This window comes from Streptosporangium nondiastaticum, assembly GCF_003011965.1.
Lineage (GTDB): Bacteria > Actinomycetota > Actinomycetes > Streptomycetales > Streptomycetaceae > Streptomyces > Streptomyces nondiastaticus.
In genome coordinates this window covers 1-57671 of the sequence record NZ_PXWG01000028.1, presented here as the reverse complement: position 1 = coordinate 57671, position 57671 = coordinate 1, and the positions used below count along the sequence as shown (strand labels likewise).

Genomic DNA, 57671 nt, shown 5'->3' with positions numbered 1-57671 from the left:
CCGGGGCCGCCGCCCCTCAGAGCCCGCCGCAGGCGAACCGGCGGGCTCTAAAGGGCCGCCACCTTCTCCCGGTACGCCCGGACCGCCGCCGCGTCCCGGTACGGTTCGAGCCGGCGCTCGAAGTCCCGGATGTACTCCAGCGCCCGCACCGACCGCATCTCGGCCGCCGCCTGCGCCGCCTCCGCCCCCAGCTGGCACGCCTGCTCCAGCTCGCCGAGGCCGAGCCGCGCCGTGGCCAGGACGACGCGGCAGAAGAGCCGACTGCGGGCGTAGGCCTGGCTGCGGAGCTGCAGGGAGCGCTCGGCGTGCTGCGCCGCGGCCCGGTACTGCTGGAGGTCGCGGTGGCAGTGCCCGAACTCGTCGGCCAGCTGGGCCTCGTCGAAGAAGCGGGCCCAGTACGGCACGTCGTCGCCCGGGCGGGCGGACTCCAGCGCCCGTTCCGCCCGCGCCAGCGACGCCGAGCAGGCCCGTACCTCGCCGAGCACGCCGTGGCCGCGGGCCTCCACCGCGTGGAGCAGCGACTGCACCACGGACGGGGCGCTGGACCCGATGCCCTGCTGGGCGACCCGGGCCAGCTGGACGGCTTCCCGGCCGTGGCCGAGGTAGACCGCCTGCCTGCTCATGGTGACAAGCACGTAGCTGCCGTAGGAGCGGTCCCCCGCGGCCTGGGCGAGCCGCAGTGCCTGGACGAAGTACCGCTGCGCCAGCCCGTGCGCGGCGATGTCGTACGACGTCCAGCCGGCGAGCCGGGTGAGGTCGGCGACGGCGGCGAAGAGCCGGCGCCCGGTGGCCTCCCCGTACGTGCCGCGCAGCATCGGCTCGGCCTCGTGCTCCAGGTAGCGCACGAGGGCCTGGCGGGCGTGCCCGCCGCCGTACGCGTGGTCGAGCGTGCGGAAGAGCTCGCCGACCGAGCGCAGCGCAGCGATGTCGCCCATCGAGACCCGGCCGCCGGGCCCGCGCTCGACGTGCCGCTGGCGGGGCTGGTGCGCGCGCCCCTGGGCGGGGACCCGCCCGCCCTCGGCGGCGGGGGCTCCGCGGGCGACCCGCTCGTCGGCCCGGCCGATCAGCCAGTCCCGGCTGGGCACGACCAGCCCGGCCGGGGTGAAGGCGATCTTCCGGAGCTCGGTGTGGCTGCCGGAGTCCTTGCGCCAGAGGCCGCTGACGATGTCAATGGCCTCTTCCGGGGACGCGGCGAATTCGAGCCCCGCGTACACCGGGGCGCAGGCGTCCAGCCCCAGGTCCTGCGCGGACAGCCGCCGCCCGAGCCGCCGGGTGAAGACTTCGGCGATCAGCGCCGGGGTGGTTCCGCGGGGCTGCTGGCCGCGCAGCCAGCGGGTGACGGACGTCTTGTCGTAACGCAGGTCGAGGCCGTGCTCAAGCCCTAACTGATCGACTCGCCGAGCCAGCCCTGCGTTGGAGAAGCCCGCCTCCGCGATCAACGCGGCGAGCTGACGGTTGGGGATGCGCTGCGGGGGTCGTTCCGTCATCAGCCTGCCGGTCTCCCTGATCTCGTTCTGGAACGGCGCGAACTTAGCGGTCCCCAACGCCCTGATCGCTCCCTTCGCCCCGCATTCATCCGATCGTGTGAGGACAGATCAAATAGACCCGGACGGCGGGCCGAGCTGCCCTGCCCTCCGGGAGCGCCCTCGGCGCGGCCTCCGCCCGCCGTGCGCCGCCCGCCTGCGGCGATGTCGGCGGGCGGCCGTACAGTGGCAAAGGAGCACGTTGGAGAAGGCCGAAAAGGGCTGAAGAGGAGCTGAGGAGCCGCCGTGAGTGAGCTGCGCTTCGTCCACCTGGGCTTCGGGGCGGACGCCGTCGAGTATCAGGAGGCGTGGCAGGAGCAGCGGCGGGTCCACGCCGCCCGGTTCGCGGACGAGATCCCGGACACCTGCCTGCTGCTGGAGCACCCGGCGGTCTACACCGCGGGACGGCGCACGGAGGACAGCGAGCGCCCCCTGGACGGTACCCCTGTGGTTGACGTCGACCGCGGCGGGAAGATCACCTGGCACGGCCCGGGCCAGCTCGTCGGCTATCCCATCCTGAAGCTGCCCCGCCCGGTGGACGTGATCGCGCACGTGCGCCGGCTGGAGGAGGCCCTCATCCGCGCCTGCGCCGAGCTCGGCCTGGAGACCACGCGCGTGGAGGGCCGGAGCGGTGTCTGGGTGCTGGGCGATCCCGTCGAGGAGCGCCCCGCGATCGGCGGCCTGTCCCTGGACTTCGACCCGCGGCTGACGGACGAGGAGTTCGACCCCAGGCTGAACGGGCCGGAGTACGCCCCGTCCAACGCCGGCCAGCGCCGTGAGGACCGCAAGCTGGCGGCGATCGGCATCCGGATCGCCAAGGGCGTGACGATGCACGGCTTCGCGCTGAACTGTGATCCTGACAACACCTGGTTCGACCGGATCGTGCCGTGCGGCATCCGGGACGCGGGCGTGACCTCCCTGTCGAACGAGCTGGGCCGGCAGGTGACCATCGCCGAGGCCCTGCCGCTGGTGGAGAAGCACCTGCGGGAGGTCCTGGAGTCGGCGGAGCCGCGGCCGCGGCCCGTGGCGGCCGGGGCGAGCTAGCCCGGCCGGTGGGGGGAATGCGTCCGGGGCTTCATGAGTTGCCCAGGGCACAGGAATGACCAGCGTAGGAAATAACGGGCGTACCCTGGTGTCCGCCGAGGAATCGAAGTCATAGGGAGCCGGACGTGTCGGCAGTCGCACCCGACGGACGCAAGATGCTGCGCTTGGAGGTCCGGAACGCCCAGACCCCCATCGAGCGCAAGCCCGAGTGGATCAAGACGCGGGCGAAGATGGGCCCCGAGTACACCTCGCTGCAGGGCCTGGTGAAGCGCGAGGGCCTGCACACCGTGTGCCAGGAGGCGGGCTGCCCCAACATCTACGAGTGCTGGGAGGACCGCGAGGCCACGTTCCTCATCGGTGGCGACCAGTGCACCCGGCGCTGTGACTTCTGCCAGATCGACACCGGCAAGCCCCAGGCCCTGGACCGGGACGAGCCGCGCCGCGTCGGCGAGTCGGTCGTCACGATGGACCTGAACTACGCCACGATCACCGGCGTCGCCCGCGACGACCTGGCCGACGGCGGCGCCTGGCTGTACGCGGAGACCGTGCGCCAGATCCACCAGCAGACCGCGGAGCGCGAGGGCGGCCGCACCAAGGTCGAGCTGCTCGCCCCGGACTTCAACGCGGTCCCGGAGCTGCTGGAGGAGGTCTTCGCCTCGCGCCCCGAGGTCTTCGCGCACAACGTCGAGACCGTCCCCCGGATCTTCCGCCGCATCCGCCCCGGCTTCCGCTACGAGCGCTCGCTGGAGGTCATTACCAAGGCCCGCGAGGCCGGCCTGGTGACCAAGTCCAACCTGATCCTGGGCATGGGCGAGGAGCGGGCCGAGGTCAGCGAGGCCCTGCGCGACCTGCACGAGGCGGGCTGCGAGCTCATCACCATCACCCAGTACCTGCGGCCGTCGCCGCGGCACCACCCGGTGGAGCGCTGGGTGAAGCCGCAGGAGTTCGTCGAGCTGAAGGACGAGGCGGAGGAGATCGGCTACGCCGGCGTCATGTCCGGCCCCCTGGTCCGTTCGTCGTACCGGGCCGGCCGCCTTTACCAGCAGGCGATGGAGCGGCGCGCCGCCGCCCCGTCGGCCCAGGCGGTCTGACCTGCCGCTTCGGCTCTGCGCATGCTTGTGGACGCGGCCCGTGTCGCCCCCACCGGACGGTGGGGGACGGTACGGGCCGCGTCAACGTTTCATAGGTGTTTGACCAAGAGGTCATCCATTGGTAACACCGTTCCGTGACGATGGGGGCACGCACAGCAGTTCCCCATACGCGCATCAGTCCATACATTCTTCGTCCGCACATCTTCGTCCGCACGTCACGTTCTCTGCTCGTACGGCCCTTCCCCGCCGGTACGCACTTCCAGCCCCCCGCTGCCCACTGTTCACTTCCGCTCCCGAGGGGACAACGACATGCAGGCCGCGCCCGCCCACGCAGCCACGGTGACAGCCACCCGCGCCGCTTCCACCCTGCCCGCCACCCTCTCCGTACGGCCTCCGTCCGTCACCGGCGCCCTGCGGGCCCTGGAGGGGCTGCTGATGCGCCGCGGCCAGCGCACCGCACGGCGCAACGCCTGGACCGCGGTGCTGGAGGACCGCCGCCGGGCCAAGGACCGGCGCGAGGCGCAGCACGTGCTGGAGGCCGTGGCGGCCCCCGGTCCTCAGGCGACGTAAACTTCGCCTTATGGCGAGGAAGGCAACACCTGAGAAGCAGGCCGAGAAGCAGGCTGAGAAGCAGGGGCGACTGCAGCAGATCGTCCTGTCCTACAAGATGACGCGCGAGGCCGACCCGAAGGTCGGTCTGATCGTCGCCGGCGTGGGCATCGTGACCCTCGGTGTTCTGCTCGCCGTGGGCTTCGCGATCGGCCACCCCGTCTACCTGGGCATTCTCGGCGTCCTGCTGGCGTTCCTCGCGATGGCGATCGTCTTCGGGCAGCGCGCCCAGCGGGCCTACAACAGCAAGATCGAGGGCCAGGTGGGCGCCGCCGCCTCCATCCTGGAGCAGCAGATGGGCCGGAAGTGGACGACGACGTCCCCCGTCGCGTTCACCCGTGAGGGCGACATGGTCCACCGCGCGGTCAGCAAGGCCGGCATCGTGCTCATCGGCGAGGGCAACCCCGGCCGGGTCAAGGGCCTGCTGGCGGCCGAGAAGCGCAAGATGGCGCGCGTCGTGACGGACGTCCCGGTGCACGACTTCATCATCGGCAACGCCGAGGGTCAGCTGCCGCTGAAGAAGATGCGCATGACGCTGGCGAAGCTGCCGCAGGTGGTCCCGGGTGACAAGGTCACGGCGACCACCGACCGGCTGCGGGCGCTGGGCGACCCGATGAAGAACATGCCGATCCCGAAGGGCCCGCTGCCCAAGGGCGCGCGGATGCCGAAGGGCCGCTGAGGAAGCGGAGCGAGCATGCACATGAGGGCGGGGCCGGAATCTGATTCCGGCCCCGCCCTCGTTTGCGCCGGGTGGGCTTGCGTCGGGTGGGCTTGCGCCTGGTGGGTCTGCGGCGTCAGACCCGCACCTGCACGGCGCGGGCGAGGCGGTCGTGGAGCCCGCGGGTGTCGCGGTCCCAGATGACGGCCGGGATGACGACGGCGAGGAGTACGCTGCGGAAGAGGACGCGGGGCAGGGAGAGCCGTCCTCCGCCCTCGGCGACGACCCGCAGCCCGAGGAGGCGCTTCCCCGGGGTGCAGCCGATCGTACCGACAGTGACGACACTGAGTACGAAGAAGATCAGCAGGGCCCAGTTGCCCGCCGCCTGGGGCTTGCCGTCCGCGAGGAAGGCGTAGGCGATGAGCATGCACAGCGCCCAGTCGATGAAGATAGCGCCGAAGCGCCGGCCGAGCGGGGCGATGGAGCCGGGCCCGTCCGCCGGGAGCCCGAGGCGCTCGCCCCGGTGCCCGAAGTCGACGCCCATCTCCTCGGCGGCCGCGCGCGGGCCGGAGAGCCACGAGCCGATTGCTTGCCTGTTGTCCACCCGTCCACGGTACTGCGCCCACATTCGTACCCCCCGGCCCGGGGGTCGCCCGCCCGTGTTCCGTGCCGTCTCCCGCTCCCTTCCCCGTGCGTGTTTCACGGCACATCCGGGCCGCACCCCGGTTAACCTCGGCGAAACAAATGGGTCATGCCCGGGAAATCCCGTCTCTCTAGGGTCGGCCGCAGCGCGCCAGTGCGATACGGACCGCGCCACCGAAGCAATCCCCGACCGCGTGCGGCCGGGCTAGGAGGAGTTGGATGTTCCAGAACGCCGACGAGGCCAAGAAGTTCATCTCGGATGAGGACGTCAAGTTCGTCGACGTCCGATTCTGCGACCTGCCTGGCGTGATGCAGCACTTCACGATCCCGGCCGCGGCCTTCGACCCGGACGACGAGCTGGCCTTCGACGGCTCCTCCATCCGCGGCTTCCAGGCCATCCACGAGTCCGACATGGCTCTGCGCGCGGACCTGTCCACGGCCCGGATGGACCCGTTCCGCCGGGACAAGACGCTCAACATCAACTTCTTTATCCACGACCCGATCACGGGTGAGCAGTACAGCCGCGACCCGCGCAACATCGCCAAGAAGGCCGAGGCCTACCTCGCCTCCACCGGCATCGCGGACACCGCGTACTTCGGCCCGGAGGCGGAGTTCTACGTCTTCGACAGCGTGCGCTTCAACACCGCCGCGAACGAGTCCTTCTACCACATCGACTCCGAGGCCGGCGCCTGGAACACCGGTGCGGTCGAGGACAACCGCGGTTACAAGGTCCGTTACAAGGGCGGCTACTTCCCGGCCCCGCCGGTCGACCACTTCGCCGACCTGCGCGCCGAGATCTCCCTGGAGCTGGACAAGGCCGGCCTGCAGGTCGAGCGCCAGCACCACGAGGTCGGCACCGCCGGCCAGGCCGAGATCAACTACAAGTTCAACACGCTGCTCGCCGCCGCCGACGACCTGATGCTCTTCAAGTACATCGTGAAGAACGTCGCCTGGCGCAACGGCAAGACCGCGACCTTCATGCCCAAGCCGATCTTCGGCGACAACGGCTCCGGCATGCACGTCCACCAGTCCCTGTGGAACGGCGGCGAGCCCCTCTTCTACGACGAGCAGGGCTACGCCGGCCTCTCGGACACCGCCCGCTACTACATCGGCGGCATCCTCAAGCACGCCCCGTCGCTGCTGGCCTTCACCAACCCGACGGTGAACTCCTACCACCGCCTGGTCCCCGGCTTCGAGGCCCCGGTCAACCTGGTCTACTCCCAGCGCAACCGCTCCGCCGCGATGCGCATCCCGATCACGGGCTCCAACCCGAAGGCCAAGCGCGTCGAGTTCCGCGCCCCGGACCCGTCCTCGAACCCGTACCTCGCCTTCTCGGCCCTCCTCCTGGCCGGCCTCGACGGCGTCAAGAACAAGATCGAGCCCGCCGAGCCGATCGACAAGGACCTCTACGAGCTCGCCCCCGACGAGCACGCGAACGTCCCCCAGGTCCCGACCTCCCTCCCGGCCGTCCTCGACGCCCTGGAGCAGGACAACGAGTACCTCCAGGCCGGCGGCGTCTTCACCTCCGACCTGATCGAGACCTGGATCGACTACAAGCGCACCAACGAGATCGCCCCGATCCAGCTGCGCCCGCACCCGCACGAGTTCGAGATGTACTTCGACATCTAAGAACCCCCACGGGTCAGAGCGGATTCCGCCGGCCGTGCCCTTCCTTTCCGGGAGGGCACGGCCGGCGGTCTTTTCGTCTCACCCCGTCGCGTCAGCGCGTGGTGTAGCCGCCGTTGATGAAGAGGGTCTGGCCGTTGAGCCACCAGCCGTCCGTCAGCAGGAACTTCACGTACGGGACGATGTCCTCGATCTTGGTGAGGTCGCCGTTCATGGACGAGGACTTGTGGTACGCGACGGAGTCGTCCGTTTCGGCCGGGTAGAAGAACGAGGTGTCCATCGGGCCGGGGGCGATGTTGTTCACCGAGATGTTCCGGCCGAAGAGCTCTTTGGAGAGGGCACGGGTGAAGTGTTCGACGGGGGCCTTGCTGCCGGCGTAGACGGAGTAGAGGCCGGTGTAGGCGGCGAGCAGGGAGGTCACGATGGTGACGATGGAGCCGTCGCGCTCGATGCGCTTGGCGGCCTCGCGCATCATGAAGTAGGCCGCCTTGGTGTTGACGGCGAACATCTTGTCGAACTCCTCCTCCGACGTCTCGGTCATCGGCTTCTTGATGACCATGCCGGCGGTGTTCACCATGTGGTCGACCCGGCCGAACGCCCGCACCGCCGCGTCGAAGAGCTTCTCCACCTCGGCGACCTTCGTCAGGTCGCCCTGGTGGGAGACGGCGTCGCCGCCGGCCTTCTGCACGTCGGCGACGGTCTGCTCCGCCTTGTCGCGCGAGGAGTCGCTGTTGTAGTGGACGACGACCTTGGCGCCGTCCGCGGCGACCTCGCGGGCGATGAGGCCGCCGAGGTTCTTGGAGGCGCCGCCGATGACGACGACCTTGTCCTTGAGCGTACGAGCAGGCATGGGCCTCTCCCAGTGACGACATGACGCCCCTCTTGCCACGTTATGGGCAAGCCAGGGGGTTCGCATGCGGGCACGGCACGGGGAGAGGCCCGCCCCTTCCTTCGGCGGTGCTGTCAGTCAGCGCTGCTGTCAGTAGTTCGCGGCGTCGTGGATCAGGGAGCGCACCGCCCGGCACGTCGTGGCGGAGGGCTCGTGGACCCCGATGCGGACCGCCGTGGCCCGTATCCGGCGGTTGTTCGCCTGCTCCGGGCGGTAGACCCCGGAGTGCAGGAGGGCGATCGCGAGGCGCATCGCCTTCAGCTGGCGGTTGTGGGCTTCGTACCAGCCGCGCGGGCGGCCCGCGGGCATGGGCTTCTTCGGCAGCGTGGCAAGGCTCGGGAGATCGGGAAGAGTGGGTGCTGCTACGGCCATCGGCGTTCCTCCTGAGGGGGGTTCACAGCCTCTCTCGTATACCTTCGATTTTACCGCCCCCCACTGACAATCGCCCCAGCTCAGACGGGATTTGACGGGGGCAGGCGGTACGGTGTGGGGCATGGAGATCTGGATCAATCCCGCCTGTTCGAAGTGCCGCAGCGCCATCGGCCTGCTCGACGCCGAAGGGGCCGGTTACACCGTGCGCCGCTATCTGGACGACGTCCCCGGCGAGGACGAGCTGCGTGCGCTGCTCGGCCGGCTCGGCCTGGAGCCGTGGGACATCACGCGCACCCAGGAGGCGGCGGCGAAGGAGCTCGGCGTCAAGGACTGGCCGCGCGACGCGGGCGCGCGCGAGCGGTGGATCAAGGCCCTGGCCGAGCACCCGAAGCTCATCCAGCGGCCGATCATCACCGCCGACGACGGCACGGCGGTCGTGGCGCGTACGGACGAGGCCGTACGGGAGGCCCTGGCGCGGTCGCAGCCCGCCGCAGGCTGACCACCCTCCGCGGGCCGACCACCCTCCGCAGGCTGACCACCCGCCGCGGGCCGACCGTACGTCCCGGCCGGCCGTACGTCCCACAAGGCCCACCGGGCATCCGGCCGCCCCCGGCGGTATAACGGGTGGTGTGGCACGCCGCTCCGCCGAGGAGGGGCCCATGAAACCCGGCTACCTGCCCATCGAGGACCACGGGATCATCGGCGATCTGCACACCGTGGCGCTCGTCGGGGTGGACGGCACGATCGACTGGTGCTGCCTGCCCCGCTTCGACGCGCCCTCCGTCTTCGGGTCCCTGCTCGACGCCGATCGCGGCGGGTCGTTCTCCGTCACGGTGCACGACGCGGAGCGCACCAAGCAGATGTACATGCCCGACTCGAACGTCCTGCTGACCCGGTTCCTCGGCCAGGACTCGGTGGCCGAGCTGTACGACTTCATGGTGCCCGACCACCCGTCCTGCCCGGCCTCGGGCACCCGCCAGATCGTGCGCGAGGTGCGCGTGCTGCGCGGCCGGGCGGTGATCGACGTGTGCTGCCGGCCCGCCTTCGACTACGGCCGCGCCCCCCACACGGTCACCCCGGTGCGGGGTGCGGGCGTGGTCTTCGCGGGCCCGGCCGGCTTCCTCGTGCTGCGCTCGTCCGTGCCGCTGGAGCCCGGCGAGGACGGCTCCGCACGCGCGACGGTGACGCTGGAGCCCGGCCAGTCGCTGGAGCTCGCCGCGCAGTGGGACGGGGCGGGGGCCGTGCGGGAGGGCGTGGTGCGCCCGCTCGACTGCGCGGAGGCCACCCGGCTGCTGGACAAGACGCTGCAGTACTGGGACGGCTGGCTGCGGCAGTCGCAGTACCGGGGCCGCTACCGCGAGGTGGTCGAGCGCTCGGCGCTGGCCCTGAAGCTGCTGGTCTACCAGCCCACCGGCGCCCTGGTCGCCGCGGCGACCACCTCCCTGCCCGAGGCCCCGGGCGGCGGCCGGAACTGGGACTACCGCTACACCTGGGTCCGCGACGCCGCCTTCACGCTCTACGCGCTGATGCGGCTGGGCTTCACGGAGGAGGCCGCCGCGTTCATCGACTGGCTCCACCAGCGCTGCGCGCAGGCCCCGCCCGGCACCGGGCTGCAGGTGCTGTACGGCATCGACGGCCGCCCCGACCTGCCCGAGACGGTCCTGGAGCACTTCTGCGGCTACAACGGCGCGCGCCCGGTCCGGATCGGCAACGCCGCGGCCGGCCAGACCCAGCTCGACATCCACGGCGAGCTCATGGACTCCGTCTACCTGTACAACAAGCACGCCGAGCCGATCTCGTACGAGCTGTGGGAGGCGCTCGCCCGCCAGCTCGACTGGCTGCAGAAGAACTGGGAGGAGCCCGACGACGGGATCTGGGAGACCCGCGGCGGCCGGCAGCGCTTCACGTACTCCGCGCTGATGACCTGGGTCGCCTTCGAGCGGGCCATGCGCATCGCGCGCCACCGCGGCATGCCGGCCCCCGTCGAGCAGTGGCGGGACACGGCGGCGGCCGCGTACCGGTTCGTGCAGGACCGCTGCTGGTCGCCGGAGGTCGGCGCGTACTGCCAGTACCCGGACAGCCCGACGCTGGACGCGTCGCTGCTGGTGATGCCGCTGGTGAAGTTCTCCGGGCCCAAGGACCCGCGGTTCCTGTCCACGGTGCGGCGCATCGAGGAGGAGCTGGTCAGCGACAGCCTGGTGCACCGCTACCGGACGGACGGCAGCGACGGCCTGGACGGCGGCGAGGGAACGTTCAACCTGTGCTCGTTCTGGTACGTCGAGGCGCTCGCCCGCTCGGGGCGGATCGGCGAGGCCCGCTACGTCTTCGAGAAGATGATCACGCATGCGAACCACCTGGGCCTCTACGCCGAGGAGATCGGGCCCGCGGGCGAGGCGCTCGGGAACTTCCCGCAGGCGTTCACCCACCTCGCGCTGATCAGCGCCGCCACGAACCTGGACCGCGCCCTGGCCACGCACCACGGGCCGGCGGCGCGGCACTGGCACACCGGCTGAGCGGCGTCCGGACGCTGTGCTGAGCCGCGTCCGGGCGCTGTCAGATGCGCATCAGCCGTCAGATGTGCATCAGCCGCCTCTCCAGGGCCTTCGGATCGGCTCTCCACTCCCGTCCGATCTCGGCCGCGAACGCGTCCGGGAAGATGTCCTCCTCCCCCGCTTCCAGGCCGTCGATCACGGCGGCTGCCACCTCGGCGGCGGACGTTCGCGGGAACTCCCCCAGCGCGGGCTCGCAGCGGACCGCGTAGTCGAACATGTCCGTCTCGACGGGCCCGGGGAAGACGGCGTGGACCGTGATGCCCCGCGGGGCGAGGTCCGCCCGTACGGCCTGGGTCATCAGGTGCAGCGCGGCCTTCGAGGCCGGGTAGCCGCCGAGCGAAGGGGTGCCGGCGAAGGCGCCGATGCTGATGACGTTGGCGACGGCCCCGCCGCCGTTGCGCTCCACGACGGGCGCGAAGGCCCGCAGGACGCGCAGGGTGCCCAGGTAGTTGGTGCGCATCACGTCCTCGACGACGCCGAGGTCCATGTCGAGAAGGTGGCCCATCCCGTGCGTGCCGGCGTTGTTCACGAGCAGGGTGACGTCGGACGCCGCTGCGGCCGCGGCTTCGACGGTGGCGGGGTCGGTGAGGTCCAGCGCCAGCGGAACCACGCGGTCCGGGGCTTCGGCCACGACCGGTTCCAGGGCGGCCGTGTTCCGCGCGGCGGCGTGGACGCGGCGGGCGCCGCGCGCCAGGAACGCGGAGACGAACGCCCGCCCGATGCCGCGGTTGGCACCGGTCACGAGCACGGTGGAGCCTTCGATGCGCACAGGGGCGTTCCTTTCCGGAGAACCGTTCACCTCAGCGGCAGCCCGAACAGCTCTTCCAGCTTCTTCACCGTCTCCGCCGGTTCGGCGTCCAGGACGGTGGTCATGCCGAGGTCCTGGGCGGGCGGCAGATTGCGGGCCGAGTCGTCCACGAAGACACAGGCCTCGGCGGGCAGGTTCAGCTTCTTCAGGATGAGCGGGTAGATCGCGGGCTCCGGCTTGCGGACGCCGTGGTCGCCCGACAGCACCACCGCGTCGTACAGGGTGTCGAAGCCGTAGCCGCGGTAGGGGTCGTAGGGGCCGGAGCCGAGGCTGTTGGACAGGATGCCCACCTTCACGCCCGCGCGGCGGGCCGCCTGCCCCGCCGCGAGCATCAGCGGCTCGGGGCGGAGGCCGGCGAGGACCCGGCCGATCAGGTTCTCGGGGGCGACGCCGAGCAGGGCGGCGGTGCGTTCGTTCCACTCCGACTGGGCGATCCGGCCGAGCTCCAGCTGCGCGTAGATCTCGCGCCCTTCCGGGTCCGTGGAGATGACCTTGAGGAACGCGTCGGGCGCGAGGCCCTCGCGCAGGCAGAACGCCCGGGTGCAGTCGGCGATCGGGGTGGTCAGGACACCGCCGAAATCGAGCACGAGACCCTGGCGCAGGGGCGGGGGCATGAGAACTCCTCACGGTGGTCGGTCACCGCATCTCTTCCACTCTTCCAACGCACTCAACGACTCATGCGCGGTCGCGACACGAAGTCGACTCCCCGCGTAGGGGAATTGATCACCGTAAGGATGTCGGGAAGTAACAGTGGCTGATTTGATGTGGCAATGCCGACCCTGAAGCCCGCGCTCACGATCACGCTCGCCGCCGTCGCGTTCGCCGCTGCGGTGCCGCAAACGGCCGCCCAAGCCGCCACGAGCGCCGATGTTCCGGAATTGAAGGTGCTCACGTACAACACCTTCCTCATGAGCAAGAACCTGTACCCCAACTGGGGGCAGGACCACCGCGCCCGGGAGATACCCGCCGCCGGATTCTTCCGGGGAAACGACGTCGTCGTCCTGCAGGAGGCGTTCGACAACGGCGCCTCGGACGCGCTGAAGGCGAATGCGGCCGGCGCGTACCCCTACCAGACGCCGGTCGTCGGCCGCGGCAAGGACGGCTGGGACGCCACGAGCGGGAACTACTCCTCCACCACTCCGGAGGACGGCGGGGTGACGGTCCTCAGCAAGTGGCCGGTCGTCCGCAAGGAACAGGTGATATTCAACGACGCGTGCGGTGCGGACTGGTGGTCCAACAAGGGATTCGCCTACGTCGTGCTGAACGTGAACGGCGCGAAGGTGCACGTGGTGGGCACGCACGCGCAGTCGACCGACAGCGGCTGCGCGGCGGGCGAGGCCGCGGCCGACCGCGCGAAGCAGTTCCGCCAGATCGGCGCTTTCCTGGACGCGAAGAACATTCCCGCGAACGAGCAGGTCATGGTCGCCGGTGACCTGAATGTGGACGCGCACGGCAGCGAATACGCCGCCATGCTCGCGAATGCCGGTCTCGCGCCGGCGACGGAGCGCAACGGGCACCCGTACTCCTTCGACACGAAGGAGAACTCGATCGCGGCCTACCGCTATCCGACGGACGGGCGCGAGGACCTCGACTACGTCCTGCACCGCAACGGCCACGCCCGCCCGGCGTCCTGGAAGAACACGGTCGTCAAGGAGACGTCCGCGCCGTGGACGGTCTCCAGCTGGGGCAAGGACTACACGTACACCAACCTCAGCGACCACTACCCGGTCGTCGCCGGGAATTCCTGAGCCGGCCGGCGCGGACCGGCCTAGGGTGTGGCGCATGGACGCACCCGAACCGCCGCCCGCGCCCCGCCGGTATCCGCCCAAGCCCCGGCCCGGCGACCGCGTAGCGGTCATCTCGCCGTCGTCGGGGCTGCCGGGCCTCTTCCCCCGTCCGTACGAACTCGGGCTGCGGCGGCTGGAGTCGGAATTCGGGCTGGTTCCGGTGGAATACCCGGCGACGCGGAAAATGGGGGCGAGCCCCGCCGAGCGGGCCGCCGATCTGCACGCGGCATTCGCCGATCCGGACATCAAGGCGGTGTTCGCCAGCATCGGCGGCGACGACCAGATCACGGTGCTGCCGCACCTCGACCGGGAACTGGTCCGGGCGCATCCCAAGCCGTTCTTCGGCTACAGCGACAACACCGCCCTGCTGGCCTGGCTGTGGAACGCGGGAATCACCGGATTCCACGGCGCGAGCGTGATGGTGGAGCTGGGCCGGCCCGGTGCGCTGCACCCGCGGACGGCGGAGTCGCTGCGGGCCGCGCTGTTCTCCTCCGGTCCGTACGAACTGACCGCGCCGGGCGCCTCCAACGACGTCGACCGGCCCTGGGACGACCCGGCGACCTTCGCGAGCGAGCCCGTGCTCGCGCCCTGCGACGACTGGTCGTGGCGCCGTCCCGGCCGCGCCGCGGTGGAGGGCGCCGCGTGGGGCGGCAACCTCGAAGTGCTGTCGTGGCTGCTGATGGCCGACCGGGAGATCGGGCCGCCGGAGGCGTACGCGGGCTGCGTGCTGTTCCTGGAGACCTCGGAGGAGCTGCCGCCGGCCGAGGAGGTCTTCCGCGTCCTGCGCTGCATGGGCGAGCGGGGGCTGTTGCGGCAGTTCTCCGCGCTGCTGATGGGGCGGGCGAAGTCGTGGTCCTTCCAGCGGCCGCTGGGCCGGGAGGACGCGGTGGCGTACCGGCGGGCGCAGCGGGAGGCGGTGGAGCGCGCGCTGGACGCGTACGCGCCGGAGATGCCCGCGGTGTTCGACGTGGATCTCGGGCACACGGATCCGCAGCTGGTGATCCCGTACGGGGGTGTGGTGCGGGTGGACGGTCCGGCGCGGCGGATCACCGTCACGTACTGACCGTTCACCGCCACGTCCTGACCGCCACGTCCTGACCGTCGCGTACGGGCCCGGGCGAGCGGTTGTCAGTGGGGGGTGCCAGGATTCTTCCTACGCGGGTCGCCGACCGGGGGACGGCCCACCAGCGAGGGGGATCCATGGTGTCATCGACGCTGCCCATCACCGTCAACACCGAGTCCGGCGAGGTCCGTTCGCCCGTCAGCGCCGGGGAGCTGGCGGAGATCATCGCCCGGCTGGGCGGGGAGGGCGACCGGTTCGCGATCGCCGAGCGCGCGGAGCGGCCGGAGGACGCCGGGGACGAGGGCGAGGGCGACCACTACATACAGACCTGGCACGAGGCCGACGGGCCGTACGAGGTGGAGTACCGCGAGGGCACGGCCGAGCGGCACTTCGGGGTGCGGATGGAGAGCGCCGCCGAGGTGACGGCCGTGTTCGCGGCGTGGGCGCGGGGCGAGGAGGGCTGGGCGGACGGGTACGCGTGGGAGCGGGTCCGGTTTCCGGCGGAGGAGGAGCCCGGCTCCGGCTCTGCTCCTGAGCCGGCGGCGGAGGCCGGGGCGCAGGGGCAGTCATGAGGGGCAGGCGTGAGGCGTAGGCGTGAGGCGTAGGTCTGAGGCGTAGGTCTGAGGCGTAGACCTGATCGCGCCGGATGATCGCGTGCGGGCCCGGCGCGGCCGGGGAGGCCACCGGGGGCCGGGCCGGGCCGCCCGCCCGCCTCCGATTTCCGGAGTTAATTACTCCGCATTTTCCGGGCCCCGCACGGGTGGCGGGCGTCACGCCAAGGTTCCGTATCCGCCCGCACCCGCAGTCTGCTGTCCCGTCGCAGGTCATGCTTCAATAGGGGCATGGCCAGCTTCCAGAACACCGCGACGGGTCGCTTCGACCTCGAGCCCTTCTGGCCTTCCCGTCAGCACGACGACTTCGACCGAGTGTGTTGCCGCGCGACTTCCGCGCAGGCCCTCTCCTCCCGCTGACCCCCACGTCGAAGTCAGCCGCCGGTCCCCGGTCCCGGCCAACGGCCCCGCGCACACGCACGTCCCCTCGACGGTCTCTCGCGCGAAAGAGCTGAGCTCTCCATGACGAACCTCCGTACCCTCACCGTGCCCGCCCCGTCCGCCGCGGCCACCGCCACCGCCACGGCCGCCTCCCCCGCCCCGCACGCCACGGCGCATCCCCCGCACGCCGCCCACCCCTCGCATACCGTGCACCGCCACCGCCTCCGGGCCGTCTCGCCGGACGAGGTGCCGCCGGTCGCCGAGCTGCTGCACTCCGGCGCGGCCACCTGGATGCCGGCGCCCCAGCACACCGTGCCGTCGCTGCCCGGCCAGCCGCCGATGATCGGCTATCTGGTGCTCGTCCCGGCGGAGCAGCAGGCCCCCGAGTCCGCGCCCGCCGCCACCCACGGGGACGCGCTGGTGAGCATCGACCCGGAGCAGCGCACGGCCAGCGTGGCCGGGCGCCCGCTCGACCTCACGTACCTGGAGTTCGAGCTGCTGGCCCACCTGGTCGCGCACCCCCACCGGGTGCACACGCGCGACCAGTTGGTGACGACCGTGTGGGGCTACGGTCACGTGGGCGACGGCCGGACCGTGGACGTCCACGTGGCCCGGCTGCGCCGCAAGATGGGCGCCGAGCACCGCGCGTCGATCGTGACCGTCCGCCGGGTCGGCTACAAGTACGCGCCGCCGGCCGGCTACTGATCTGTTCGCCGCCGCCGAATCCCTGCGGCGAGAGCAAACGCCGAGGTCAGAGGGTGGGGCTAGGTACACCATGGCCGGGGCGGCACCCCCCGTGACGATCATGCCGAGGTCGTCCACACTGGTTCCCGGGCCCGAGAGGCGGGCCCGGGAGCACAGCACCAGGGGGAACACCGGATGAAGAAGATCAGCAACGCACTGCTGACGGCAGCGCGCGGCCTATGGCTGGCGATCTTCGGCATGGCGACGTCGATCCTGCTGTTCGTGCTGACCGTGCTCTCGGTCGCGTTCACGCTGCTGGGGATCGGCCTGTTCACCACCCCCGTGGCCGTGGGGGCCCTCCGGGCCCACGCCTCGCTGCGCCGCCGCCAGGCGAAGGCGTGGACGGGCGTGGAGATCCCCGAGCCGTACCGTCCGCTGCCCGCCCGGCGCCCCGGCCTCGCGGGCCAGGTGGAGCAGTGCGCGGCCCTGCTCAAGGACCCCGCCACCTGGCGCGACCTGCTGTGGCTGCTGGTGGACGCGACGGCCGGCACGGTGCTGGCGCTGCTCGCACCGGCCCTCGTGCTCTACCTTCCGTGGGGGATCGTGCTGGCCCTCGGCGTCTGGGAGCCGATCGACCGGGCGGGCGGAGGCCTGTGGTTCACCTTCGTCCACATCACCGACCAGTCCACCGCGAACCTGGCGGCCGCGCTCGGCGTGGTCTGGGGCGTCGTGGGCGCCTTCGTGGCCCGGCCGCTGCTGCGCACGGACTTCCTGCTGGCGAAGCAGCTGCTCGCGCCGGGCCCGGCCACGGCCCGGGAGCTGGAGCTGGCCCGGCGCGTGGACCGGCTGACCGAGTCCCGGCACGACGCGGTGGACGGCTCCGCGGCCGAGCTGCGCCGCATCGAGCGCGACCTGCACGACGGGGCGCAGGCCCGCCTGGTCGCCATGGGCATGAGCCTGGGCACGATCGAGGCGTTGATCGAGAAGGATCCGGCCCGGGCCAAGAAGCTCGTCGCCGCGGCCCGCGCCGACTCCGCCGAGGCCCTGACCGAGCTGCGCGACCTGGTACGGGGCATCCATCCGCCGGTGCTCGCCGAGCGCGGCCTGGGCGACGCCCTGCGGGCCCTGGCGCTGCGGATGCCGCTGCCCGTCGAGGTGGACGTCGAGCTGGCGGGCCGGGCGGAGGAGCCGGTCGAGACGGCGGCGTACTTCGCGGTGAGCGAGGTGCTCACCAATGCCGCCAAGCACTCGGGGGCCCGGCAGGTGTGGCTCGACGTGCACCACGCGGACGGCATGCTGCGGATCGCCGTGACGGACGACGGCCGCGGCGGGGCGGCCGCGACGGCGGACGGCCGCGGCGGGGCGGGGCGGCCGGCGGGCTCCGGGCTCGCGGGCATCGAGCGGCGCATCGGCACGCTGGACGGCGTCCTGGCCGTGAGCAGCCCCGTGGGCGGTCCCACCATGATCACGATGGAGATCCCCTGCACTGTGCGCTGACGTTCGCGTCGGCGACGATGAGGGGCGATGGGGGACGATGAGGGCTGTCCCCACCTGAACCGCAGACGCTGGAGTGCCCGTTGCGCGTTGTGCTCGCCGAAGACCTGTTCCTGCTGAGGGACGGCCTGGTCCGGCTGCTGGAGGCGTACGACTTCGAGATCGCGGCGGCGGTGGAGAGCGGCCCCGAGCTGTCCCGGGCCCTCGCCGAGCTGCGGCCGGACGTGGCGGTGGTGGACGTACGGCTGCCGCCGTCGTTCACCGACGAGGGCCTGCAGTGCGCGCTCGCCGCGCGGCGGGAGACGCCGGGCCTGCCGGTGCTGGTGCTGTCCCAGCACGTGGAGCAGCTGTACGCGCGGGAGCTGCTCGCGGACGGCAGCGGTGGCGTCGGCTATCTGCTGAAGGACCGGGTCTTCGACGCCGACCAGTTCGTGGACGCGGTCCGCAGGGTCGCGGCGGGCGGCACGGCGATGGATCCGCAGGTCATCTCGCAGCTGCTGTCGCGCCGGTCGCAGGACCGGCCGATGGGCAGGCTGACGCCGCGCGAGCGCGAGGTGATCGAGCTGATGGCGCAGGGCCGGTCGAACGCGGCGATCGCCGCGCAGCTGCACGTGACCGAGCGGGCGGTGGCGAAGCACACGTCGAACATCTTCGGGAAGCTCGGGCTGCCGCCGTCCGACGACGACAACCGCCGTGTCCTCGCGGTGCTGGCGTATCTCGACCGGGGCTGACCGGCTCCGGGCCGAGGCTGACCCGCTCCCCAACAGGGCCGGCCAGGGCCGACCGGCCGACCGTCACCAGGGCTGACCGGCCGTCCCGCCCGCCGAGCGCGGCTGAACCCCGAGCGCGCCCCGTTGCTCCCTCTGGTGACGCCGGTTAACGTGCGCCGCGCACGCGTCCGTTGTCGCATTGAGCACAGTGGAGAGCGCCATGACCGATCTGCCGACCCGTCAGCCGACCGCTCAGCCGACCGATCAGCCAAGGCCGTCGAGACGCCTGCTGCTGGGAACCGCCGGTGCGCTCGGAGCCGGAGCCGCCCTCGCCGCCCACGCGCCGCCCGCCCGGGCCGCGGCCCGCCCGCCCTTCGACACCGCCCCCGCCGCAGCGGCCCTCGTGCGGCTCCTGGGCAAGGGGCACGCGGAGCAGTTCCGGCTGACCGCGCTCGCGGCCGCCGGGGGCGAGGACCGGTTCGAGGTGACCGGCCGCACGGGGCGGATCGAGGTCGCCGGCACGAGCCCGGCGGTGCTGCTGACGGGGGTGCACTGGTACCTCAGGTACACGTGCGGGGCGCACATCACCTGGGGCGCGCGCCACGTGGACCTGCCGCGCAGTCTGCCCGCCCCGGCCCGCCCGCTGAAACGATCCTCCAGGCTCCGGCACCGCTTCGCCCTCAACGACACCAACGACGGCTACACCTTCCCGTACGCCGACTGGGCCTACTGGGAGCGGATGATCGACATCCTGGCCCTGCACGGCTGCAACGAGGTCCTCGTCATAAGCGGGCACGAGGCGGTCTACCAGCGCGTCCTCCGCGACTTCGGCTACGGCGACGCCGAGGCCCGCGGCTGGCTGCCCGCCCCCTCCCACCAGCCGTGGTGGCTCCTGCAGAACCTCAGCGGCTACGGCGGCCCGCCCGGTCAGAAGCTGATCGACTCCCGCGCCGCCCTCGGCGCCCGGATCACGGCGCGGCTGCGCGAGCTGGGCATGGCGCCCGTGCTCCCCGGCTACTACGGCTCCGTGCCGGAGGGCTTCGCCGCGCGGAACGCCGACGCGCGCGTCGTCCCGCAGGGCACCTGGCACGGCTTCCGGCGCCCGGACTGGCTGGACCCGCGCTCCGGCGCGTTCGCCCGCGTCGCCGCCTCCTTCTACGGGCACCAGGCCGCCCTCCTCGGCACCGCGCGGCACTTCAAGATGGACCTGCTGCACGAGGGCGGCACCGCGGGCGACGTGCCCGTCGCGGCCGCCGCCCGGGCCGTCGAGCAGGCCCTGCGCACGGCGCATCCGGACGCGACGTGGGTGATCCTCGGTTGGGAGGACAATCCGCTGCCCGAGCTGCTCGGCGCCGTCGACCGCGGCCGGATGCTGATCGTCGACGGCGTCTCCGACCGCTTCTCGCGCGTCCCCGACCGCGAGAAGGAGTGGGGCGGCACCCCGTACGCGTTCGGCAGCATCCCCAACTACGGCGGGCGCACCACGCTCGGCGCCAAGACGCACGTGTGGGACGAGCGGTTCTTCGCGTGGCGCGACAAGCCGGGCAGCGCCCTGGCCGGCACGGCGTACATGCCGGAGGGGGCCGACCGCGACCCCGCCGCCTTCGAGTACTTCTCCGAGCTCGCGTGGCTGGAGGGCGCGCCCGACCGCGCGCAGTGGTTCGGCGCCTACGCGGCCTTCCGCTACGGCCGTGCGGACCGGGCGGCGCGGGAGGCGTGGACCGTGCTGGGGGACACCGCGTACCGGCAGAACGCCCCCGAGCGCAGCGACCCGCACGACAGCCTCTTCGCCGCCCGCCCGGACCTCGGGGCGGACCGCGCCGCCGAGTACGCGCCGAGCGCGCCCGCCTACGACCCCGTGCGCTTCGACGCCGCCCTCGGCGGGCTGCTCGGCGTCGCGGCGGGCCTGCGCGGCGCGGACACGTACCGCTACGACCTGGTCGACGTGGCCCGGCAGGCCCTCGCCCACCGCAGCCGGCAGCTCCTCCCCCAGCTCAAGGAGGCGTACGCGCGCAAGGACCGCGCCGCCTTCCGCGCGCTGTCCGCGCTGTGGCTGAAGCTGATGCGGCTCGCCGACGACGTCGCGGGCACGCACAAGGCCTTCATGCTCGGCCCCTGGACCGCGGCGGCCCGGGCGATGGGCTCCGACGCCGACGAGGCCGCCGAGCTGGAGCGCACCGCGCGCGTGCTCATCACCGTGTGGGGCGGGCGGAGCACGTCCGACGGCGGCAAGCTGCACGACTACGGGAGCCGCGACTGGCACGGCCTCGTCGGCGACTTCTACCTGCCGCGCTGGCGGCGCCGGCTGGAGGAGCTGGAGGACGCGCTGCGGGCCGGGCGGGCGCCGCGGTCCGTGGACTGGTTCGCGATAGAGGAGTTCTGGACGCGCGAGCGCACCGAGCACCCCGTGCGACCGGTGGGCGATCCGTACCGCACGGCGGTGCGCGTGCGGGACACGCTGGCCGCCGCGCCCTACCAGGGGGCGCTCACGTCCGCGCTCGACCCGGTGGCCGTCGCGCCCGGCGGCACGGCGGCACTCTCCGCCTCGCTCACGAACGTCAACGGCTTCCGCGCCACGGGCCGCGCCGACCTCGCCGTCTCGGGCCTGCCCGCCGAAGCGGAGGGCCCCTTGTCGGTGCCGCGGCTGGAGCCCGGCGCCACGCTGGCGGCCCGCTGGCGCGTCACCGCCCCCGCGGGGCCCCTGCAACGGCCGCTGGTGCCGCTGCCGTACGAGGTGAGCGCGCGCTACGGGCCGCAGGGCGAGGAGCCGGTGCGGGCCGTGCGCGCGGGAACGCTGTTCCTGGCCGGGCCGCTGGCGGACGGCTGGCGGACGGTCACCAACAACGCCGCCGTCTTCGGGCAGTTGGGTGAGGACCGCTTCGCGATCGACGGCTCCGGCGACGACCTGTGGAAGCGGACCGAGGAGTTCGGCGCGGTGTACCGGGCGGGGGCGCTGGGCGCCGGCGCGGCCGCCGTCGTGCGGGTCCTCAGCCAGACCGACACCAATGGCTGGGCCCGCGCGGGCGTCATCGCGCGGAACGCGCTCGGCACGCGGGGGTCGGCGGGGGCGGTGAACCTCGCGCTGACGCCCGGGCAGGGCGTCGTCCTGTCGTACGACGCGAACGGCGACGGCCTGTTCGACGCCTACCGGCAGGTGGCCGGCGTCCATGCCCCGGTCTCCCTGCGGCTGACGCGCACGGGGCCCGACGTGTTCACCGCGGAGTACGCAACGGACGGCACGACGTGGCTGCCGGTCGCCACGGCGAGGGTGCCGGGGGCGGCCGCGTCCCAGGACGTGGGCCTGTTCCTGACCGCGGGGAACGACGGTACCGGGGCGCGGGGGCTGGCTCAGTTTGCCGACTGGTCGGTACGAGGGTAGGCCGGTCCGGCACCGCCGGATTCCACCGTCGTGGTTGCGCGCCGTCGCGGCGGGAGTTTTCGCCGGGCGAGCGGCCGAAAGGCCTGGCCTCCCCTGGTGCGGGGCCCCGCGGGCGCGGGCTTCGGCTCTGTTGGGCACAATAACGGTAGATAAACGGCAAATATCTGATCGATATCAGACACGCTGTGCGCTACAGACACAGGAGACGCCCGCATGCCGCAGTTCGACGCCTCGACCATCATCAACCTCCGTGACCTCGGAGGCATCGCGCTGACCGGCGACTCCGCCGTCCGCCCCGGCCTGCTGCTGCGCTCGGGCCAGCTCGACCGGCTCGACCCCGCCGCCGACCCGGCGGTCGCCGCCCTCGGCATCCACACGGTCGTCGACCTGCGTACCGAGCACGAACGGGACGAGCGGCCCGACCAGGTCCCGGACGGCGCCCGGCTGATCGTCGCGGACGTGATGGCCGACAGCGCGGCGGCCCGCGCCGCCGCCTCGGGCGACGACGTGCCCGCCAGGCTCGACTCCGTGCTGGGCAGCCCCGCCGTCGCCGAGGAGCACCTGGGCGGCGGCAAGGCCGAGAAGCTGCTCTGCGACTCGTACCGCTCCTTCGTCACCTCGGAATCGGCTTGTTCCGCCTACGGCCGCCTGCTGTCGGCGCTCGCCGAGCCGGACTGCGGCCCGCTGCTGTTCCACTGCACGGCCGGCAAGGACCGCACGGGCTGGGCGGCCGCCGTGATCCTGCTGCTCCTGGGCGCGGACGAGGAAACGGTCCGCGCCGAGTACCTCGCGGTGAACCCGGCGGTACGAGCCGCCTTCGCCCCGCTCATCGACCGGTTCACCGCGGCGGGCGGCGACCCGGAGATCGCCGACGCGATCCTCGGCGTGCGCCCGGCCTACCTCACGGCGGCGCTGGAGGAGATGGAGCGCACCTACGGCGGGGTGGAGGCGTACGTCCGCGACGGCCTCGGCATCCCCGACGACGCCGTCGACCGCATCCGGGCGCGCTGCGTCGCCTGACGCGCACCCCGAGCGGCGGGACGGGGGGCGCGCAGGGGTGAGGTGACCATCTCACCATTCACTCGTTCTATGGATCGTGGAGCAGCAAGCGACAGCCCCCCGCCCCCTCCCCGGCCCCGTCGACGTCGAGCAGGCCGAGGCCGCGCTCATCGAGCACTACCCGCGCCTGGTGCGCCTCGGGTATCTCGTCCTGCCGCCGTCGCTGGGCCGCAACCGCCGCGTGCTGACCGCGCACGCCCTCGTCCAGCGGGCCCTGCCCCGCAACCGCGTCGCGGCGGACGAGCAGGCCGGGCTCCCGGTGCCGGCGCCGCGCGGGCCCGGCGGCTCCCCCGTCGACCCCGGCTACGCCTACGTGCGGCTGCGGGTGCTGCGGTCGGCGCTGGAGGCCGGCCGGCCGCGCGGGCGCTGGCAGTTGCCGCGTCCGGGCCAGCTGCCGCCACTGCTGCCGCAGGTGTGGGGACTGCGGCTGTTCCCCCGCTCGGGCGGTGCCGACGAGCTCGCCCTGGACCAGGCGCTGGCCGCCCTGTCCGGCCCCGGCCGCGCGGCGTACGTGCTGCGCGCCCTGGAGGTGCCCGCGGACCGCGACGTCCGGCAGGTGCTGGCCGCGGCGGGCGTCGAGGACCCGGGGGCGGCGGTGCTCGAAGCGGACGGGCTGCGCACCCCGGCGGGCAGCCGGGACGGCTCGCTGCTGGAGTCCATGGAGTTCGACCCCTGTTCCCTGCAGGCCCGGCCCACGGACCTGATGCGCCGCCGGCACCACACCCGGGCCGCGCTGGCGGCCGCCGCGGCGGCCGCGGTGTGCGGGATCCTCGTCGCCCTGCCCGGCGACGGCTGGGGCCCTGACGGCGCCGCCGCCCCGCCCTACGCGCAGAACGCCGCGGCGCAGCAGGCCCTCGACCCGGCCAAGCTGACGAAGGCGGCGCCCGGCGCCTGGAAGACCGCCGACCGCCCCGGCTTCGCCGCGTGGCCCGCCCGCGGCAACCGCCTCGGCGACGAGGAGCTGCTGCACCGCGCGCTCGCCGTGTGGGCGCGCCCCGGCCGCTCGGTCCAGGTCACGGCCACCCCCGGCACCCCCTCCGGACCGGCCGCCGGCCCGCCCCAGCTGCTGTTCGCGGGCGAGGTCGGGCAGGCCGCGGTGGTGCTGCTCCACGACGGTCTGCGCGTCGTGCGCTACGCCGAGTCGAAGGACGGCGACACCGCCGCGGCGGCCCTGGACTTCGCCCGGGCCGATGCCGCGGACGCCGGCACCGCGACGGCCCTCGTCGTGGGCCGCGCCGACAACAACGTCCGCTATCTGACCGCCCCTTGGGTGGACGACGTCTCCGTGCGCGACCTCCTCAAGCCCGGTGACGCCCCGATCCCGCTGCACCGCGACAAGGACGGCGTGACCGACCCGACGCCCAGCCCGGCCCCCGGCAACGACTGCAACGGCTGGCCCGCCCTGCAGATGGGCGGCCACCTCGTCACCGACCTCGGCGAGCTGGCCCCCGCCCTCCTCACCACGGGCTCCCCCGCCACCGGCCACGACGTGAGCGGCGACCGGGCCCGGGCCGGCTGGGCCCACGCCGCCTGCCACCTGCAGACCATGCGGGGCCAGGGCGTGCGGTCGGTCAACGCCTGGCCGTTCGCGTCCCAGCAGCTGCCCGGCGGGGCCGGCAGCGCGGAGTGGACGTGCGCCCGCGCCGAGACGTGGCGGGGCGCGGGCAGCCGGGCCCTGGCCCTGTTCCAGCCGCCCGGCACGCGGCCCGGGGCCCCGGCCACCGTCGTCGCCCGCGCCGAGTCCTCGCCCGCCTGCGGGGCCCGCGACCCGCACGTCCTCGCGGGCGTCCTGTGGAAGGCGGCGAGCGGCACGTGGTACGCCCTGGCGGCCGGCGGCGGCGACGTCCGGTCCATCACGGCCACGGGCGGCGTCCACGGCACCGCCGCCGGCGACCGGCTGGCCGTCCCGGCCAGGGCGGGGGCCCAGGCCGAGCTCAGCGCCCGCCTCGCCGACGGCACCCGGATTTCCACTCTGCGGTAGCGCCGCTCCAAGAGCTGAAATAGTGTCAGCAGGCCGGAAAACAGGGGAGGATGACGGTTTCCGGTCTGCCCTAAGATGACCGCCATGAAGACCGGGATACGTCGCAGGATGGGTGTCGAGCAGCGCCGTGAGCAGCTGATCTCGGTCGCGCTCGAGCTGTTCGGGCACCGTTCGCCGGACGACGTCTCCATCGACGAGATAGCAGCCGCGGCCGGGATCTCCCGGCCGCTCGTCTATCACTACTTCCCCGGCAAGCAGAGCCTCTACGAGGCCGCGCTCAGCCGCGCCGCACAGCAGCTCGCGGCCCTCTTCGACGAGCCCCGCGAGGGCCCCCTCGGCGCCCGCCTGCTGCGCGTCATGGGCCGCTTCTTCGACTTCGTGGAGGAGCACGGCACGGGCTTCTCCGCCCTCATGCGCGGCGGCCCCGTGGCGGGCTCCGGCCGCACGTGCGCCCTGATCAACAAGGTGCGGCGGGCCGCGTACGACGAGATGCTCGCCCACCTGGGCATCCCCGCCCCCGGCCCGCGCCTTGAGCTCGCCCTCCGCTCCTGGATCTCCCTCACGGAGACGACGGCGCTGCTCTGGCTCGACGGCCGCCGCGTCCCCCGCGGCGACCTGGAGGTGCAGCTGGTCCACGCCTTCGCGGCACTCGCCGCCGTCGGCGCGGCCGGTGACGACGACATGGCGGCCGTGCTGCGCCGCCTCCTGGAGGACGAGCCGGCCCACGGGCCGTTCACGGACCTCGTGGACCGGCTCGGCGCGGCGGTCCCCCAGCCGACCTGACGCCCCGGCCGGCGCCCTAGCCGGCCTTGAAGACGGCGACGGTCCGGGCGGGGACGGTGAACGTGCCCGTCGCGGGCGCGTAGGCCGCGGCCTTGACGGCAGGGTCCGCGCCGGACGCCTGCACCGGGTGCAGGGCGTAGGGCGTGCCGGCGAGGGCGGCGATGCGCTGGTCCTGCGGCTGCGGGGTCGCGTTGAAGACGACGACCAGGTCACCGAGGCGCATGGTGACGGCGCCGGGCGTCTCCTCCGGCCCGGAGAGCGGGAACGACAGCGTCGCCTGGACGGCCTCGGCGGTCGCGAGGCCGAACGCCTTCTCCGTCGTACGGATGCGCAGCAGGTCGCGGTAGGCGGCGGAGGCCGCCTCGACGGGCCCGCAGCCGGCCTTCAGGGCCGGGTCCGCGAGGAGCGGCCGGGCGTAGGGCCACTTGGCCTCGTTGTCGCGGGCCGGAGGCAGGCCGCGGCCGAAGCCGTTGCCGTCGGCGCAGTCCCAGTGGATCGCGTTGAACCAGTCGCCGCTGTCGTACGAGTTGCGGTCCAGCGACTTCGAGCGCAGCCGGTCCGTGCCGGCCTGGGAGAGCGCCGGGCCCTGGGACAGGGCGGCCGTGGCCATGGCGAGGACCTGCATGCGGGCCCGGTTTGCGGGCGACGTGGTCTGCGGGAGCTTGAAGGCGAGGGCGTCGTAGAGCGTCTCGTTGTCGTGCGCGTCGGCGTAGGCGAGGGCGTCGCCGGGGGCGGCGGCGTAACCGGCGGGCCGGCCGTTGTAGTCGACGCCGTCGCCGCGGACGCTGCGGCCCGCGGAGTCGGTGAAGCGGTAGCCGGCGAGGTTGCCCGTCAGGCCGACCTTCAGGAGGTCCTGGTCGTGCAGGAGCCGGGCGCGCTGCTCGGCCGGGGTGCCCTGCGAGGCGGCGTTGGGGTCGGTGAGGAGCCCAGAGGCGAAGCCCTGCATGCGGGGGTCGGCGTCGAAGGGGCCGCCGCCGCGGACGGCGTCGCGGGCGCGGTCCGAGAAGGTGGCGATGCCGGTGCCGGCCATGTTCTTCTGCGTGGCCTGGACGAAGCGGGAGTCGTTCGCGGCCTCGCCGAAGTCCCAGCCCTCGCCGTAGAGGATCACGGACTTGCCGTCGACGCCGTCCTTGTCCGGGGTGAGCGCGTCGAGGGCCTTGCGGACGGCCAGGATGTTCGCCTTGGGGTGGTGGCCCATGAGGTCGAAGCGGAAGCCGTCGACCTTGTACTCCTTCGCCCACGTCACCACTGAGTCCACGACGAGCTTGCCCATCATGGCGTGCTCGGGCGCGGTGCCCGCACAGCACGTCGACGTCGCGACGCTGCCGTCGTCCATGAGGCGCTGGTAGTAGCCGGGCACGATCCGGTCGAGGACGGACCTGTCGTCCTGCCCGGCCGCGGCGGTGTGGTTGTAGACGACGTCCATGACCGTGCGCAGGCCGGCGCCGGCCAGGCCCTGCACCATCCGCCGGAACTCGCGGGTGCGGCCGGGGCCGTCCGGGTCCGAGGCGTACGAGCCCTCCGGCACGGTGTAGTGCAGCGGGTCGTAGCCCCAGTTGTACGCGTCGCGCGCGGCGGTGCCGCGGACGCACTCCTGCTGGCGGTCCGAGTCGGCGGGGAGGGCGGCCAGGTCGCACGGCGGCGTGGCCTGGTCCGCGCGGCGCTCGGGGACGGTGGCGAAGTCGAAGGCGGGGAGGAGGTGGACGTAGGAGGTGCCGGCGGCGGCGAGGGCGGTCAGGTGGCGCATGCCGGGGGACGTGCGGTCGGTGAAGGCGAGGTAGCCGCCCTGGCTTCCGCCTCCGCTGGAGAAGTCGCGTATGTGCAGTTCCTGGATCTGCGCGTCGCGCAGCGGCACGGCCTTCGGCTTGCGCAGGCCGCGCCAGCCGGGCGGGGCCAGGGCCGGATCGGCGAGGTCCGTGACCAGGCTGCGGGCGGAGTCGGCCGTCAGGGCCGTGGAGTACGGGTCCGTGACGAGGTTCGTGACCACTCCGCCGGCGGCCGGGGCGTAGACGGTGACCGCGTAGCGGTAGGGCTTGCCGGACCAGCCCCGGGTGCCGGTGGCGCTCCAGACGCCGCTCGCGTCGTCCCGGCGCATGGGGACGGTGCGGCCGTCGAGTTCCAGGGCCACGTTCCGGGCCGTGGGGGCCCAGAGGGCGAGAGTGGGGCGGCCGTTGCGGAAGGACGGGCCGAGGGTCGCCTTCGCGGCGGCGGTCGCGTACAGGTCGTCGAGGACGCCGGGGGTTTGCACGCCCGTGGTCACGTCGCCGGCGGCGGCCGTGACGGCGCCTCTGAGGGCGGTTCGCTCCTGGTCCGGGGTCGCGGTGACGCGGTAGGCGTCGTATCCGGCGAGGTGGGGGTACTTCGCCCGTTGGGCGGGGGTGAGGCCGCCGGGGGTCGGCGTGAGGGTGAAGCTGCCGCCGTCGTGGAGGAGGCGGTGGGGGTGGGTGGGGTCGCCCAGGCCCTTCGGCCAGGCGACGGTCGTGCGGTCGATCCACTGGGCCCTTGCCCCTGTGGGGGGCGGGGGTTCGGCGTGGGCGACGCCGGTCCCGGCGAGGGGGAGGGCGAGGCCTATGGCCGCCGCGAGCGTGGCTAGTCGTTTCACGAAGGGGCTCTCCTTCAGCTGGGGTCAAAGATGGGCCTTTCCCCTACCCGCCCCTTCCCGCAACCGGGGCTCCGCCCCGGACCCCCGTATCGCGCTGAACGCGCTCGTCCTCAAACGCCGGACGGGCTGAGATGGGAGGGGTCAGGGGAAAATCAACCGCACGTACGCGCACCCACGTGCACCGCCAGTGCCGTGTTCGGCGCCACCGTCGCCGTGAAGCGGCCGTTCGCGTCCACGGTCACCCGTCGTCCGCTCTGCACGTCGCAGTAGTCGCCGCCCGGCAGCCCCGTCTCGAAGGTGCGTGTCAGCGCGAAGGCCTCGTGGTTGACGACGACATAGCCCTTGTCGCCGCGCCCGAAGGCGATCGCCTGGTACCCGTTGTCCCACCAGCCGCTCACCGCCGTGCCCCGCACCGCATTGCGGAAGGCGACCATGCTGCGGATCTCCGGCCACTTGTGCTGGCACTTCCAGCCGTCCTGCCAGCAGGCGTTGACCGCGCCCCCGTTGGGCGGCCCGGCGTCGCGGTCGGTGAACTCGTAGCCGGAGTGGATGTCGGGCGAGCCGTAGGGCCAGGCGAGCATGAAGACGCTGGCGAGGGTGTAGTCGGCGCCGTCCTTGTAGGTGAGGGTGTCGCCGCCGCGCTCGGTGTCGTGGTTGTCGACGAAGACGGAGGCCTGGCCGCCGGGCAGGTAGCCCCAGCCCTCGCCGTAGTTCTTCAGGTAGGCGAGCCGCTCGCGCTGGAACACCCGCTTGAGGTCGCGCGCGTAGCGGAACTCCTGGGCGTCGCCGGTGCCGAGGTACTCCTCGGGCTGGACGGCTTCTCCGGCGCCGTAGATGGTCTCCTGCTTCCAGTACACGCCGCTGCGGCTGAGCCGCGACTTGATCGCGGCGAGGTCGGCCGCGGGGATGTGCTTGGCGGCGTCGATGCGGAAGCCGTCGGCGCCGAGCGAGAGCAGGTCGTTCAGGTATCCGGCGATGCGGGCGCGGACGGGTTCCTCGCCGGTGTCGAGGTCGGCGAGGCCGACGAGTTCGCAGTCCTGGACGTTGCGGCGGTCGCGGTAGTCGCTGACGACGGTGGTGCAGTCGTCCATGTCCTGGCGCCGGTACGTGCCGGGGTAGTCGTACTTCGTATACGCGGAGCCGCCGGTTCCGGTGCCGGAGCCGGCGGCCATGTGGTTGATGACGGCGTCGACGACGACCTTGACTCCCGCGCTATGGCAGGAATTGACCATGTTCGCGAAGGCGGTCCGGTCGCCCAGCCGGCCCGCTATCGCGTAGCTGACCGGCTGATACGAGGTCCACCACTGCGGGCCCTGGACGTGCTCCTGCGGCGGGGAGACCTGGACGTGACCGTAACCCGACGGCCCGAGCACGTCCTTGCACTCCTTCGCGACCGCGTCGTACTTCCACTCGAAGAGGACGGCGGTGACGTCCTTGCCGCCGGGCGCGGCGGCCGCGGCGGGCGGGGCGGAGGCCGCCGCTGAGGCGGCGAGGACGAATGCCGCGGCAAGGGCTCTTCCGGGCGCACTTCGGGGCGTTGAGGGCATGCCGAGCTCCTGGAGGTGGGGGATGCGTGGAGCGGCCCGGCAGCAATGAAGGCAATGAAGGTTCTTGCGCAAGCCGTTCGCAAGCCATCCGGAACCTGCCGCGCACGAGACCGTACGAGGCCCGTAAGAGCCGGTCAACCCCCTGGACACGAGACGGTTACCACCGAGAAATCTCGCCGTTTCGTTCTTGCAAACCCTTTCGCAAGAGATTGCAGCCTGTTACCTTCCTCCACAGCTCGGGGCCGCCCGCGACGGTCGGCCTCCTTCACGAGCTTCACGAGGAGATCCATATGCGAAGAGGCATATCGGTCGCTGCCGTCGTCGGTGTGCTCGCGCTCACCGCGACCGCGTGCGGCGGTGACGGCGGAGGCGGTAACGACGGCGCCAAGGCGGCGAGCGACCCGGGCAGCGTCAGCGGCACCGTCACCTGGTGGGACACCTCGGACGCCACCAACGAGGCGCCCGCGTTCAAGAAGCTGGTGTCGGCCTTCGAGCAGAAGTACCCGAAGATCAAGGTCGAGTACGTCAACGTGCCCTTCGACCAGGCCCAGCAGAAGTTCAAGACCGCCGCGGCGACCGGCAAGGGCGCCCCGGACGTGCTCCGTTCCGACGTCGGCTGGACGCCCGGCTTCGCCCAGCTCGGCTACCTCAAGGACCTCACCGGCACCCCGGCCCTGGAGGCGCCCGAGGACTTCCTGGAGGGCCCGCTGAAGAACGCGGCCTACCAGGGCAAGACGTACGGCGTCCCGCAGGTCACCGACACCCTCGGACTGCTCTACAACAAGGAGCTGTTCGCCAAGGCCGGCATCGAGAAGCCCCCGGCCACCTGGCAGGAGGTCAAGGACGCCGCCGCGAAGATCAAGGACAAGACGGGCGCCGAGGGCATCGGCCTCAGCCCGGACAGCTACTACTCGCTGCCCTTCCTCTACGGCGAGAACAGCGACATGGTCGACGTCGCCAAGAAGAAGATCACCATCTCCTCGGCCGCGTCCCGCAAGGGCATCGAGACGGCCGTCGACCTCGTGAAGTCCGGCGCCGCGCCCAAGCCGGCCGGCACCGACGGCTACAACGCCCTCAAGACGGACTTCAAGAACGGCAAGCTGTCGATGCTGATCGACGGCCCCTGGGCGACCAAGGAGATCTTCGGCGGCGACGCGTACAAGTCCAAGGACAACCTGGGCATCGCGGCGATCCCGGCGGGTTCCACGGGCACCGCGGGCGCGCCGGTCGGCGGCCACAACCTGGTGGTCTACGCGGGCTCGAAGAACTTCGACGCCTCCTACCTCTTCACGCGCTTCATGACCGGCGCCGCGCAGCAGGAGCAGGCCTCGACGGGCGTCGGCGTGCTGCCGACGCGCAAGTCCGCCTACACCAAGGAGGTGCTGGCCGACCCGGTCCGCAGCGCGTACTACCAGGCGCTGTCGAAGGCCCACGCGCGGCCCGCGATCCCGCAGGGCGGCGATCTGTTCACCGACTGGCTGAAGCACTACACCCAGATCCTCACGCTCAAGGAGGACCCGAAGGACGGGCTGGACGCCACGGCCAAGGCCTGGCAGTCCGCGCTCCTCAAGGACTACGGCATCGAGGAGTAGGGCCTGATGGCCACAGTCGTCACCACGGTCAGGCGCTCCTTCAGCACCCACTGGTACGCGTGGGCGATGGTGCTGCCCGTCGTCATCGTCCTGGCGGTCCTCGTGGGGTATCCGCTGGGCAAGGGCATCTACCTGTCCTTCACCGACGCCAACGAGGCGAACGTCGCCCGCACGATCGGTGTCAACCACATCGAGGCGACGTACCAGTCCGTCGGCCTGGACAACTACTGGAAGGTGCTGTCCGGGCAGGAGGGGCACTTCTACTCGCGCCTCGGCTGGACGGTCGTGTGGACCGCGTCGTGCGTGTTCCTGCACTACACGATCGGGCTCGGGCTCGCGCTCCTGCTGAACCGGCCGATGCGCTTCCGGGCGCTGTACCGGGTGCTGCTGATCCTGCCGTGGGCGGTGCCGGCCTTCGTCGCCACCTTCTCGTGGCGGCTGATGTTCAACGAGAAGTACGGCGTGCTCAACGCCTTCCTCACGAAGCTCGGCTTCGGCTCCGTGGACTGGCTGGGCGACGCGACGCTGCAGAAGGTGTCGGCGGTCGCGGTCAACGTGTGGCTGGGCGTGCCGTTCATGATGGTGGCGATCCTCGGCGGGCTGCAGTCGATCCCGAGGGAGCTGCACGAGGCCGCCGAGATGGACGGCGCGACGCCCTGGCAGCGCTTCGTGCACGTGACGCTGCCGGGCCTGCGCACGGTGAGCGGGACGGTGATCCTGCTCGGCGTGATCTGGACGTTCAACATGTTCCAGGTGATCTACCTGCTGATCGGGCAGGGCGCGGGCTCCGAGAGCGAGATCCTGGTGACGTACGCCTACCGGCTGGCGTTCCAGGGGATCCGCGACTACGCGGGCTCGGCCACGTACGGCATCCTCATCCTCTCGCTGCTGCTGGTCTTCGCCGTGTTCTACCGCCGCATGCTGGCGCGCAACGAGAAGGAGGGGGTGGCCGTGCGATGAGCGCCGCCCAGAACGTACGGCCCCGCAAGCCCCGCCCGCGCGAGCAGCGTTCGCGCACGGCGTCGGCCGCGCTGCACACGGCGCTGGTCGCCGCGAGCGTGGTGGCCGTCTTCCCCGTCCTGTTCATCGTCTACGTGTCGCTGCGCGGCCGGGACGGCTGGCAGGAGCCCACGCGGTGGACCGGCCTCGACCTCTCGAACTACACCCACATCCTGGGCGAGACGAAGTTCCTGACGTGGTTCGGGAACTCGGTGGTCGTGGCGCTGGGCACGACCGTGCTCGGCGTGCTCATCTCGGCGACGGCCGGCTACGCCGTCTCGCGGATGCGCTTCCCCGGCCACCGGCCGCTGATGTGGACCTTCCTGGTCGTGCAGATGTTCCCGATGGCGGTGCTCATCGTGCCGCTGTACAACATTCTCGGTGAGCTGGAACTCCTGGACTCCTACGCCGGGCTGATCGTGACGTACTGCTCGGTGTCGGTGCCGTTCTGCGCCTGGATGCTCAAGGGGTACTTCGACACCATCCCCGCCGAGATCGACGAGGCGGGGCGGGTGGACGGGCTGAGCCCCTTCGGCACGTTCTGGCGGCTCGTCGTGCCGCTCGCGCGGCCGGGCCTGGCCGTGACCGGCTTCTACTCGTTCATCACCGCCTGGGGCGAGGTCGCCTTCGCCAGCCAGTTCATGAGCTCCGAGGAGCACTACACGCTCGCGGTCGGCCTGCAGACGTTCGTCGGCCAGCAGAAGGCCGAGTGGGGCCTGATGACGGCCGCCGCCGTGCTGATCACCGTTCCCGCGGCCGTGGTGTTCTTCGTCGCCCAGCGGCACCTGGTGGCCGGCCTGACCGCGGGCGGCACCAAGGGCTGACCTTGTCCGCCCGCCGTCGTTGACCGTGTTGACCGCTGCGCACGACGCACCACCGCTTCCGGCCCCCTCCTTCAGTTCCCCGAATCCGAATAGGACGTACATGACCCAGGACCTCGCGCCCTCCGTCCGCCCGGCCGCCGCTTCCCCGTCCGAGACCGGGGGATGGTGGCGCAGCGCCGTCATCTACCAGGTGTACGTGCGCTCGTTCGCGGACAGCGACGGTGACGGCATCGGCGACCTGCGGGGGATCCGCGACCGCCTGCCGTACCTGGCGGAGCTGGGTGTGGACGCCGTGTGGCTCACGCCGTTCTACGCCTCGCCGCAGGCGGACGGCGGCTACGACGTCGCGGACTACCGGGCCGTGGACCCGCTGTTCGGGGAGCTGTCGGACGCGGACGACCTGGTGCGGGAGGCGCACCGGCTGGGCCTGCGGGTGATCGTCGACATCGTGCCGAACCACACCTCCGACCAGCACGCCTGGTTCCGGGCGGCGCTCGCCGACCGGGAGGGCGGGCCGGCGCGGGAGCGCTACCACTTCCGGCCGGGCCGCGGCGCGGCCGGGGAACTGCCGCCGAACGACTGGGAGTCGGTCTTCGGCGGCCCGGCGTGGACGCGGACGGCGCGCGCGGACGGCACGCCCGGCGAGTGGTACCTGCACCTGTTCGCGCCGGAGCAGCCGGACCTCAACTGGGAGAACCAGGAGGTGCGCGAGGAGTTCGAGTCGGTGCTGCGGTTCTGGCTGGACCTGGGGGTGGACGGGTTCCGCATCGACGTGGCGCACGGCATGGTGAAGGCGGCGGGCCTGCCCGACATCGGGCTGAGCGAGCAGGCGAAGCTCATCGGGGCGCAGGTGCTGCCGTTCTTCGACCAGGACGGGGTGCACGAGATCCACCGCGCCTGGCGGCGGCTGCTGGACTCGTACCCGGGCGAGCGGGTCGGCGTGGCGGAGGCGTGGGCGCCGACGCCGGAGCGGCTCGCGCTGTACGTGCGGCCGGACGAGCTGCACCAGGCGTTCAACTTCCAGTTCCTGACGTGCGACTGGGAGGCCGCCGCGATGCGGACCGTCATCGACGAGTCGCTGGCCGCGACGCGGTCGGTGGGCGCGCCGACGACGTGGGTGCTGTCCAACCACGACGTGGTGCGGCACACCACCCGCTACGGCGGCGGCGAGCGGGGGCTGGCGCGGGCCCGGGCGGCGGCGCTGCTGATGCTGGCCCTGCCGGGTTCGGCGTACGTCTACCAGGGCGAGGAGCTGGGCCTGCCGGAGGTCGTGGACCTGCCCGACGAGGTGCGCCAGGACCCGGCGTTCTTCCGCGGCGACGGGCAGGACGGCACGCGCGACGGCTGCCGGGTGCCGATCCCCTGGTCGGGCGAGACCGCCCCGTACGGCTTCGGGCCGGGCGGCAGCTGGCTGCCGCAGCCGGAGCAGTGGGCGGAGCTGTCGGTGGCGGCGCAGTCCGGGGATCCGCGCTCGACGCTGGAGCTCTACCGCTCGGCGCTGGCGCTGCGGCACGAGCTGCCGGGCCTGGGCGACGGGGAGATGACGTGGCTGGAGGCGCCCGAGGGGGTGCTCGCGTTCTCCCGGCCGGGCCTGGTGTGCACGCTGAACACGCGGGGCGAGGAGGTGGGCATGCCGGTGCCGGGCCGTCCGGTGCTGGCCACGGCCGCCCTGGAATTCACCGGTGGTACGGTCCGTATCCCCGTCGATTCCTGTGTTTGGTGGGCAGTCTGAAATGCGACCGGTAAGGTCCAGTCCTGTGACCGCACGGCTGGCCGATATCGCAGCCCAAGCGGGTGTCAGCGAAGCAACCGTCAGCCGGGTACTCAACGGGAAGCCGGGGGTCGCCGCCTCCACCCGCGAGTCCGTGCTGGCCGCGCTCGACGTCCTGGGCTACGAACGGCCCGTGCGGCTGCGGCAGCGCAGCGCGGGCCTGGTGGGGCTCATCACGCCCGGGCTGGACAACCCCATATTCCCGGCCTTCGCCCAGGTGATAGGCCAGGCCCTGACGCGCCAGGGCTACACGCCGGTGCTGGCCACGCAGACGCCCGGCGGCTCCACGGAGGACGAGCTGACGGAGATGCTCGTCGACCGCGGGGTCTCCGGCATCATTTTCGTCTCCGGGCTGCACGCCGACACCTCGGCGGACATGGGCCGCTACGAGCGGCTGCGCGCGCAGGGCGTCCCGTTCGTCCTGATCAACGGTTTCTCGCCGAAGGTGCGGGCTCCTTTCGTGTCTCCGGACGACCGGGCGGCGGTCAGGCTGGCCGTCACCCATTTGGCCGCACTGGGGCACCGCAGGATCGGGCTCGCGCTGGGGCCGCGCCGGTACGTGCCGGTGCAGCGGAAGATCGAGGGGTTCCTGCGCAGCATGCGCGAGGAGCTGGGCATGGCCGAGGCCGACGCCGAGCAGCTGGTGCAGCACTCGCTGTTCACGCTGGAGGGCGGGCAGGCGGCGGCCTCGGCGCTCATCGAGCGGGGCTGCACGGCCGTGGTGTGCGCGAGCGACATGATGGCGCTGGGCGTGGTGCGGGCGGCCCGTCAGCAGGGCCTGGAAGTGCCGCGGGACGTCTCGGTCGTCGGCTTCGACGACTCGCCGCTCATCGCCTTCACGGACCCGCCGCTGACCACGATCCGGCAGCCGGTGCAGTCGATGGGGCAGGCCGCGGTGCGGGCGCTGCTGGAGGAGATCGGCGGCACCCCGGCGCCGCACAGCGAGTTCGTGTTCCTCCCCGAACTGGTGGTTCGGGGTTCAACCGCGTCGGTTCCGGAAACCCGGCCGCCGGTTCCGGAAACCCGGCCGAAAGCGGGCGAAGACCAGACTTGGGGATGATCTGCGGCAGGCCGGTTTCTGGCAGACTGTTTCCCTATGGGTGAAGCGACGGCAAGGACACTGGAGGGCCGGACGGCCGCCCCGCCACCCAGCGAGGAGCGAGCGGACCGGCCGCCGGCCGAGGGTGCCGCAGCCCGGAGGGCGGGCCTGCGCGGGCTCCGCTCGCCGCGCAGGCCCCGGCTGTGGTTCGAGGTGCTGCTGATCGCGGTGAGTTACTGGATCTACTCACTGGTGCGCAACGCCGTGCCCGAGCAGCGCGCGGCCGCGCTCCGCAACGCGGACTGGATATGGCGGGCCGAGCACACGCTCCACATCGCTGTGGAAAGCTCCGTCAACCACGCCGTGAATTCGGTGACGTGGCTGATCGTGGGGATGAACTACTACTACGCCACCTTGCACTTCGTCCTGACGATCGGCGTGCTGGTGTGGCTCTACCGCCGGCACCCCGGCCGCTATGCCGCGGGGAGACTGGCCCTCTTCGCCACCACGGCCGTGGCCTTGCTCGGCTACTACCTCTTCCCCCTCGCGCCGCCGCGCCTGATGTCCGGCGAGCACTTCATCGACACCGTCGTCGTGCACCACACCTGGGGTTCGATGGCCTCGGGCAACCTCGCCGACATGTCCAACCAGTACGCGGCGATGCCGTCGATGCACATCGGGTGGTCGACGTGGTGCGGCGTCATCATCGCGATGGTGGCGCGGCCCGTGTGGGCGAAGGTGCTGGGCCTGCTGTATCCGCTGGCGACGCTGGTGGTCATCGTGTCGACCGCGAACCACTTCTGGCTGGACGCCGTGGGCGGCCTGCTGTGCCTGGCGTTCGGCTTCGCCGCCTCGTTCCTGTGGTTCGGGGCGACGCCGGGGCGCCTGCGGCAGCACGTGGCGTGACCGGGGGCCGGGCCCCGGTCGCCGCTCACGCCCCGTAGAACAGCTCGTCCACCACCGCGCGGGCGCGCCGCGTCGTCCGGCGGTAGTCGTCCAGCATCTCCCCCACGTGCCCCGGCTCGTAGCCGAGGTAGCGGCCCACCGCCGCGAGCTCCCGCGGCTCCGTGGGGAAGGTGTCCCCGGACCGGCCGCGGACGAGCATGACCGCATTGCGCACGCTCGTCGCGAGAACCCACGCGTCGTCCAGTATGGCCGCGGCCTCGCCGCTCAGCAGCCCGGCCGCGCAGGCGGCCGCGAGGGCCTCGCGGGTGCGGGTCGTGCGCAGCCCGGGCTCCGCCCAGGCGTGCCGCATCTGCAGCAGCTGCACGGTCCACTCCACGTCCGACAGGCCGCCGCGCCCGAGCTTGGTGTGCGTCGTCGGGTCGGCGCCGCGGGGCAGCCGCTCGCTCTCCATGCGGGCCTTGAGGCGCCGGATCTCGCGCACCGCGTCCTCGCCGAGGCCCTCGGCGGGATACCGCAGCGGGTCGACGAGCTCGATGAAGCGCTGCCCGAGCCCGGGGTCGCCGGCGACCGGGCGGGCGCGCAGCAGGGCCTGGCTCTCCCACACCAGCGACCAGCGCCGGTAGTAGGCGGCGTACGAGGCGAGGCTGCGCACGATCGGCCCGGACTTGCCCTCGGGCCGCAGGTCGGCGTCGATGTGCAGGGGCGGGTCGGTCGTGGGAAGTTGGAGGAGGCGGCGCATCTCCCCGGCGACGGCGAAGGCGGCCTTGGCGGCCTCCTCGTCGGAGACGCCCTCGCGCGGCTCGTGCACGAACAGCACGTCGGCGTCGGAGCCGTAGCCCTGCTCGTGGCCGCCGAAGCGGCCCATGCCGATGACGGCGAAGCGCGTGGGCAGGGTGTCGCCCCACTCGGCGCGCACGGCGGCGCGCAGGGCGCCCGCGATGGCGGCGGCGTTGACCTCGGAGACGGCGTCGCCGACGGTGTCGACGCGGACGTGGGGGTCGCGCTCGCCGTTGGGCTCGCCCGTGCCGTGGGAGCCGCCCCGCCCGTACGCCCCGATGATGTCGGCGGCGGCGGTGCGGAACAGCTCGCGGCGGCGGACGCCGCGGACGGCGACGATCGCGGCCTCGGCGTCCTCGGAGCGGTTGACGGCGGCCAGCGTCTCCTGTTCGAGGGCCTCCAGGCCGCGCGGGCGCAGGCCCTCGGGGTCGCCGAGCAGGGCGACGGCCTCGGGGGCGCGCAGCAGCAGGTCGGGCGCGAGGCGGCCGGCGGACAGGACGCGGGCCAGGTTCTCGGCGGCGGCGCCCTCGTCGCGCAGCAGCCGCAGGTACCAGGGGGTGCGGCCGAGGGCGTCGGAGACCATGCGGAAGCCCCGCAGGCCGGCGTCGGGGTCGGCGGAGTCGGCGAACCAGCCGAGCAGGACGGGCAGCAGGGTGCGCTGGATGGCGGCCTTGCGGGACACGCCCGAGGCGAGCGCCTCCAGGTGGCGCAGGGCGACGGCGGGGTCGGCGTAGCCGAGGGCCTGCAGGCGGTTTCCGGCCTCTTTCGCGCTGAGCCGGATCTCGCCGGGCTCCAGCTGGGCGACGGCGTCCAGCAGGGGCCGGTAGAAGAGCTTCTCGTGCAGCCGGCGCACCTCGCGCGCGTGCCGCTTCCACTCGCGGCCGAGGCCGTCGACGGGATCGGTGCCGGGCGGCCAGGAAAGGACGCGGGCGAGGGAGCGGCCGAGGCGGCGCTGGTCGGCCTCGGCCTCCGGCATCAGGTGCGTGCGGCGCAGGCGGTGGAGCTGGATGTGGTGCTCCACGGTGCGCAGGAAGCGGTAGGCGGCGTCGAGGGCGGCGGCGTCGGAGCGGCCCACGTAGCCGCCGGCGGCGAGCGCGGTCAGGGCGTCGAGGGTGCCGGAGGCGCGGAGCGTGGCGTCGCCGCGGCCGTGGACGAGCTGCAGCAGCTGGACGGCGAACTCGACGTCGCGCAGCCCGCCCGGGCCGAGCTTGAGTTCGCGGTCGACCTGGCCGGCGGGGATGGAGGCGACGACGCGGCGGCGCATCTGCTGCACGTCGGGCACGAAGTTCTCGCGCTCGGCGGCCTGCCACACCAGCGGTGCCACGGCATCGGCGTAGGCCCGGCCGAGGGTGAGGTCGCCGGCGACCGGGCGGGCCTTGAGGAGGGCCTGGAACTCCCAGGTCTTGGCCCAGCGCTGGTAGTAGGCGAGGTGGCTGGAGAGGGTGCGCACGAGGGGGCCGTTGCGGCCCTCGGGCCGCAGGTTGGCGTCGACGGGCCAGATGGTGCCCTCGGGGGTGACGTCGGAGCAGACGCGCATCATCCGGGAGGCGAGCCGGGTGGCGGCCTGCAGGGCGGGGCCTTCGGCTGTGCCCTCCTTCGCCTCCGCCACGAAGACGACGTCCACGTCGGAGACGTAATTGAGCTCCCGGCCGCCGCACTTGCCCATGCCGATGACGGCGAGCCGGCAGGCCGCGGCGTCCCCGGGCCGCTCCTCGGCGGCGATGGCGAGGGCGGCGCGCAGGGTGGCCGTGGCCAGGTCGGCGAGCTCGGCGGAGGTCTGGGCGACGTCCGTGGTGCCGCACACGTCGCGCGCGGCGATGGTCAGCAGGCAGCGGCGGTAGGCGGCGCGCAGGGCGTCGGCGGCGCCCAGGCCGGCCTCCCGCCCGGCGCGCGCCCCGTCGGCCAGCGCCCGCTCGAACTCGGGGACGCCCGGGTTGAGATCGGCCGCCTCGTAGGTGACGAGGGCGTGCCAGTCGCCGGGGTGGCGGGCCAGGTGGTCGCCGAGGGCCTCGGAGGCGCCGAGCACCCCGAGCAGCCGGTCGCGCAGCGGCTTGGCCGTCACGAGCGTGTCCAGCAGGGCCTGCCGGTCGCCGCCGGGCCGGGCGTCCAGCGCCTCGGCGAGCCGGACCAGGCCGTGCAGGGCCTGGTCGGGGTCGGCGGTGGCGCCGAGGGCGTCGAGCAGCACGGGGTCGCCGCGTCTCGCGGCGAGCGGCGGAGCTTCCAGCCGCCGCTCGGCGGCCGCCGGATCGGTGAAGCCGTACTTCAGCAGCCTGGTGTACGCGCTGCTGCGACGCCCCTCGGGCAGTGTCATCGGCACCCCTCGCTCCGCGCTGCCGCCATGATAGGCCCGGCTAGAGCACCGGCAGCATCTTGCGGAGCTCGAACGCGGTGACCTCCGAGCGGTACTCCTCCCACTCCTGCTTCTTGTTGCGCAGGAAGAAGTCGAAGACGTGCTCGCCGAGGGTCTCGGCCACCAGCTCGCTGCGCTCCATCAGCTCGATGGCCTCGCCCAGGTTCTGCGGCAGCGGCTCGATGCCCATGGCCCGGCGCTCGGAGTCGGACAGCGCCCACACGTCGTCGTCGGCGCCGGCCGGGAGCTCGTAGCCCTCCTCGATGCCCTTGAGGCCGGCGGCCAGCAGCACCGCGTAGGTCAGGTACGGGTTGGCGCCGGAGTCGATGGAGCGGACCTCGACCCGGGCGGAGCCGGTCTTGCCGGGCTTGTACATCGGGACGCGGATGAGCGCGGAGCGGTTGTTGTGGCCCCAGCAGATGTACGAGGGGGCCTCGCCGCCCGCGCCGGCGCTGCGGGCGGAGCCGCCCCAGATGCGCTTGTAGGAGTTGACCCACTGGTTGGTCACGGCCGAGATCTCGGCGGCGTGCTTGAGCAGGCCGGCGATGAAGGACCTCCCGACCTTGGACAGCTGGTACTCGGCGCCGGACTCGTAGAAGGCGTTGCGGTCGCCCTCGAAGAGGGAGAGGTGGGTGTGCATGCCCGAGCCGGGGTACTCGGAGAACGGCTTCGGCATGAACGTGGCCTGGACGCCCTGCTCCAGGGCGACCTGCTTCATCACGAGCCGGAAGGTCATGATGTTGTCGGCGGTGGAGAGCGCGTCGGCGTAGCGCAGGTCGATCTCCTGCTGGCCGGGGGCGCCCTCGTGGTGGCTGAACTCGACCGAGATGCCCATGGATTCGAGCATGGTGATGGCCTGGCGGCGGAAGTCCATGCCCACGTTCTGCGGGGTGTGGTCGAAGTAGCCGGAGGAGTCGGCGGGCACCGGGCGGGTGCCGTCCACCGGCTTGTCCTTGAGCAGGAAGAACTCGATCTCGGGGTGGGTGTAGAAGGTGAAGCCGAGGTCGGAGGTCTTGGCGAGGATGCGCTTGAGGACGTAGCGCGGGTCGGCGTAGGAGGGCGAGCCGTCCGGCATGAGGATGTCGCAGAACATCCGGGCGGTGCCGGGGGCCTCCGCGCGCCAGGGCAGGATCTGGAAGGTGCCCGGGTCCGGCTTGGCGATCATGTCGGACTCGTAGACGCGCGCGAAGCCCTCGATCGCGGAGCCGTCGAAGCCGATGCCCTCGTCGAAGGCCTGCTCCAGCTCGGCGGGGGCGACGGCCACGGACTTCAGATAGCCGAGCACGTCGGTGAACCACAGCCGCACGAAGCGGATGTCGCGCTCTTCCAGGGTGCGGAGCACGAACTCCTGCTGCTTATCCATAGCTACCCATCCTCGCTGGTCAGGCCGCCCCTTCCCAAGCCGCGGGGCACATCGGGGGCATAGAGCATCCCACCACATGATGTCGGGTGCGTTGCAGACGTGGGTCCGAACGTTCCGCATCGTGTGCGTGTACGGTTCTCCCCCCATACTGCCTGCTCGTGGGGGGTGGCCGCACCGGCGGGGCGGCGAGCGGAGCGGGGGCCCGTCCTCCGCTTACCGCGGGCGTCCGGCGGGGCCGGAACCGGAAGCCGCCTCAGCGCCCCGCGGGGCCGGTCGCCAGGACCGCCGCCGCGACCGCCTGCGGGCGGTCGTACATCAGCAGGTGGCCCGCCGGGGCCACGGCCTCGAAACGGCCGTCGAGCCGCTCGGCGAGCGCGCGCTGCCGCTCCAGCCAGCGGCGCTCCAGCCAGGACCCCGTGCCCGGGGAGGCCGCCAGCACGCTCACGGGCACGGGCGGCATGGGGCGGCTCTCGCGCAGGGCGGCCAGCTCGGCGGCCACGTCGCGGTAGCGGGCGTTCTCCATGAGGAGCGCCCTCGCCACCCGCCCCGTGCCGTACGTGCGGCGCACGAGGTCCGCGGGCGCCGGGTCCTGGCGGCTGACGGACGAGGCGCGGACGGTGAGCCGGCGCAGGGCGGGGCCGAGCGCCCGCGGCAGCCCCGCCGCGGCGAGGACCCGGCCGCGGGCCTGGGCGGCGGTGGTGCGCAGCTCGCGGGCGGGCGCGGGCCGCGGGTCCTCCTCGACGCTGCCGTCGACGAGGACGACGCCGGCGGTGCGCTGCGGGTGCAGGCGGGCGAACGCCTCGGCGTGGAAGCCGGCCAGGGAGTGGCCGACGACCGTCGCGGGTCCGTCCAGGCCGAGGGCGTCGAGCACGCCGGCTATCCGGTCGGCCTCGCCCGCGGCGGTGGGCGGTTCGAGGGGCGGGGCGCTGAAGCCGAGGCCGGGCCGGTCGAAGCGGACGACGGTGCGGTGCGGGGCGAGCAGCGGCACGACGGGCTCCCAGTCGAACCAGCCCATGCCGAGCCCGGCGCTGAGCACGCACACCGGCCCGGAGCCCTCGCGCACCACGTGCAGCGGCACCCCGCCGACCCGGAGCATGCGCCCCGGGGGCCGCTCCGCACCGGGCCCCGCAGGCGGCCGCACCGTCCCGTTCACGCCGTTGCCGCCGTTCACGCCGTTGCTGCCGTTCGCGCTGATCATGGGCTCCCCCTCGTCGCTCTCCGACAAGCTAACGGACGGGGCTCTCCCGGTGCTCCGGCGCCACCCAGTGCGGTTTGCGGAACTTCAGCAGGGCGAGCGGGGCGAGGAACCCGAGGACGAACAGCCCGCCGCCGACGGTGAGCAGGTAGCGCCAGAGGGGGCCGCCGCCGAACTGCTCGGGCGGGACGAAGCCGATGCACATGGCGGCGAGCGAGGCCGCGAAGCCGACGCCCGCGACGAGGTGCAGGGCCGGGACCCGGAATCCCCGCGGCCGGTCCGGCTGGTCGCGGCGCAGCCGCACGGCGGCGGCGAACATCAGCAGGTAGACGACGAGGTAGATCTGCGTGGTGATCACGGAGAAGATCCAGTACGCGCTGGAGACGTCCGGGATGAACGCGTAGAGGAGCGCGATGACGGTGGTGAGCGCGCCCTGGGCGACCATGATGTTGCGCTGGACGCCGTTCTTGTTGAGCTTCTGCAGCGCGGGCGGCAGGTAGCCCTCCTGCCGGGCGACCATCAGCAGGCCCTTGGAGGGCCCGGCCAGCCACGCGAGCATGCCGCCGAGCGCCGCGGCCACGAGCAGCACGCCGACGACCTTGGTCAGCCAGCCCACGTGGAAGTGGTCGAAGAAGCCCTGGAAGGCCTGCATCACGCCGGCGGTGAGGCTGAGGTCCTCGCCCGGCATGACCCAGCTGATGGCCAGCGCGGGCAGGATGAAGATCAGCAGGACGAGGCCGGTGGCCGCGAACACCGAGCGCGGGAACTGCTTGCCGGGCTCGCGCAGCGAGGAGACGTGGACGCCGTTCATCTCCATGCCCGCGTACGACAGGAAGTTGCCGACGATCAGCACGAGGCTGGCGAGGCCCGTCCACGGCGGGAGCAGGTGGCCGCCGTCCATGGGCGCGGCGGAGGCGTTGCCCTGGCCGAGGAAGACCAGGCCGAGGACGACGAGGACGACGCCCGGGACGAGCGTGCCGATGACGAGTCCGACGCTCGACAGCCCGGCCACGGCCTTCGTGCCGCGGGAGGAGATCAGCACGCCGGCCCAGTAGACGACGACGATCACGATGGCGACGTAGACGCCGTTGCCGGCGAGCCGCGGGTCGACGACGTAGGCGAAGGTGCTCGCCACGTAGGCCAGCAGGCTCGGGTAGTAGGCGATCGTCATCGCGAACTGGCACCACACGGCCAGGAAGCCCAGCGGCTTGGAGAGCCCCTCGCTGACCCAGCGGTAGATGCCGCCGGTCCAGCCGGAGGCGAGCTCGGCGGAGACGAGGGCGGTCGGCAGCAGGAAGACCACGGCCGGGAGGAGGTAGAGGAAGACGGCGGCCAGTCCGTAGAGCGCCATGGACGGCGCGGGCCGCAGGTTGGCCACGGACGCCGTGGTCATCATGGCGAGGGTGACCCACGAGATGAACGGGGGCTGTGCCTGGGGTGTCTTCGGGGTCTTCTGCGGTGCGGGGACGGCGGCGGGACGGTCGTCCCTCACCGGTTCCGTGATGGTCATGGGAGGGGGAGCGTCCTTCAGGGCCGTGCGTGGTGCGCGTGGAGCGTCAAACGTTTCGCCCCATAATCCCATTTCCGGGGCCGTGGAGCGGGCATACCCCGTAGGGGTAGGGTGCGAGGGTGATCGCTGACGGAGAGCAGAAGACGGCGGCCGCGTGGTGCGGCCGGCTGCTGCTGCTCTCCGGCCTGCTGCTGGGCATCGTCACGATGCACACGCTGGGCCATCCGACGGGGCACGCGGGGATGAGCCACGAGGCCCGTACGCATGCGGCGGCCGGCGCGCACCCGCAGACGCACTCCGCCCCTGCCGTCTCCCCCGTCGCGGACGATCCGCTGACCGCCCCCGGCATGGATCCCATGTCGGTCTGCCTGGCCGTCCTCGGCGCCGCCCTCCTGACGCTCGTCCTACTGCTCGTCACCGCGGCGCTGGGCCGCCCGGCCGCCGCCCTGGCCGCGGCCCGGGCACGGCTGCTGAGGCCCCTGTGGCCGATCCCGCCGCCTCCACGGCACAAGTCCCTCGCACGGCTGTCGGTGCTGCGGGTGTAGGAGCGCGCCTTCTGCGCGTCCCTACCCCTTCTTCACCGACCCCTCAGAGGTGCACTCCCCCATGCGTACGCACAACCGCACACACACCCGCCGCGCCGTCCTCGGTGCCGGCCTCGCCGCCGCCGGTGGCGGGCTGCTCGCCGCCTGCTCCGACGGCGCGGGCGGTTCCGCCTCCCCGTCGGCCGAGCCCGCCGCCTTCGTCGCGCCGGACGGCGCGGAGGTCGCCGCGGCCGAGGCGAAGCGGGGCAGCGGCCCGGTCCGCAGCGTCCGGCTGACCGCGACCCGCACGCAGCTCGACCTGGGCGGCCGTACGGTCGACACCTGGGCCTACGGCGACCGGCTGCCCGGCGAGGAGGTCCGGGTCACCGCGGGCGACACCCTCGCCCTCACGCTCGCCAACCACCTGCCCGAGCCCACGTCCATGCACTGGCACGGGCTCGCGCTCCGCAACGACATGGACGGCGTTCCCGGCGTCACGCAGCGCCCCGTCCGGGCAGGCGTGTCCTTCGACTACCGCTTCGCGGTCACGCACCCCGGCACGTACTGGTTCCACCCGCACTCGGGCGTCCAGCAGGACCGCGGGCTGTACGCGCCGCTGATCGTGGAGGACCCCAAGGAGCCGTTGCAGTACGACAAGGAGTGGGTCGTCGTCCTCGACGACTGGGTCGACGGGGTGGACGGCAGCACGCCGGACGCGGTGCTGGCCGAACTGTCGAAGGGCATGGGCGGCATGGACCACGACATGGGTGGCATGGACCACAGCGCCGGGGGCATGAACCACGGCGGCGGGGGCGGCGGCATGCACCACATGTCGATGACGGCCGCCAGGGCGGAGAAGTCCCCCTCCCGCATGCTGATGGGCGCCACCAGCCCCCTCCTCGGCGGGGACGCGGGCGACGTCGCCTACCCGTACTACCTGGTCAACGGGCGCGCGGCGGCCGACCCCGAGACGTTCGCGGCCAAGCCGGGCGACCGGATCCGGATCCGCTTCGTCAACGCGGGCGGCGACACCGCCTTCCGCGTGGCCCTCGGCGACCACAAGATGACGGTCACGCACACGGACGGCTTCCCCGTCGAGCACGCGGAGACCGACGCCCTGCTGCTGGGCATGGGCGAGCGCTACGACGTGCTCGTCGAGGCGAAGGACGGCGTCTTCCCGCTGACGGCGCTGGCCGAGGGCAAGAAGGAGGCCGCGCTGGCGCTGCTGCGGACGGGCGGCGGCTCCGCCCCCGGCGCGTCGGCGCGCCCGCGCGAGCTGGACGGGAAGCTGCTGACAGCCGACCGGCTCAAGGCGGACAAGGCCGTACGCCTGCCGGACCGCTCCCCCGACCGCACGGTCACGCTCCGGCTGACGGGTTCGATGGCGAAGTACGACTGGGCGATCAACGGGGAGAAGTACGCGCCCTCGCGGCGGCTGCCCGTGGCCGCGGGCGAGCGGGTGCGGCTGTCGTTCGTCAACGCGACGACGATGTGGCACCCCATGCACCTGCACGGCCACACCTTCGGCCTGGCGGGCGGCGGCGCGCGCAAGGACACCGCGATCGTGCTGCCGGGCAAGCGGCTGGACGTGGACTTCGACGCCGACAACCCGGGCCTGTGGATGCTCCACTGCCACAACGTCTACCACTCCGAGTCCGGGATGATGACGCTGCTCGGCTACCGCAAGTAAGCGGGCGGCACACCTCGCCGCTCAGAGATCGCGTCAGATAGACGAGTACTCTGGGCGGCGTGCCTCAACTTCGCCTCGCACTGAACCAGATCGACTCCTGCGTCGGCGATCTCGCCGGGAACGCGGAGTCGATCCTGCACTGGACCCGGCACGCGGCCGGGCAGGGCGCCCACCTCGTGGCGTTCCCCGAGATGGCGCTGACCGGCTACCCGGTCGAGGACCTGGCCCTGCGGCCCTCCTTCGTCGCGGCCTCGCGCGCCGCGCTGGACGACCTCGCCGCGCGCCTGGCCGCCGAGGGCCTCGGCGAGCTGCCGGTGCTCGTCGGCTACCTGGACCGCAGCGAGGAGGCGCGGCCGCGCCTGGGCCGGCCCGCGGGCGCACCGCGCAACGCCGCGGCCGTGCTGCACCGCGGCGCGGTCGCGCTGTCCTTCGCCAAGCACCACCTGCCGAACTACGGCGTCTTCGACGAGTTCCGCTACTTCGTGCCCGGCGACACCATGCCGGTGGTCCGGGTGCACGGCGTGGACGTCGCGCTGGCGATCTGCGAGGACCTGTGGCAGGAGGGCGGCCGGGTGCCCGCGGCGCGCGCGGCCGGCGCCGGGCTGCTGCTGTCGGTCAACGCCTCCCCGTACGAGCGGGAAAAGGACGACACCCGCCTGGAGCTGGTGCGCAAGCGCGCCCAGGAGGCGGGCTGCACGACCGCGTACCTGGCCATGACCGGCGGCCAGGACGAGCTGGTCTTCGACGGCGACACGATCGTCGTCGACCGCGACGGCGAGGTGATCGCGCGGGCCCCGCAGTTCGAGGAGGGCTGCGTCCTGCTCGACCTCGACCTGCCGGCGGCCGCCCCCGAGGCGCCGTCCGGGGAGGTGGCCGACGGGCTGCGCATCGACCACGTCACGCTGTCCGCGGACCCCCTCCCCCCGTACGAGCCGGAGACGCCCGGCGGCGCGGCGCCGCACCTGAGCGACGACGCCGAGGTCTACCAGGCGCTGGTCACGGGCCTGCGCGCGTACGTCGTCAAGAACGGCTTCCGCAGCGTCCTCATCGGCCTGTCCGGCGGCATCGACTCCGCGCTCGTCGCCGCGCTCGCGTGCGACGCGGTCGGCGCGGAGAACGTGTACGGCGTGGCCATGCCGTCGCGCTACTCCTCCGAGCACTCCCTCGCCGACGCCGAGGAGCTCGCCCGCCGCACCGGGCTCCACTTCCGCACCGTCCCGATCGCGCCGATGTTCGACGCGTACATGGGGGCGCTGGGCCTGACCGGCCTCGCCGAGGAGAACCTGCAGTCGCGCCTGCGCGGCACGATGCTGATGGCCGTCTCCAACCAGGAGGGCCACATCGTCCTCGCGCCGGGCAACAAGTCCGAGCTCGCGTGCGGCTACTCGACGCTCTACGGCGACTCCGTCGGCGCGTACGGGCCGATCAAGGACGTCTACAAGACCTGGATCTTCCGCCTGGCGAAGTGGCGCAACGCGGACGCCGCCGCCCGCGGCGAGACCCCGCCCATCCCGGAGAACTCCATCACCAAGCCCCCCAGCGCCGAACTCCGCCCGGGCCAGGTGGACACGGACTCCCTCCCCGACTACGACGTCCTCGACCGGATCCTGGAGCTCTACGTCGACCGCGACCGCGGCCACGCGGAGATCGTCGCCGAGGGCTTCGAGGCGGAGCTGGTCACCCGCGTCCTGCGGATGGTCGACACGGCGGAGTACAAGCGGCGCCAGTACCCGCCGGGCACGAAGATCTCGGCGAAGGGGTTCGGGAAGGACCGGCGGCTGCCGATCACGAATCGCTGGCGCGAGACGGGGTGACGGCGGGGGCGGCGTCCTCGGGCGCCCAGCCCCCATCCGTCCGGAAATCGGACACTCAAGATCGTCCTGCGTGATAATTTGCGGTCCTGACTTTTCCGAAACCGGGGGGATTTCGCATGCTTTCTCATGCGCGCACCACACTGATCAGCGGCATCGGCGCCGCGGCCGTCGTCCTGGGCGCTGCCGCACCGGGCCTCGCGGCCGGCACCGACACCGCGCTGCCCACGGCCGTAGAGACCTTCGAGTACCCGGGGGCGGCGAAGATCCTCAAGGAGCGCGGCATCCGCCTGGAGAGCGGGGACGGCCACATCCTGCTCACCGACTGCAAGGCCGGCAACCCCGACATCAGCGTCTACACGAAGCAGCGCGACGAGATCAACCAGGGCCGGATCTGCTTCAAGGTCACCGGAAACGGCAAGAAGGGCTACCTCGCCCTGGAGATCCCCGACGTCATCGCCATCGCGGCCGGCAAGTACGGCACGTGGGCGTCCGTCGGCGGCCCCACCGGCATGGTCAACGTGCCCGCGAACGACATCAAGGCCGTCGGCGAGCCGGCCTGGGGCGAGCCGGCCACGCTCCTGGCCCTGCAGGTCTGACGCCACCCTTCTCCGTCCACTCTCATCGCACAGTCTCAGTTCCAGGGGGAACATCACATGGCTTCCGCACGTCCGCGCGCCGCGTGGATGACGGGCATCCTCGCGTCCGCCGCCACGGCGACGCTCCTGACCTCCGCCCCGGCGCACGCCGTCGCCGGCGAGCCCGTCGCCGACGGCGAGTACGCCTTCACGGCGAAGCTCGACATCGACGGGCGGCGCAGCTGCTCCGCCACCTTCGTCCAGCAGGACTGGCTGATCACCGCCGCCAGCTGCTTCGCCGAGGACCCCGCGAAGGACTTCAAGGTCGCCCCCGGCGCCCCGAAGTGGCAGACGACCGCCACCATCGGCCGCACGGACCTCGGCCGTGAGGAAGGCGGCGCGGTCGTGGACGTCGTCGAGCTCGTCCCGCGCGAGGACCGCGACCTGGTGATGGCGCGGCTGGCGAAGCCGGTCACCGGCGTCAAGCCCGTCGACGGGGTCTCGGCCATCCCTGCCCGGAAGGGCGACAGCCTGTGGGCAGCCGGTTACGGCCGGACCAAGGACGAGTGGGTTCCGGACCGTCTGCACGCCGCCCGCTTCACCGTCGACGCGGTCGACGCCACCACGCTGCGCCTCACCGGCGAGTCCCCGGACGCCGCCGTGTGCCAGGGCGACACGGGCGGCCCCCTCTTCGAACGGGTCAGCACGTTCCGCGTGCTGACCGGCGTCCACAGCACCTCCGGTCAGGCCGGCTGCTTCGGCACGGACGAGTCGGAGAAGCGCCGGACCGCGTCCGAGACCCGCGTGGACGACATCGCCGCGTGGATCAAGGCCGTGGCCGCCCGCACCGTCCTCCCCCGAGTGAACTGGAAGGACGCCGTCCAGGTCGTCCCGGGCCACTTCGTCTCGACGAACGACAACGAGCGCTCGGACCTGTTCGTCGTCTTCGCCGACGGCTCGGCCAGCCTCTTCGAGGGCTCCGGCCAGGCCGACCCGAAGCTTCCCTTCTGGAAGGAGCACAAGCTCGCGGCCGCGGGGAGCTACTGGAAGGACGCTGAGGCCGTCACCTCCATCGGCGTGGGCTCCAACAGCACGGACGGGGTCGCCGTCCGCTGGAAGAGCGGCAAGCTCTCCACCTTCGAAGCGGTCAACGAGTTCGGCTTCGCCCGCGAGAAGACCCTCGCCTACCGCGACAGCTGGAAGAGCGCCCGGTCCATCGCGGCCGGCAGCCACACCGACGGGAACCGGCGGGACGACCTGGTCGTCCTGTGGGCCGACGGCTCCACCTCGATGTACCCCGGCACCTCCAACGACGGCATCTCCAAGGAGATCCAGCTGACCCGGGCCGACAAGTCCCGCGAAGGCGCCCAGATCGCCTCCGCCCGGTTCACCGGCCAGAAGGCGAACGACCTGGTCGTGCGCCTGAAGAACGGCAAGACCGACCTCTTCCCCGGCTTCGACGCGCGCGGCTTCCGCGACGGCGTCGCGCTGCGCGGCGAGGGCTCGGCCTGGAAGTACGCCCAGCCGCTGGTGGCGGGCTCCTTCGGCGGCGGCAAGCAGGAGGACCTCCTGGCCCGCTGGGCCGACGGCAACCTCAGCTACTACGCCGACGTGGACGCCTCCGGCACCCACCAGGAGATCCAGCTCGTCGGCTGACGAGTCCCCTTCGCCGCTCGCGTTAGCATTGTTTGATTGTTCAAGCAATGCTGATGGAGTGAGTCTGCCGTGAAGGTCGAGATCTACAGCGACATCGCCTGCCCGTGGTGCCACGTCGGCAAGCGCCGCTTCGAGCAGGCGCTCGCCGCGTTCCCCGGCGCGGGCGATGTCGAGGTCGTCTACCGGCCCTTCCAGCTCGACCCGCACGCCCCCGAGGAGCCGCTCCCCCACCGCGAGGTGCTGGCCGCCAAGTACGGTCCGCAGTCCGTCGCCATGGACGACCACATCACGCGGCTGGGGGCGGACGAGGGGCTCGTCTTCGACTTCGACACCGTCGTCGAGAACAACTCCCTGCTGGCCCACCGCCTGTTGCGCTTCGTCCTGGACGAGTACGGGCGGGACGCCCAGGCCCGGCTCAAGGGCCGGCTGCTGGAGGCCCACTTCGGCGAGGGCCTCGACATCGGCGACCGCGAGCACCTCACGGACGCCGCCGTCATCGTGGGCCTCGACCGCGACCCCGTCGCCGCCTTCCTCGACGGCGACGACCTGCACGACGAGGTCCTGGACGAGATCGAGGAGGCGCGGCAGCGCGGCGTCACGGCAGTCCCGACGTTCGTCTTCGAGGGGCAGTGGGCCGTCCAGGGCGGCCAGGAACCGGCCACCTTCCTGAAGGTCCTCCAGCAGGTCGCGGAGGCGACGGCGGCCGAGGCCGCCCCCGCCGCGGCGGACACCGGCGAGGCCTGCGCCGACGGCGCCTGCGCGGTCTGAGCCCGCCGGGCTACCCCTTCGCCGCGCCCCGCACCTCCAGGCCGTCGAGCAGCCGCTTCGTGGCCGCCGCCACGGCGGTCACGGCCTCCTCGAACACGGCCTGGTTGTGCGCGGCGGGGTGGTGGAAACCGGACACCTTCCGCACGTACTGCAGGGCGGCCGCCCGGATGTCCTCGTCCTCGACGGAGGGCGTCATCGGCGGGCGCAGGGTCTTGATGCTGCGGCACATGACTCCAGTGTGCCGCCGGCTCCCTCGTACGTGCCGCTCCCTCGTCCATGCGCGCGGCAGCGTGACAGTATCGCTGTCATGACTACTTCTGATGACGCCCAGACCGTGAAGAAGGCCCCGGCGAAGGACCCTTGGGAGCTGCCCGACGTCTCCGGCCTCGTGGTCGGCGTGCTCGGCGGCACCGGTGACCAGGGCCGCGGCCTCGCCTACCGGCTGGCCAAGGCCGGCCAGCGGGTGATCATCGGCTCGCGCGCGGCCGAGCGGGCGGAGGCGGCCGCCGGCGAGCTGGGCCTCGGCGTCGAGGGCGCCGACAACGCCGAGTGCGCGCGGCGCAGCGACATCGTGATCGTCGCGGTGCCGTGGGACGGCCACGCCAAGACCCTCGAAGGGCTGCGCGAGGAGCTCGCCGGCAAGCTCGTCGTCGACTGCGTGAACCCGCTCGGCTTCGACAAGCAGGGGGCGTACGCCCTCAAGCCGGAGGAGGGCAGCGCCGCCGAGCAGGCCGCCGCCCTGCTGCCGGACTCCCGCGTCACCGCCGCCTTCCACCACCTGTCGGCCGTCCTGCTGCAGGACCCGGAGATCGACGCGATCGACACCGACGTGATGGTGCTCGGCGAGTCGCGCGCCGACACCGACGTCGTGCAGGCCCTGGCGGCCCGCATCCCCGGCATGCGCGGCGTCTTCGCGGGCCGGCTGCGCAACGCGCACCAGGTGGAGTCGCTGGTCGCCAACCTGATCTCGGTGAACCGCCGCTACAAGGCGCACGCCGGGCTGCGCGTCACCGACGTCTGACCGAAGCGCCTCCGCCGGGGCACGGGCCACGGGCACGGGGCGGGGGGACGCGGGCGCGGCGCCTGAGCGACAATGGCCGGGATCGTGACCGTATGCGCCCCCGGACAGGAGCCGTCCCCCATGCCCCGCCTCGCCCTCTACGCCCTCGCCGTCTGCGTCCTCTCGGTCGCGGCGGCCGTCGTCTCCTTCGCCCAGGGCAGCTGGCTCGGCATCATCTGGATCCTGCTGCTCGGCGTCTCGTCCAACATCGCCTGGTACTACGTGCGCAAGGCGAAGAACGACAAGGCCGCGGCCGCCGGCGAGGGCTCCTGAGAGAACGGGCGGGGCCGGACAGACGACGGCCCCGGCCCGGCCTCAGTTTCCGCTCGGCGCCGGTTCCCAGCCCGCCCCGCCCGGCGGCCACTGGTACGCGGGCCTGCCCCCGGCGCCGCTGGTGCGGAAGGGCCTGCCCTGGTCGTCGATCCGCAGGACCCCGCGCCGGCCGCCGCTGGACCACTGCACCTCCAGGTACCAGCTGACGTCGTGGCGCCGGGCGGCCGCCTTGACGTAGAAGACCTCGGGGTCGGTCTCGCTCACCTTGTACGGGAAGTCGCGCTGCCCGGCCCTGGGCTCGGCGACGGGCCGCGCGGAGTCGAGGTCGACGCCGAAGGAGCGCGTCGCGACGTCGCCGCCGCATCCGACGCCCGTCGCGTAGTCGTTCCAGGCGAGCGGCGGCCTGGCACCGCCCTGCACGCGGACCTGCAGCCCTTCGAGGACGACGGTCTCCTTGCCCGTGCCCTGCAGGGTGATCTTGACGTACTGTTCGCCGGCCGGAACGGCCCCGACCTCGGCCACCCAGCCGGGCGCATCCGGCTCCGAAGGCGGCACCGGGACGCGGGCGGGCGCCCGGTCGACCAGGTAGTGCTGGGAGCAGGGGTCTTCGTAGGCGTAGGGCCGGACGTGGGCGGTCAGGGGAACGCCCGCGGGCTTGCCGGGGCCCGCGCCACCGCCGGTCTCCTGCTCCGGCCCGTTCCCGGGGGAATCCGGCCCGTTCCCGGGGGACGGGGACGCGCCGCCCTTCCCGCTCTCCTGTTCCCGGCTCGGTGAGGGGGACGGCTCGCCCGAGGGGCTGCCGCTACCGCTGCCTCCGCCCGCGCCCGGCTCGGCGGACGCCTGCGGCTTCCCGTGCCCCGGCTTCCCCGACGGGGCGGCTCCTACGATCCGGCCCCTCCCGTCGGCGGAGCCGGAGCCGCTCCCGCCACCGTCGCCGTCGCCCCCGGTGAGCGTGACGGCGAGCGCCGCGGAGCCCAGGACGGTGACGGCCGCGGCGGCGGCGATCGCCGCGAGGACGGCCCTACGGGGCAGCCGCCCGCGCTGTGGCGCCGCCGCCCGTGCCGGTGGGGCCATAGGTGGCGTCATCGGCGCCGCGTCCGATGCGGGCCTCTCCCGCGACTCGGCCCCTTCCGGCGCCCCGGCCTTTTCCGATGCCGCGGGCCCTTCCCCCGGCCCCGGCTCCTCCCGCGCCGCGGAGTCCCCGGCTTCCGCCTTCGCTGCGAAGTCCCCGGTTTCCGCCGTCGCCGCGGGCCCCGCCTGCTGCTTGCGGCCCCGCGTCGCGTCCGCCACGATCCACCGCCGGTGAACCTCCATCAGCTCTTCCGGCGTGGCCCTGCACAGGCGGGCCAGCCGCTCGACCGGAGCGAACTCCGCCGGCACGGCGGCCCCGCTGCAATACCGGTGCAGCGTCGACGTGCTGACGTGCAGTCGCTTGGCCAGCACGCCGTAGCTCAGGCCCGAACGCTCCTTCAGCTCGCGCAGCAGTTCAGCGAGATCGCCCGCCCCCACGTCACTCCCCATCCCAGCTCCCCATTCCAGGGAACGGCCATTTCCCCAGGTCAAAGCCTGTGCCGGCATTCCCGCGTCCCGTACTCGACCGTATCGCTGGCCTCCGGGACGCGTTCCCGCACAAGCTTTCGTCATCCAAGCACGCCGCTCCCGGATCCGGTCGAGCGACGCCCCGCCGCCCGCGGACGGAGAACCGTCCGCGCAGGCCACCCGCACCGAAAGAGATTCCGTCATGCACGCCTCCGTCCGCCGCCCCGACTCCCGCCCCCGCCTGCTCGCCGCCGCCATGGCCGCCGTCGCCGTCGCCGCGCTCTCCCTGACGGCGTGCGGGGCCGAAGGGAAGGGGGAGGGCGTCCGCCAGGAAGGCGCCGCCTCCCCGCAGGCCTCCGCCGCGGCCCCGCAGCCCTCCGGGCCGGCGCAGGGGGCACAGCAAGGTGCACCGGGCGCGAAGTCCGCCGCGCCGGCCGCCTCCACGTCCCACCGCACCCACGGGACGGGTGGAACGAATGGAAAGGGCGGAACGACTGGAACGGACGGAAAGGGCGGCGCGTCCCGCGACCCGTACGCCCCCGAGAACCGTGTGGACTGCAGCACTGCCGCCGTGGAGGTCGTCGCCACGCCGGTCTCCCGCCCCCTGAACCACATGCTGCTCACCCTCACCAACAAGGGCTCCAAGATGTGCGATCTGAAGGGCTATCCCGTCGTCAAGTTCGAGGGGGCCCAGTCCGTCCCGCCGGTCATCGAGGGCAGCGAGCCGCAGGCGGTCACCTCGCTCAAGCCGGGCGCGAAGGGCTACGCCGGCGTGATCCTGTCCTCGGGCGAGGGCAGCGGCGGCAAGGGCTACACGGCGCAGAGCCTGCAGGTCGGCTTCGAGGGCAGCGACAGGATGGTCGACGCCGCCCTGCAGGCGAAGGGCGTGCACGTCGACAACGCCCTGCGCGTCACGTACTGGGTGACGTCTCCCGGTGACGCGCTCAACTGACCTCCCGTCACTCCACGCAGCCTTGGCGCCAATCTGCTTGCGTGTGGCGCCATAGCGATGCCATGGTGATGTCATGGATGACGAACTGCTCGTGCAGTCCCCCGTATCCCTGCCGACCGAGCGCCCGGCAGGTTGTCCCTTCGACCCGCCCGCCGGGCTGGGCGCCCTGCGCGCGGAACGGCCGCTGACTCCGATGCGCTACCCCGACGGGCACATGGGCTGGCTGGCCACCGGCTGGTCCACGGTCCGCGCGATCCTGTCCGACCCTCGCTTCAGCGCGCGCTACGAGCTCATGCACCACCCGCTCCCCGGAGGCCCCGAGGGCCCCCTGCCTCCCGCGCCGCCCGGGGACATGACCGGGATGGACGCCCCCGAGCACACCCGCTACCGGCGGCTGCTCGCCGGGAAGTTCACCGTCCGCCGGATGGACGCGCTCACCGCGCGCCTGGAGGAGATCACCACCGGGTGCCTGGACGCCATGGAGCGGCGGGGCGGCCCGCTGGATCTGGTCGAGGCGTTCGCCCGGCCCGTGCCCGCGCTGATGATCTGCGAGCTGCTGGGGGTGCCGTACGCGGACCGTGAGGTCTTCCAGCGGCACACGGCGGCGCTGATGGACCAGAACTCCTCGGTGGAGGAGATGCGGGCGGCGTGGACCGGGCTGCAGGAGTACATCCGGGCGCTGGTGTCGGCCAAGCGCGCCGCACCCACCGACGACCTGCTCAGCGACCTGACCACCGGCGACCTCACGGACGACGAACTCACCGGCCTCGGCGGCTTCCTGCTGGGCGCCGGCCTCGACACCACCGCGAACATGCTCGCGCACGGCACCTTCGCCCTGCTGAGCAACACGGACCAGCTTGCCGCCCTGCGCGACGGCCCCGGCCTCGCCGCCGGGGCCGTGGAGGAGCTGATGCGCTACCTGACCGTCGCGCACACCACCGTGCGGTCGGCGCTGGAGGACGTCGAGGTGGACGGCCTGCTGATCAGGGCGGGCGAGACGGTCACGCTCTCCCTCCAGGCCGCCAACCGCGACCCGGAGCGCTTCCCCGGTCCCGACGCCCTCGATCTGAGCCGCCGGGCCGTCGGGCAGCTGGGCTTCGGCCACGGCGTCCACCAGTGCCTGGGCCAGCAGCTGGCCCGCGTGGAGATGCGGGTCGCCTTCCCGGCGCTCTTCGCCCGCTTCCCGGCGCTGCGGCTGGCCGTCCCGGCCGAGGAGGTGCCGCTGCGGCACCACGCGAACATCTACGGCGTGGACCGGCTCCCGGTGGCCTGGGACTGAGGGCCCGCAAGAGGCCGCCTCAGAACACCAGGCCCGACAGCGGCGGGATGTCCGGCGTGCCCTGCCAGAAGCGGAACAGCTGCTGACCCCAGTACGTGTCCCACGCGGTGACGTCGAGGAACCGCAGCACCGCGTCGATCATGTCGAAGAAGGCGTGGTTGACCTCGGGGATCCACAGGAAGCCGAAGACGGCCAGTATCCCGAACGGGGCGAACGGCTCCACCTGGCGCCGCACCTTGTACGACAGCCACGGCTCGACCACGCCGTAGCCGTCCAGGCCGGGCACGGGCAGGAAGTTGAGGATCGCGGCCGTCACCTGCAGCTGGGCCATGAAGCCGAGCGCGTAGCGGAAGTGGTCCGGCACGCCGTCCATGGCGCCCAGCCAGAAGGGGGCCGTGACGACCACGGCGAACGCGGCGTTCGCCAGCGGGCCCGCGGCCGAGATCATGCTGTGCTTCCAGCGGCCGCGGATGCGGTGGCGCTCGATGAAGACGGCGCCGCCGGGCAGGCCGATCCCGCCCATGATCACGAAGATGAGGGGCAGCACGATGCTCAGCATGGCGTGCGTGTACTTCAGCGGGTCGAGCGTCAGATAGCCCTTGGCGCCGACCGTGAGGTCACCCCCGTGCAGGGCCGTGCGCGCGTGCGCGTACTCGTGCAGGCACAGCGACACGACCCACCCGGAGACGACGAAGAGGAAGACGGCGAAGCCGGGGCTGGCCGAGAAGTCCGTCCACACCGCCCATATGGAGACCGCCATGATGGCGACGAGGGCGAGGAAGACGGGGCTCACGCGCCGTTCGCCGCGGGTCGCTGTCGACATACCTGTGCTCCTGTGAGGTGGGTCCTTGGCGTACCGGGAGGTACCGGGGTGACCGTACTTCCTCCACCCCTCCCGCCCGTAACCCGGGCGTGCGGGCCGGGAGACAATGGGCGGGTGCGTTACGGCATCCTCGGCACCACCCAGGCCTATTCGGGCGACGGCCGGGCCGCCGCCCTCGGCGGCGCCCGGCTGCGCGCCCTCCTCGCCGCGCTCGCGCTGCACCCGGGGCGCGTCCGCACCGCCGAGGCGCTGATCGACGCCGTCTGGGACGACGAGCCGCCCGCCGACGCGGCGGGCGCGCTGCAGGCCCTCGTGGGCCGGCTCCGCCGCGCCATCGGCCACGCCGCCGTGGCCTCGGCGGCCGGCGGCTACCGGCTCTGCGCCGGGCCCGAGGACGTCGACCTGCATCGCTTCCAGCAGCTCGCCGAGGAGGGAACATGTCCTCCAGCGCGGTCACCGAGCGGGTGCGCAGACTGGAGGAGGCGGGCGTCATCGGC

General features: G+C 72.7%; 49 protein-coding genes. 34 read left to right on the top strand and 15 right to left on the bottom strand.

All coding sequences use genetic code 11. The features are described from left to right. Positions 1-47 precede the first annotated feature (47 nt). The gene (locus B7P34_RS13840; protein WP_223267828.1) at positions 48-1544 is read right to left on the bottom strand and encodes a hypothetical protein; all 1497 of its coding nucleotides are present in this window, start codon (positions 1542-1544) and stop codon (positions 48-50) included. 225 nt (positions 1545-1769) lie between these two features. Here B7P34_RS13840 and lipB point away from each other — a divergent pair, with 225 nt between their 5' ends. The 4 genes from lipB to B7P34_RS13820 all read left to right on the top strand — a co-directional run bounded on the left by lipB (position 1770) and on the right by B7P34_RS13820 (position 4946). Next, positions 1770-2567: a lipoyl(octanoyl) transferase LipB gene (gene lipB / locus B7P34_RS13835; protein WP_106676317.1), complete on the top strand. Its 798-nt coding sequence runs from the start codon at positions 1770-1772 to the stop codon at positions 2565-2567. A gap of 155 nt (positions 2568-2722) precedes the next feature. Then, positions 2723-3658: a lipoyl synthase gene (gene lipA, locus B7P34_RS13830; RefSeq protein WP_223267830.1), complete on the top strand. Its 936-nt coding sequence runs from the start codon at positions 2723-2725 to the stop codon at positions 3656-3658. Positions 3659-3967: 309 nt separating this feature from the next. Next, on the top strand, positions 3968-4228 hold the full coding sequence (locus B7P34_RS13825) for an SCO2195 family GlnR-regulated protein (RefSeq protein ID WP_106676314.1): 261 nt from the start codon (positions 3968-3970) through the stop codon (positions 4226-4228). A gap of 10 nt (positions 4229-4238) precedes the next feature. Further along, on the top strand, positions 4239-4946 hold the full coding sequence (locus B7P34_RS13820; protein ID WP_106676312.1) for a DUF4191 domain-containing protein: 708 nt from the start codon (positions 4239-4241) through the stop codon (positions 4944-4946). Between the two features lie 115 nt (positions 4947-5061). Here the strand turns inward: B7P34_RS13820 and B7P34_RS13815 are convergent, their stop codons facing one another. Further along, a complete protein-coding gene (locus tag B7P34_RS13815; protein WP_106676344.1) occupies positions 5062-5529 on the bottom strand; it encodes an RDD family protein in 468 nt (155 codons plus the stop codon). 257 nt (positions 5530-5786) lie between these two features. Between B7P34_RS13815 and glnA (B7P34_RS13810) the strand changes: the two genes are divergently transcribed. Then, positions 5787-7196 (top strand): type I glutamate--ammonia ligase, encoded by a 1410-nt coding sequence (glnA, locus tag B7P34_RS13810; RefSeq protein ID WP_106676310.1) that lies wholly within the window; start codon positions 5787-5789, stop codon positions 7194-7196. A gap of 91 nt (positions 7197-7287) precedes the next feature. On the opposite strand, the gene B7P34_RS13805 is transcribed toward glnA (B7P34_RS13810), so the two are convergent. Together B7P34_RS13805 and B7P34_RS13800 are read right to left on the bottom strand one after the other, a co-directional pair. Further along, positions 7288-8043, bottom strand: coding sequence for an SDR family oxidoreductase (locus B7P34_RS13805; protein ID WP_106676308.1), 756 nt, complete (start codon positions 8041-8043; stop codon positions 7288-7290). A gap of 129 nt (positions 8044-8172) precedes the next feature. Continuing rightward, positions 8173-8454 carry a hypothetical protein gene (locus B7P34_RS13800; RefSeq protein ID WP_106676306.1) on the bottom strand — a complete coding sequence of 94 codons (282 nt, stop codon included), beginning with the start codon at positions 8452-8454 and terminating at the stop codon, positions 8173-8175. Between the two features lie 121 nt (positions 8455-8575). Between B7P34_RS13800 and B7P34_RS13795 the strand changes: the two genes are divergently transcribed. Both B7P34_RS13795 and B7P34_RS13790 read left to right on the top strand, forming a co-directional pair. After that, on the top strand, positions 8576-8953 hold the full coding sequence (locus B7P34_RS13795; protein WP_106676304.1) for an ArsC/Spx/MgsR family protein: 378 nt from the start codon (positions 8576-8578) through the stop codon (positions 8951-8953). 160 nt (positions 8954-9113) lie between these two features. Next, a complete protein-coding gene (locus tag B7P34_RS13790) occupies positions 9114-10967 on the top strand; it encodes a glycoside hydrolase family 15 protein (RefSeq protein WP_106676303.1) in 1854 nt (617 codons plus the stop codon). A 58-nt stretch (positions 10968-11025) separates the two neighbouring features. On the opposite strand, the gene B7P34_RS13785 is transcribed toward B7P34_RS13790, so the two are convergent. Then, positions 11026-11775 carry an SDR family oxidoreductase gene (locus B7P34_RS13785; RefSeq protein ID WP_106676301.1) on the bottom strand — a complete coding sequence of 250 codons (750 nt, stop codon included), beginning with the start codon at positions 11773-11775 and terminating at the stop codon, positions 11026-11028. Between the two features lie 26 nt (positions 11776-11801). Continuing rightward, positions 11802-12428, bottom strand: coding sequence for an HAD-IA family hydrolase (locus tag B7P34_RS13780; RefSeq protein ID WP_106676300.1), 627 nt, complete (start codon positions 12426-12428; stop codon positions 11802-11804). A 156-nt stretch (positions 12429-12584) separates the two neighbouring features. Here B7P34_RS13780 and sph point away from each other — a divergent pair, with 156 nt between their 5' ends. The 10 genes from sph to B7P34_RS13730 all read left to right on the top strand — a co-directional run bounded on the left by sph (position 12585) and on the right by B7P34_RS13730 (position 25746). Further along, the gene (gene sph, locus B7P34_RS13775) at positions 12585-13562 is read left to right on the top strand and encodes a sphingomyelin phosphodiesterase (protein WP_106676298.1); all 978 of its coding nucleotides are present in this window, start codon (positions 12585-12587) and stop codon (positions 13560-13562) included. Between the two features lie 34 nt (positions 13563-13596). After that, entirely contained in the window at positions 13597-14664 is a 1068-nt protein-coding gene (locus B7P34_RS13770) for a S66 family peptidase (RefSeq protein ID WP_106676342.1), read from the top strand. A 137-nt stretch (positions 14665-14801) separates the two neighbouring features. Next, positions 14802-15236: a hypothetical protein gene (locus B7P34_RS13765; RefSeq protein ID WP_106676296.1), complete on the top strand. Its 435-nt coding sequence runs from the start codon at positions 14802-14804 to the stop codon at positions 15234-15236. 501 nt (positions 15237-15737) lie between these two features. Beyond that, the gene (locus B7P34_RS13760) at positions 15738-16361 is read left to right on the top strand and encodes a winged helix-turn-helix domain-containing protein (RefSeq protein ID WP_106676294.1); all 624 of its coding nucleotides are present in this window, start codon (positions 15738-15740) and stop codon (positions 16359-16361) included. 174 nt (positions 16362-16535) lie between these two features. Continuing rightward, on the top strand, positions 16536-17837 hold the full coding sequence (locus B7P34_RS13755) for a sensor histidine kinase (RefSeq protein ID WP_106676293.1): 1302 nt from the start codon (positions 16536-16538) through the stop codon (positions 17835-17837). Positions 17838-17917: 80 nt separating this feature from the next. Further along, positions 17918-18565, top strand: a complete 648-nt coding sequence (locus B7P34_RS13750; RefSeq protein ID WP_106676291.1) for a LuxR C-terminal-related transcriptional regulator — start codon at positions 17918-17920, stop codon at positions 18563-18565. A 199-nt stretch (positions 18566-18764) separates the two neighbouring features. After that, positions 18765-21923 carry an alpha-N-acetylglucosaminidase gene (locus B7P34_RS13745; protein ID WP_106676289.1) on the top strand — a complete coding sequence of 1053 codons (3159 nt, stop codon included), beginning with the start codon at positions 18765-18767 and terminating at the stop codon, positions 21921-21923. Positions 21924-22136: 213 nt separating this feature from the next. Beyond that, entirely contained in the window at positions 22137-22943 is an 807-nt protein-coding gene (locus B7P34_RS13740) for a tyrosine-protein phosphatase (RefSeq protein ID WP_106676287.1), read from the top strand. Positions 22944-23019: 76 nt separating this feature from the next. Next, the gene (locus tag B7P34_RS13735; protein WP_106676285.1) at positions 23020-24963 is read left to right on the top strand and encodes a hypothetical protein; all 1944 of its coding nucleotides are present in this window, start codon (positions 23020-23022) and stop codon (positions 24961-24963) included. Positions 24964-25047: 84 nt separating this feature from the next. Next, positions 25048-25746 carry a TetR/AcrR family transcriptional regulator gene (locus tag B7P34_RS13730; RefSeq protein WP_106676340.1) on the top strand — a complete coding sequence of 233 codons (699 nt, stop codon included), beginning with the start codon at positions 25048-25050 and terminating at the stop codon, positions 25744-25746. Between the two features lie 16 nt (positions 25747-25762). Here the strand turns inward: B7P34_RS13730 and pulA are convergent, their stop codons facing one another. Further along, on the bottom strand, positions 25763-28348 hold the full coding sequence (gene pulA / locus B7P34_RS13725) for a pullulanase-type alpha-1,6-glucosidase (RefSeq protein WP_223267826.1): 2586 nt from the start codon (positions 28346-28348) through the stop codon (positions 25763-25765). A gap of 152 nt (positions 28349-28500) precedes the next feature. After that, positions 28501-29895, bottom strand: coding sequence for an alpha-amylase (locus tag B7P34_RS13720; protein WP_106676281.1), 1395 nt, complete (start codon positions 29893-29895; stop codon positions 28501-28503). Between the two features lie 290 nt (positions 29896-30185). Between B7P34_RS13720 and B7P34_RS13715 the strand changes: the two genes are divergently transcribed. The 6 genes from B7P34_RS13715 to B7P34_RS13690 all read left to right on the top strand — a co-directional run bounded on the left by B7P34_RS13715 (position 30186) and on the right by B7P34_RS13690 (position 37026). Continuing rightward, positions 30186-31487, top strand: coding sequence for an extracellular solute-binding protein (locus B7P34_RS13715; protein ID WP_106676279.1), 1302 nt, complete (start codon positions 30186-30188; stop codon positions 31485-31487). 6 nt (positions 31488-31493) lie between these two features. Further along, entirely contained in the window at positions 31494-32447 is a 954-nt protein-coding gene (locus B7P34_RS13710) for a carbohydrate ABC transporter permease (protein ID WP_106676278.1), read from the top strand. Then, the gene (locus B7P34_RS13705) at positions 32444-33310 is read left to right on the top strand and encodes a sugar ABC transporter permease (RefSeq protein ID WP_106676276.1); all 867 of its coding nucleotides are present in this window, start codon (positions 32444-32446) and stop codon (positions 33308-33310) included. Before B7P34_RS13710 ends, B7P34_RS13705 begins: the two co-directional genes overlap by 4 nt. Before the next feature lie 100 nt (positions 33311-33410). Then, entirely contained in the window at positions 33411-35042 is a 1632-nt protein-coding gene (locus B7P34_RS13700) for a glycoside hydrolase family 13 protein (protein WP_106676275.1), read from the top strand. Between the two features lie 25 nt (positions 35043-35067). Next, positions 35068-36141 (top strand): LacI family DNA-binding transcriptional regulator, encoded by a 1074-nt coding sequence (locus tag B7P34_RS13695; RefSeq protein WP_106676273.1) that lies wholly within the window; start codon positions 35068-35070, stop codon positions 36139-36141. 36 nt (positions 36142-36177) lie between these two features. After that, on the top strand, positions 36178-37026 hold the full coding sequence (locus B7P34_RS13690) for a phosphatase PAP2 family protein (RefSeq protein WP_106676271.1): 849 nt from the start codon (positions 36178-36180) through the stop codon (positions 37024-37026). A 25-nt stretch (positions 37027-37051) separates the two neighbouring features. Here the strand turns inward: B7P34_RS13690 and B7P34_RS13685 are convergent, their stop codons facing one another. From B7P34_RS13685 to B7P34_RS13670, 4 genes are all read right to left on the bottom strand, one after another. Next, entirely contained in the window at positions 37052-40114 is a 3063-nt protein-coding gene (locus B7P34_RS13685; RefSeq protein ID WP_106676270.1) for a bifunctional [glutamine synthetase] adenylyltransferase/[glutamine synthetase]-adenylyl-L-tyrosine phosphorylase, read from the bottom strand. A 40-nt stretch (positions 40115-40154) separates the two neighbouring features. Then, a complete protein-coding gene (gene glnA / locus B7P34_RS13680; RefSeq protein WP_106676269.1) occupies positions 40155-41516 on the bottom strand; it encodes a type I glutamate--ammonia ligase in 1362 nt (453 codons plus the stop codon). A gap of 253 nt (positions 41517-41769) precedes the next feature. Then, a complete protein-coding gene (locus tag B7P34_RS13675; RefSeq protein WP_223267825.1) occupies positions 41770-42714 on the bottom strand; it encodes an alpha/beta fold hydrolase in 945 nt (314 codons plus the stop codon). 28 nt (positions 42715-42742) lie between these two features. Continuing rightward, positions 42743-44221, bottom strand: a complete 1479-nt coding sequence (locus tag B7P34_RS13670; protein WP_106676267.1) for an APC family permease — start codon at positions 44219-44221, stop codon at positions 42743-42745. A gap of 119 nt (positions 44222-44340) precedes the next feature. On the opposite strand from B7P34_RS13670, the gene B7P34_RS13665 reads away from it, so the two are divergent. From B7P34_RS13665 to B7P34_RS13640, 6 genes are all read left to right on the top strand, one after another. Then, positions 44341-44766, top strand: a complete 426-nt coding sequence (locus tag B7P34_RS13665) for a DUF6153 family protein (RefSeq protein ID WP_223267824.1) — start codon at positions 44341-44343, stop codon at positions 44764-44766. A 61-nt stretch (positions 44767-44827) separates the two neighbouring features. Continuing rightward, complete coding sequence (locus tag B7P34_RS13660) at positions 44828-46435, top strand: multicopper oxidase family protein (protein ID WP_106676265.1); 1608 nt, start codon at positions 44828-44830, stop codon at positions 46433-46435. Between the two features lie 59 nt (positions 46436-46494). Then, positions 46495-48249: an NAD+ synthase gene (locus tag B7P34_RS13655; RefSeq protein WP_189382749.1), complete on the top strand. Its 1755-nt coding sequence runs from the start codon at positions 46495-46497 to the stop codon at positions 48247-48249. Positions 48250-48365: 116 nt separating this feature from the next. Beyond that, entirely contained in the window at positions 48366-48845 is a 480-nt protein-coding gene (locus B7P34_RS13650) for a hypothetical protein (RefSeq protein WP_223267823.1), read from the top strand. A 57-nt stretch (positions 48846-48902) separates the two neighbouring features. After that, the gene (locus tag B7P34_RS13645; RefSeq protein WP_106676262.1) at positions 48903-50480 is read left to right on the top strand and encodes a S1 family peptidase; all 1578 of its coding nucleotides are present in this window, start codon (positions 48903-48905) and stop codon (positions 50478-50480) included. Positions 50481-50549: 69 nt separating this feature from the next. Continuing rightward, the gene (locus B7P34_RS13640; protein WP_106676260.1) at positions 50550-51248 is read left to right on the top strand and encodes a DsbA family oxidoreductase; all 699 of its coding nucleotides are present in this window, start codon (positions 50550-50552) and stop codon (positions 51246-51248) included. Positions 51249-51258: 10 nt separating this feature from the next. Here B7P34_RS13640 and B7P34_RS13635 read toward each other — a convergent pair whose 3' ends face one another. Further along, positions 51259-51477 carry a DUF2277 domain-containing protein gene (locus B7P34_RS13635; RefSeq protein ID WP_106676258.1) on the bottom strand — a complete coding sequence of 73 codons (219 nt, stop codon included), beginning with the start codon at positions 51475-51477 and terminating at the stop codon, positions 51259-51261. A 78-nt stretch (positions 51478-51555) separates the two neighbouring features. Here B7P34_RS13635 and npdG point away from each other — a divergent pair, with 78 nt between their 5' ends. Both npdG and B7P34_RS13625 read left to right on the top strand, forming a co-directional pair. Then, positions 51556-52269 carry an NADPH-dependent F420 reductase gene (npdG, locus tag B7P34_RS13630; RefSeq protein WP_106676257.1) on the top strand — a complete coding sequence of 238 codons (714 nt, stop codon included), beginning with the start codon at positions 51556-51558 and terminating at the stop codon, positions 52267-52269. A gap of 120 nt (positions 52270-52389) precedes the next feature. Further along, positions 52390-52581, top strand: a complete 192-nt coding sequence (locus B7P34_RS13625) for a hypothetical protein (protein ID WP_106676255.1) — start codon at positions 52390-52392, stop codon at positions 52579-52581. A 42-nt stretch (positions 52582-52623) separates the two neighbouring features. On the opposite strand, the gene B7P34_RS13620 is transcribed toward B7P34_RS13625, so the two are convergent. Then, positions 52624-54102, bottom strand: coding sequence for a helix-turn-helix domain-containing protein (locus B7P34_RS13620; RefSeq protein ID WP_223267822.1), 1479 nt, complete (start codon positions 54100-54102; stop codon positions 52624-52626). A 220-nt stretch (positions 54103-54322) separates the two neighbouring features. On the opposite strand from B7P34_RS13620, the gene B7P34_RS13615 reads away from it, so the two are divergent. Together B7P34_RS13615 and B7P34_RS13610 are read left to right on the top strand one after the other, a co-directional pair. Beyond that, positions 54323-55072, top strand: coding sequence for a DUF4232 domain-containing protein (locus tag B7P34_RS13615; RefSeq protein WP_106676252.1), 750 nt, complete (start codon positions 54323-54325; stop codon positions 55070-55072). A 73-nt stretch (positions 55073-55145) separates the two neighbouring features. Beyond that, positions 55146-56351, top strand: coding sequence for a cytochrome P450 (locus B7P34_RS13610; protein ID WP_106676250.1), 1206 nt, complete (start codon positions 55146-55148; stop codon positions 56349-56351). A 19-nt stretch (positions 56352-56370) separates the two neighbouring features. On the opposite strand, the gene B7P34_RS13605 is transcribed toward B7P34_RS13610, so the two are convergent. Then, on the bottom strand, positions 56371-57174 hold the full coding sequence (locus B7P34_RS13605; protein ID WP_106676249.1) for a site-2 protease family protein: 804 nt from the start codon (positions 57172-57174) through the stop codon (positions 56371-56373). A 114-nt stretch (positions 57175-57288) separates the two neighbouring features. Here B7P34_RS13605 and B7P34_RS13600 point away from each other — a divergent pair. Beyond that, positions 57289-57671: AfsR/SARP family transcriptional regulator (locus tag B7P34_RS13600; protein ID WP_146166813.1), on the top strand; the 383-nt coding region annotated here is incomplete at its 3' end.

Coding starts and splice junctions, on each gene's coding strand:
- B7P34_RS13770 (WP_106676342.1), top strand. CDS start 13,597: ATGGACGCACCCGAACCGCCGCCCGCGCCCCGCCGGTATCCGCCCAAG.
- B7P34_RS13805 (WP_106676308.1), bottom strand. CDS start 8,043: ATGCCTGCTCGTACGCTCAAGGACAAGGTCGTCGTCATCGGCGGCGCC.
- glnA (WP_106676269.1), bottom strand. CDS start 41,516: ATGGATAAGCAGCAGGAGTTCGTGCTCCGCACCCTGGAAGAGCGCGAC.
- B7P34_RS13645 (WP_106676262.1), top strand. CDS start 48,903: ATGGCTTCCGCACGTCCGCGCGCCGCGTGGATGACGGGCATCCTCGCG.
- B7P34_RS13705 (WP_106676276.1), top strand. CDS start 32,444: ATGAGCGCCGCCCAGAACGTACGGCCCCGCAAGCCCCGCCCGCGCGAG.
- B7P34_RS13825 (WP_106676314.1), top strand. CDS start 3,968: ATGCAGGCCGCGCCCGCCCACGCAGCCACGGTGACAGCCACCCGCGCC.
- B7P34_RS13625 (WP_106676255.1), top strand. CDS start 52,390: ATGCCCCGCCTCGCCCTCTACGCCCTCGCCGTCTGCGTCCTCTCGGTC.
- B7P34_RS13760 (WP_106676294.1), top strand. CDS start 15,738: ATGACGAACCTCCGTACCCTCACCGTGCCCGCCCCGTCCGCCGCGGCC.
- B7P34_RS13690 (WP_106676271.1), top strand. CDS start 36,178: ATGGGTGAAGCGACGGCAAGGACACTGGAGGGCCGGACGGCCGCCCCG.
- B7P34_RS13700 (WP_106676275.1), top strand. CDS start 33,411: ATGACCCAGGACCTCGCGCCCTCCGTCCGCCCGGCCGCCGCTTCCCCG.
- B7P34_RS13615 (WP_106676252.1), top strand. CDS start 54,323: ATGCACGCCTCCGTCCGCCGCCCCGACTCCCGCCCCCGCCTGCTCGCC.
- B7P34_RS13670 (WP_106676267.1), bottom strand. CDS start 44,221: ATGACCATCACGGAACCGGTGAGGGACGACCGTCCCGCCGCCGTCCCC.
- B7P34_RS13635 (WP_106676258.1), bottom strand. CDS start 51,477: ATGTGCCGCAGCATCAAGACCCTGCGCCCGCCGATGACGCCCTCCGTC.
- B7P34_RS13675 (WP_223267825.1), bottom strand. CDS start 42,714: ATGATCAGCGCGAACGGCAGCAACGGCGTGAACGGCGGCAACGGCGTG.
- npdG (WP_106676257.1), top strand. CDS start 51,556: ATGACTACTTCTGATGACGCCCAGACCGTGAAGAAGGCCCCGGCGAAG.
- B7P34_RS13745 (WP_106676289.1), top strand. CDS start 18,765: ATGACCGATCTGCCGACCCGTCAGCCGACCGCTCAGCCGACCGATCAG.
- B7P34_RS13755 (WP_106676293.1), top strand. CDS start 16,536: ATGAAGAAGATCAGCAACGCACTGCTGACGGCAGCGCGCGGCCTATGG.
- B7P34_RS13620 (WP_223267822.1), bottom strand. CDS start 54,102: ATGGGGAGTGACGTGGGGGCGGGCGATCTCGCTGAACTGCTGCGCGAG.
- B7P34_RS13710 (WP_106676278.1), top strand. CDS start 31,494: ATGGCCACAGTCGTCACCACGGTCAGGCGCTCCTTCAGCACCCACTGG.
- B7P34_RS13605 (WP_106676249.1), bottom strand. CDS start 57,174: ATGTCGACAGCGACCCGCGGCGAACGGCGCGTGAGCCCCGTCTTCCTC.
- B7P34_RS13795 (WP_106676304.1), top strand. CDS start 8,576: ATGGAGATCTGGATCAATCCCGCCTGTTCGAAGTGCCGCAGCGCCATC.
- B7P34_RS13685 (WP_106676270.1), bottom strand. CDS start 40,114: ATGACACTGCCCGAGGGGCGTCGCAGCAGCGCGTACACCAGGCTGCTG.
- B7P34_RS13765 (WP_106676296.1), top strand. CDS start 14,802: ATGGTGTCATCGACGCTGCCCATCACCGTCAACACCGAGTCCGGCGAG.
- sph (WP_106676298.1), top strand. CDS start 12,585: ATGCCGACCCTGAAGCCCGCGCTCACGATCACGCTCGCCGCCGTCGCG.
- B7P34_RS13740 (WP_106676287.1), top strand. CDS start 22,137: ATGCCGCAGTTCGACGCCTCGACCATCATCAACCTCCGTGACCTCGGA.
- B7P34_RS13790 (WP_106676303.1), top strand. CDS start 9,114: ATGAAACCCGGCTACCTGCCCATCGAGGACCACGGGATCATCGGCGAT.
- B7P34_RS13610 (WP_106676250.1), top strand. CDS start 55,146: ATGGATGACGAACTGCTCGTGCAGTCCCCCGTATCCCTGCCGACCGAG.
- B7P34_RS13660 (WP_106676265.1), top strand. CDS start 44,828: ATGCGTACGCACAACCGCACACACACCCGCCGCGCCGTCCTCGGTGCC.
- B7P34_RS13650 (WP_223267823.1), top strand. CDS start 48,366: ATGCTTTCTCATGCGCGCACCACACTGATCAGCGGCATCGGCGCCGCG.
- B7P34_RS13715 (WP_106676279.1), top strand. CDS start 30,186: ATGCGAAGAGGCATATCGGTCGCTGCCGTCGTCGGTGTGCTCGCGCTC.
- B7P34_RS13730 (WP_106676340.1), top strand. CDS start 25,048: ATGAAGACCGGGATACGTCGCAGGATGGGTGTCGAGCAGCGCCGTGAG.
- B7P34_RS13720 (WP_106676281.1), bottom strand. CDS start 29,895: ATGCCCTCAACGCCCCGAAGTGCGCCCGGAAGAGCCCTTGCCGCGGCA.
- B7P34_RS13780 (WP_106676300.1), bottom strand. CDS start 12,428: ATGCCCCCGCCCCTGCGCCAGGGTCTCGTGCTCGATTTCGGCGGTGTC.
- lipA (WP_223267830.1), top strand. CDS start 2,723: ATGCTGCGCTTGGAGGTCCGGAACGCCCAGACCCCCATCGAGCGCAAG.
- glnA (WP_106676310.1), top strand. CDS start 5,787: ATGTTCCAGAACGCCGACGAGGCCAAGAAGTTCATCTCGGATGAGGAC.
- B7P34_RS13800 (WP_106676306.1), bottom strand. CDS start 8,454: ATGGCCGTAGCAGCACCCACTCTTCCCGATCTCCCGAGCCTTGCCACG.
- B7P34_RS13820 (WP_106676312.1), top strand. CDS start 4,239: ATGGCGAGGAAGGCAACACCTGAGAAGCAGGCCGAGAAGCAGGCTGAG.